Genomic DNA, 57,671 nt, shown 5'->3' on the forward strand with positions numbered 1-57,671 from the left:
GGTTTCGCTGGCGGTATTCTCGGTACCCTGCTATCCGGCAAAGTCGGCTCAAGCGGCCGATTCGAGACGATGCAGGCCATTGCCCATGTGGCCCCAGATGAGATTCGTACCCGCGAGCCGGGGTGACCTTTCATACCTCTGGATTATCCCTTACGATGCTTCTTGCTTTATTTAATGCCAAGCCGCATGCGGTAGCTGAGCATAACGGGAAGTGTCCGCCCTTGGAAGTGCTCCTCGACCAGCGCATGGAATTGTGCGATTTTATCGTTCAATTCGGTTTGTTTCAGCTTGAACACGGTCTGGATACCGCCTTGACTGACGGCAAGGCCGGTATATCGTTCAGCGGTGAACGGCTCTATATGATGGAATACGATCTCCTTGGAAAACCGGAACACTCCGCTTTCTCGGATATGCTTCAGATGCTCGTTCTTATTTCCTTTATAGGCCTTTTCCTGTGCCTCCACATGGCGGTCGATGATGGTCTCTGCCCATTCGATCAGCTCATGGTAGGATTGCTCGACCTTCCAGGTCAGGCTCGGCGGCCAATCACAATCATATACCGCGAATATCCCTTCTTCACGCAGAACGCGGGAAACCTCCTTCAACGTGCTGGCGGGGTCCATCCAGTGAAAGGATTGGGAACAGGTAATGATATCCGCGGACTGATCCGGGAGCGCCAGTTGGTTCGAATAGCCGGAGACAAACTTGATATCGGCAAGCTGCGCACCGTGGCTGCCGTCAGCCTCTTCCTGCAGCGACTGCAGTTTGGCGATCGCCTTGCCCCGCATATCGTCATTCGGCTCAACGCCGATGATCTGGTCCGCTGCGTCTTTCCATGCAAACGAGGATAGTCCCGTTCCGCATCCCAAGTCGACAACGAGAAAGGGCTTGCGCTCCAAATAGCCTGTCAGCAGGGCGACAACCTCCTGGGGAGCTTCGGGGCGATGCTGGTCATAGGTATCCTCAAAGCCGGTGAAACGGTCCACGTTGCTGGCACGGTTGCCCTCGGGAACGAAATCCTTACTCCACACTTCGGTCATATCCTTGGTCATCATTATTCATCTCCTTATCCGGGTACATAAATCGGGCCTTGCAATTGGAGGTCTTGGCTGCTGCGACTCAGGATTCATGCTCCAGTTGATGTATCCTGCCGCTCTAATTCCATCATATCATAGGAAAGGAACTTATTAACAGATAGGCTTGACCCGGGTAGTGCCGATGCGGGTACAATAGAAAGATCGAATGAGGAAGAGGGATGCGTATGAAGACACCAATATCACCGAAGGGAATCTTCTTCGATGTGGATGATACATTGTATGACCATCTGGCGCCTTTTCGCGATGCCGTTCAGAAGGTTGCCCGCCCTGATGGCATGTTTCCATATGAAGCCGCTTATCACCGGATGCGTTATTACAGCGACAAGCTGTCTGTAGAGCTCGGAGGGGCTGGCACGGCGGCATACGGGGAAGCGGTTGAGGATATGCGCAGACGCCGGTTCCAGTTAGCGCTGGCTGAATTCGGCGTAGGGCTGACCCTTGAGGAGGCGGGAACGGTACAGCAAACCTACCTGGACCGGCAGTATAACATCACGATGTTTGAAGGCGCCCGGGAGCTTCTTAAGAAATTGACGGATGCCGGGCATGTCGTTGGCTTGATCACCAATGGTCCGGCAGAACACCAGATGAACAAAATCGCGGCTATGCAGCTGGGTGACCTCATACCGGAGGAGCGGTTGTTCGTATCCGGAGCTGTGGGCTGGGACAAGCCTGATCCGCGGATATTCCACCATGTGAACCGGCTGACCGGCACGGAGCCGATGAGCTCCTATTTCATCGGCGATTCGTGGCGCAATGATGTGGTTGGCGCACTGGCTGCAGGCTGGCATGTAATTTGGTTCAATCACCGGAGCGTTGGGCCGGAATCGGAGCATCAACCGCAGCATACCGTTGCGAGTTATGGCGAGCTGGAGCGGCTGCTTGATGAGGTTATCGGATAAACCATGCTGCGGCGAGCGTAAAGAGTTACCGGAGCAGGACTAAGTTAAAAAATTATCGCGGCCAGGCCCTTTAAGTATGAGGGTTTGGCTTTTTTTTTGTTTAATATTCAACCAGTTGGTTGACTTTATGAGTTCCATCCATTATATTTAACCATATGGTTGAGCATAATAACGAAGAACAACTGGATCACATCTTCCACGCATTGGCTGATCCGACCCGAAGAGAGATGGTGCGCATGATCGCGGCGCAAGAGATGACCGTATCCGAGCTGGCCGAGCCGTTTGACATGTCGCTTGCGGCAGCCTCCAAGCATATCAAGGTGCTGGAGCGTTCTGGCCTTCTCGATCGATCCATTCAGGGGCGGACACATACCTGTCGTCTCAATCCGGGGGTCATGAGCAGGGCGCTGGAATGGCTGCAATTCTACGAGCGATTCTGGACCCGGCAATTTGATGCATTGGAACGCGAGCTGAACAAAGCGAAGAAGGAGGAGCAATAACAGGAATACGGCTGAACATACTGGATAATGATGAGAACGTAGGGAAACAGATCGAACCTAATACCAATTTCAATATGAGAAGGATGATTTACATTGGAGAATGCCTCTACAACCACGCTGGTCATGAAACGCTTGTTTGAGGTAGCGCCGGAACGAGTATTTGATGCCTGGTTAAACCCTGACATGATGCGCAAATGGTTGTTTACGCTGGAAACGACGAATAAGATCGCCCGTAATGATCCTCGGGTGGGCGGAACCTGGGAGATTGTTGACGTTCGGGAAGGCAAGGAGTACCGGGCCATTGGGGAGTACCTTGTAATAGATCGGCCTCACAAGCTGGTGCTTACCTTCAGGATGCCCCAGTTCAGTGAAACCGTTGACCAAATCACGGTCGAGTTCAAAGCCGTGGATTCGGGATGCGAGATGACATTCACGCAAGAGATCGTTGTTCCTCACGAGGAAGAATGGACCGCGGAGGATATCGAGAAGGCGCTCACGGAATATCATACCCAAACCGAACATGGATGGGGTTATATGTTTGAGGGATTGAAGCAGCTGCTTGAGACAGGAAAGATGAACTATCCATCCTAATCCGATGAACAAGGGAGAGTGTATTTATCCATGAAGAGTGCAACCCCGTTTTTAATGTTCCAAGGTCATGCCGAAGAAGCCATGAACCATTACATTTCCATTATTGAGGATTCCGAAATAACCAGCATCACCCGTTATGGCCCTAATCAGCCGGGAGCCGAGGGAAGCGTCATGCATGCCACCTTTTCGTTGAAGGGGCAAACGTTCATGTGTATCGACAGTAATGTGAAGCATGATTTCACGTTCACGCCTTCCTTCTCCATCTACCTGACTTGCGAATCGGAAGCGGAGATCGAGAAGATGTATGGGGCATTAATTGATGGCGGAGGTGCGATGATGCCGCTGGACAACTATGGTTTTAGCCAAAAATTCGGCTGGATCGCGGACAAGTTCGGCGTATCATGGCAGCTTAATCTGCCGAATGAAGTGTAACATTACGCAATCGATTCATTAGAGACGGGCCCGTGAGGGGTCCGTCTCTTTTTGCGCGGACAACGCATCGTCAGCTCGATGCTCAGCGAACAGGGGCCCGCGGATTCCAACAGCTAATCTGAACGGCAGAATTTTGTGCTGCCCGGCGATTCTTATGATCCACAGCCATCCAAGCATACTACTTCTTACTCCGTGTACTGCTTTCGGAATTGCAGCGGCGATAGGCCGAAACGTGCGGAGAAGCGGCGAGAGAAATAGGGCGGATATTGAAACCCCACATGTTCCGCGATTCGAGCCATGGACCACTGGGTGGTCAGCAGCAGCCGCTTGGCCTGGTCCAGGCGGTATTGAAGCAGGTATTCCGTAGGCGTTACGCCGTGTGATTCCTTCATGCAGCGCGTCAGGTAGTTGTAGTGGAAATGCAAGTCGGACGATAAACGTGCGTTGCTGATGGGCTCACGATAATGCATTTTGATATAGGACTCCACCTGCTCCGCGACTTTGCGTACCCGCGATTGTTCCTGGTCCGATCTCGATGGGTCCAGCAGCTCCAGCAGCTCGATAAACAGCGTTTGTTCGCGCCAAAATGCCGTGGACCTCGGTTCCGTTGCCAGCAGGTGCAGAGAATCGAACAGCTGATAGGCTTGCTCCGGATAAGGGATCGGGCCATGCTTTGGCAGCTTTATGTTGTGTGAGATCGAATCATCGCCGGCTGCGCTTGATGGTGCGGTCTGAAAATGCAACCAATAAAAGGAGGTTTCCTCCTGGCACTCCTGTACGGCGTAATGGTATGCATCCGGTAATAATACAACGCAATCCCCTGCGCCAAGCGCCCACTGCATATCCTCCTCGCCCAGGAACAAGCAGCCGCATTGAACCAGGATGAGATCGTAGACGCCAAGGTTTCTCCGGTTGGGATGCGACTCGCCCGGCATATAATGCGTTTTTCCGGATTCAAGGAAGTAGGGGAGCGGCGGTGAAGGAATGGAAAGAACGCTCCGTTCTGTCATGGTAACACCTCCAGGGAAGTGTGAAATCGTATAAGAAATTAGGTCATTTCTGTTATCGTTTTCATCCTATCATAGAACGTAGAATGGGAAGTGTCGAGGCTTTATCATTCGAATCCTAAAGGAGTGTATATCCAAGATGATAACTCTTACTTCGCGTTCAGCTGCCGTCCCCCTTAAGCAAGTGAAACTGACGGACCCTTTCTGGTCCCGTTACATAGAGCTGGTAAGGGAAGTGGTGATCCCATACCAGTATGAAGCCCTCCATGATCGAATTCCGGGCGTGGAACCGAGTTATGGCGTGTCCAATTTTCGAATTGCTGCCGGCAGGGAAGAGGGGGAATATGGCGGTATGGTGTTTCAGGACAGCGATGTCGCCAAATGGCTTGAGGCTGCGGCTTATTCGCTTGCTATTCATCCGGATCCGAAGCTGGAGGAGCAGGTGGATGAGCTGATCGATCTTGTGGCCGCTGCCCAGCAGCCGGATGGCTATCTGAATACATATTTTACGGTAAAGGAGCCGGAGAAGCGCTGGACCAATCTGACGGATTGCCATGAGCTGTACTGCGCCGGCCATATGATCGAAGCCGGAGTTGCACATTACCGGGCGACGGGCAAGCGGAAACTGCTGGACGTGGTATGCCGTTTGGCGGATTACATCGATACCGTCTTTGGACCCGAGGATGGCAAAATCCATGGGTTCGACGGTCATCAGGAGATTGAGCTGGCACTGGTCAAATTGTACGAGGTAACCCAGGAGCCGAGATATTTGCGTCTGAGTCAGTATTTTATAGATGAGCGCGGGACGGAACCCCACTTCTTCATTCAGGAGTGGGAACAGCGAGGGAAGAAGTCATTCTACCGCTCTGTACTGCATCCGCCGCATTTGGCTTATCATCAGAGCCATCTGCCGGTGAGGGAACAGAAGGAGGCAGTCGGGCATTCGGTCCGCGCGGTTTACATGTATACGGCGATGGCCGATTTAGCTGCCAGAACGAAAGACCCTGCTCTGCTTGAGGCTTGCGTTAATCTGTGGCATAACATGGTCCGTAAACAGATGTACATTACTGGGGGGATCGGCTCCACCCATCACGGCGAGGCGTTCACCACGGATTATGACTTGCCGAACGATACCGTATACTCGGAGACCTGCGCATCCATCGGGCTGATCTTTTTTGCCCAGCGCATGCTGCAGCTGTCACCCAAATCGGAGTATGCGGACGTGATGGAGCGCGCGCTGTTCAACACGGTCATTGGCAGCATGGCTCAGGACGGGCGTCATTTCTTCTATGTGAATCCGCTTGAGGTATGGCCTACGGCCTGCCGTCATAATCCGGGCAAGTTCCATGTGAAGCCGGTTCGGCCGGGCTGGTTCGCCTGCGCATGCTGCCCGCCGAACGTGGCGAGACTGCTGTCGTCGCTGGGTGAATACGTGTATACGATGAATGACGATACGCTGTATACCCATCTGTACATCGGAGGCGAAGCCGAGGTCCGTCTCGGGAACGTGCCGGTGAAGGTAACCCAGACCAGCGCGCTGCCATGGGATGGGAATGTTACGCTTACGATTCAGCCTGAGCAGGCAGCCGAGTGGACCGTCGCTCTTCGCATTCCGGACTGGTCGCGCGGCAAAGCCGTTATGCGGGTGAACGGGCAAGAGGTGGCCGTGGAGGATATTACCCAAGACGGCTATGCCTACGTCAAGAGAGTGTGGGCACCGGGGGATACCGTGGAATTGGCATTCTCCATGGAGATCCATCAAGTAAGAGCCAATCCCAACATACGGGGGAATGCCGGCAAGGCCGCGATTCAGCGCGGGCCGTTGGTATACTGCTTGGAGAGCGTCGATCATGGAGCGCCGGTATCCTCGCTGTCGCTCGCAGGCGATCCGAAGCTTCATTCCCGATTCGATGCGGATCTTCTTGGCGGAGCCGTTGTCATTGAAGGGGAGGGATGGCTTGAGGAGTCTGATGATTGGGGCGATGAACTGTATCGTTCCTCTCCGAAGAAGAGGCTTCCCGCATCATTAAAGGCTATTCCGTACTATTTATGGGGCAACCGCGGCGAGAATGAAATGGCCGTCTGGGTGCGCGAGCTGCCGCACACGGTATAAGATCGTACAGCCCGGCTCTCCCGAATAGGGAGTTGACCGGGGAGCCGGCATACAAAGGGATGCAATGGCAAAGTATGGACGATGCCGGACCACATAACATAAAGGGCTTGCCCAAGGTCGATGGACCTCGGGCAAGCCCTTTTTTTCGGAATCGGCTGCCTGCATTTATAACAGCTTCTTGATATCTTCTTCTATTTTTTCCGGAGTATCCGTTGGCGCAAAGCGCTTGACCACCTTGCCGCTGCGGTCCACAAGAAACTTGGTGAAGTTCCATTTAATCGCTTTAATGCCGAGTGCGCCGGGCGCTTCACTCGTCAGATGTCGGTAGAGCGGATGGGCACTCGTTCCGTTCACATCAATTTTGGAGAATAAGGGGAAGGTGACGCCATGATTGAGCTTGCAGGCCTCCTCGATCGCGGAGTCCTCCTCCAGCTCTTGATTCATGAACTGACTGCTGGGGAAACCGAGAACGGCCAATCCTTGATCGCGGTAGGTTTGGTGCAGCTTCTCCAGACCGTCGAATTGAGGGGCAAAGCCGCATTTGGTTGCTGTATTGACAATGAGCATGACGTCGCCTTTATAAGACTCCAGCGTTTGGGACTCGCCGCGTATCGTTTTTACTTCATATTCATAGATGGACATCACCGTAGAACCTCCTCCAATGAGATGTATATACAATCAGAGTATATTCTTTCGCTGTAGATTGCAATTTGCTAGAAACGGCAGCGGCAATTATATGCTATTTGTATGACAAAAGCTGGAGTGTAATACATGATGCGGAAATATAAAAAGTAAAATTTTGTATTTTCATCTGGACTTATTTAGGAGATGTATGATAGTAGTAGAATAAGTGCTTATCGAATGAACCAAAAGGGGTACTGCTGAAATCATGTGTGGGAGGACGGTATGAGATTAAAAACACAAATGCTCAAAACGACGGTGACCAGCCTGCTGGCTTTTATGTTCATCGTCCTCATTGTTCTGGTTCCGAGGGATTTGAATCTGTCGCTGGACAGCAATTTGTGGGTGACGAATTATTCCTTTGATCTGGGTGAGTATGTTACGTATATTCGCGATTTTTTTGCTGCCGCCATTCAGAACGGGACGCTGGGAGAAACGCGGTATATCGGTCAGTCCTCGGAAGCGGCCGCTTTTGGGGCCGTCGGCAAAAGCCTGCTGGTTATTGTATCCGCTTTAATCCTTGGATTTGTGTTCGGCATTCTGAAGGGAGTCCTCGACTATAAATTGTCCAAGACCAAATTCAGTGTGCTGGGGCACTGGACCACATGGCTGTTCCAATCCGTTCCGGATTTTTTCCTGATGCTGATTGCCCAGTGGGTGCTTATTAAGCATGTACCGGCTGTCCGTTATTTTGCGGTTGACGGCTGGGAGGCCTTCGTGCTGCCTTCGCTGCTCGTGTCGATTTACCCGATTTTCTTCATTGCCCGAATCACGTCGGCTTCTTTGCTCGCACAGGAAGGCAAGATGTACATACTGCTGGCAAAAGCCAAGGGATTGAGTGACCGAAAGATCGTATATAAACATATGCTGCGCAATGGCGTCGCGAGCATCCTGACCCATCTTCCGGGCCTGCTTGTCTTCATCTTGTCCAATCTGCTCGTGGTGGAATATTACCGCAACTATCCAGGGGCGGCGTGGAGGTTGTTTCTGGCACTGGATTTCAATACGTTTAGCGGCACCGGCGGCAATTATGAACCGGGAGTCATTATTTATATCGCATTTTCCTTCATGGTGCTGTTCATGATCGTTCAATGGATCAGTCAATCGGCACGCAAATACTTTGATCCACGATCAGAAATGAGGTGAGTCGATTTGAAGAATGTCCCTTTATGGATTGGCGGCACGCTGCTTGCCTTCTTTGTTTTTGTTATGCTGGCGGGGCCTTACATGCCCTTCATTGATAAGGATTTGAATAAGGAACCCTCCAGATGGGTGATGAAGGGCGGGAAGCAGAAGCTGACGCTTCCGCCCTATAAGCCGTCCCCGAAGAACTGGCTCGGATCGGACAAGCGGGGTGTCGATAACCTGAGTAAACTGGTGGTAACCGCCAAAGATACGATTCTGCTCGTGCTCACGATCACGTCCGTCCGATATGCGATCGGGGTGCCCCTCGGATTGATCGCCCGTAAGAAAAAAGGCTTCATCCACCGGCTCATTACCTTCTGGAACCAGTTGTGCTCCTATTTGCCGCCAGTATTCGCTTCGGCTCTGCTGCTTGCGCTTCCATTCTTTCTCTTCTCCCAGCAGCGGATGGGCTGGGCCATTCTGATTCTGGCCGGCGTTGAGGCCGGCCGGGTTGCCATTACGATTCAGCAGCAGGCCCACAAGATGGCAAGCGAGCCTTACATGGAGGCCGGAACCGCGTTAGGACTTCGCACGAGGACATTGACGAAAAATTACTATATCCCGGTCATGTTCCCCGAGGTGATTGTCAACTTCTGTTTGGATATGGGAAAGGTCATGCTCCTGCTCGGCCAGCTTGCGATCGTGAACATTTTTCTTGGTCATGAGTGGAAGGAAGTTAACTATTATGTCATGGAATTCGTGGAGACCGGGTATAACTGGGCGACCATTCTGTCCAAGCATCGAGCGGATATATGGTTAGGAAAGTTCCAATTCGTTGTGTATCCCGCATTTGCCATGATGCTGTTAATCATCACCTTCAACCTGTTAGGCGAAGGTCTGCGCCGTCGTTTTCAGGTTAAAGGCTGATCGGTGCGTAGCCGTTAACGTGAATAACCGGAAGGATCAGGGTATGCGGCAAGTAATTTCCTATCCAATAGGAGTGCCTGACGAAACCGATCCTTCCGGTTTTTTTGATGTGTAAAATGCTGCTGCTTACGTTTCTACGGGAATATCCGGGTGAGCCCAGACGGACACACTGCCGCCGTTCACCGGAAAAAGAGCGAAGCCATCCTCGCCGATTGTAATGCGATCCTTCCGGGTGCGTGTCAGATCTACCCATACCTCTTCGGCTCGATGCTCGCCGACAAACATCCGCTTATCCCCGGCTTCGCCATTGGAGATAACTACCGCGCAGCCGGAAAACTCGATTTCCGGGATGCCGCGGCGGACCCAGCCGATCGTATTCGGGTGGTCAAAATAATCGTCCTGCTGGCCATACGCCCGATTCGCTCTGGCATACAGAAGCGGGTCAATCGCTTCCTTTTTGCCGGGAATGGGTTTCTCGCCGCCGATTCCGTAATAATCGCCATAGAAGACGGAAGGATAACCGTCCTTTCGCAGCAGGATCAACGCATAAGCGCTCTGCTTGAACCAATCTTCCACCCAGGATTCCAGCGATTCCTGCGGCTGCGAGTCATGATTGTCCACAAACGTGACGGCATTCATCGGGTGTGATTGGACAAGCGTATCGTCAAAGATCGTACGGAGATCGAAGGATCGGCCGGCTTTGGAAGCCGCCTGGAGTTTATAATGAAGAGACACGTCAAACAGATCGATCTTGTAATCCACCGTATCCAGAAAGTTTCGACAGTCTTGAAGCTCGGGATTCCAGAACTCCCCTACGATGTAAAAATCATCTCCGCGCTTTTTCTTCATGGCGGTGGCAAATTCTTTAATGAAGTCATGGTTGATATGTTTGATCGCATCCAGCCGGAATCCGCTGCATTGCAGCGTATCCACCAGCCACTTGCCCCATGCGAGCATTTCCTTGCGAACATCCGGATGGCTGTAATCAATGTTGGCAAACATCAGGTAGTCGTAATTGCCGAATTCATTGTCAACGTTATCGCTCCATGATTTGTTCTCGCCGACGATCCGGAAAATGCCGGAACGTTTGCTGACTTCGTCGTAATCGGTACCGTTAAAATGAGTGAAATTCCACTGGAACGAAGAGTATTGATCTCCCCTGCCAGAGAAGGTGAATTTGGTCCAACCCTCAATCTCGAATGGCTTCGATATATCCTTGGTCCGATCCATCTCGTCGACCTGTACAACCCGAAACCGCTCGGTTTCATCTGCGCCCGCCTTATGGTTCATGACCAGATCCACATAGACGGCAATCCCGTTCTTGTGGCAGGCCGCGATGGCATCGATCAATTCCTGCTTGGTTCCATATTTCGTGCGAACCGTTCCTTTCTGATCGAACTCTCCCAGATCATAGAGATCGTATACGCCGTAGCCATTGTCCTCTGCGGACGTAGCTTTTGTCACCGGAGGAATCCATACCGCATCGATTCCCGCCTTGCTCAGCTCCGGGGCTGCGTTCTTGAGTCGGTTCCAGTGCGAGCCATCGGCTGCAACATGCCATTCGAAGAATTGCATAATCGTATGATTTCGTTGCATACTTCCATCTCCTCTATCATGATAGCTCTGCATGTTTACTGCATACTAAGCTCAAATACCCAAGAAAGCAGGGGAGCTAAACCTTCCACCCGAAATGGGCGGGATGCCTACATTTAGTTTTACCCTAAAATGGAAAGAAAAAGACGGGGGTTGTCGTATTGCGGCCATCCTAATATGGCTTGAATTCAGCATTATAGGATAGGAATGGAGTATGGGGCTATTCACCACAAAAAAACCATCCCCTGCCGGGAATCTGTCGCAGGGGATGGTTTTCCGTTTTGTACACATTGGCTGCCTTCCGCTTACTTATGCCATGGCATAAGTAAGCAGAATCAGCAGCACGGTGGTGATGGACATGGCCAGCAGCGGCCGCCAAGCGCCGCGCACATCCTTCAAGTGGACATTCAGGCCAAGTCCCACCATCGCCATGGCAAGAATGAAGGAGGCTGCCTGAGAAATCCAATCTTTGATCGGCAGGGGAATGATCGGTTGTCCGGTAAATTCCCAGCTTCCCAGTACACTCGCTGCCATGAAGCCCAGCAGAAACCAGGGAAACTCCATCCGTGTATGACTCTGCATACGCCCGGTGCGCTTCATCCAGACCATAAGCGCGATACTGAGCGGTACGAGCAAGAATACGCGTCCCAGCTTCGCGAGCAGGCTAATCGCAAGGGCGTCCTCACCTGCTGGAGCAGCTGCCAATGCTACATGGGCGATTTCATGAAGACTGACACCCGACCACACGCCGTATTGGGTGTCTGTTAAGGGAAGCAGCGGCTGGACGAGGGTATAACCGATAGCAACAATGGTTCCAAGAAAGGCAATCAGCCCCGCACCTAGCGCAGTGTCCTTCTCCTTCGCCTTGAGGATCGGGGACACGGCGGCAATGGCCGCCGCACCGCATACACCGGTTCCAATGCCAAGCAGAAGGGACAAGGACATATCGGCCTTCAGCCATTTGGCGATCAGCAGGGTGAGCGCGATGGCAAATATGACGCTGATAACATCCCTCATCATTAAACCCATGCCTTGCTGGAACACGATGCCGATATTCAACTTAAGGCCATATAGAATAATTGCTAGTCGCAGCAGCCGCTTGGCCGTGAATTGGATTCCTATGCGCAGTCTCTCCGGATAACCTCGCAGCTGTCGATATACTGCGGCGATGAGAATCGCCCAGGCGAGCTGGCCGAGGTAGCCAAGGCCCGGCATGCTTGCTAATACGTAACCGATGAGAGCGATGACAAAGGTAAACGCAATGCCGCCTGCTGCGGCGGGCAGCGTATGCTGTGTCCATCGAACCAGACGATGGGCGTGTTCTTGTGATTTGGAATAGGCTGGCTCTGTCATAAGATGTAACCTCCGATTCGTTCGGTTGGTCTGAACCCATCGTATCCCATTCCAATGGATAAGAAAAATAAATCATTATAATGATCATCATAAGTAATATGTTATGGTAATATAACTCATAACCATTCGTGGACATTGCGAACGAAGGAGGCCAAAAGCGTGGATCAACCATTGGAGGTATTCGTTACGGTGGTAGAGAAGGGGAATTTTACCCGTGCGGCGGAGGAGCTGCTGATGACACAGCCCGCGGTAAGCCAATATATCCAAGCGCTCGAGCGGTCTGTGGGCACCAAGCTGCTGGAGCGAACCAATAAATATGTCCGGCTAACCAAAGCCGGAGAGATCGTATACCATCATGCGAAGGACATTCTGGGCCTGTACACCCGCATGAACACGCTCGTGGACGATTTGATGCATCGGGCGAGCGGCAATCTGTCCATTGGCTCCAGCTATACCTTCGGGGAATATATGCTGCCGCATTTGATCGCTTATATGAGGGAACATTATCCCTTGATCCGCCCATCGATTATGATCGGGAACACCACGGAGGTGGCGGAGATGATACTGCGCCATGAGGCGGATATCGGCATCGTGGAGGGAGATTATCAGGATGATAAGCTGCATATCGAGGCCTTTGCCGAGGATGAGATGCTGGTGATGGTTCCCCGGGACGGGCGGTATGATCATCTGCAGGAGCTATCGCTCTCCGAGCTTGCGGATGAGACCTGGATTGTCAGGGAAGCCGGATCGGGCACCCGCGAGGCAACGGAGCGGATGTTCTCACGGTATCATATTCGCCCTCAGCATATCGTGGAGTTCGGTAGCACCCAGCTGATCAAGGAATCCGTGGAGGCAGGCCTTGGCGTCACGCTGCTGTCGCGATGGGCGGTGCGCAAGGAGGTGCAGCTCGGAACGCTGCATATGCTGGTACCGAATGGCAGACCGGTGGCGCGGCAGTTCTCATGGATTACACAGAAGACACCTTATCATACCAAGGCCATAGAGGTGTTTCTCGAGCTTTTGCATCATAAGCGCGGTTTCCCCAAGGGGGTCTAAAGGAAGAGTGTGATCCCGGTGCAGGAGCATCCCCGTTAAGGGGATGTTATTTTGTTCGGACATGATTACATACGCCATAATTGGTTAAAAATAGATACTAAAATCATAGATGAACAAACATGTATCGAATGATGTAAAAATCGGACGTAAGGAGGGTTAAACGATGAGAACATTTAATACAATAGCTTTGCTGTTATTGATTGTTGGAGGCATTAACTGGCTTCTGGTCGGCCTGTTTCAATACGACCTGGTAGCTGCATTGTTTGGTGGACAGAGCTCCATCGGCTCCCGCATCATCTATACGATTGTCGGTCTGTGTGCATTGTACTCGATCCGCTTCTTTGGTGATGTTACGAATGACGACCGAAACACAGCCAGATAAGTTAGATTTAATCACATAAAAATGACATAGTATTTGAGAAATATCCATACCCTCATAGATAAAAAAAGCCTTTCCGTGTTAAGGAATGGCTTTTTTTCTGTCCGAAATCCAAGATTGTCAGTGAATTGTAATCTTCATGTCAGGTGCAAGATCAACATATGCAGTATGAAATTTCCAGTGTTTATGAGGCTTTGCATGCTCTATAGTTAAAGATAAAAACGACATATTTACGGAGTTCGGAAGGAACTCCTAGAATAAAGCCAAGACATTGCAGCGCAGCAATGCGGAGTTAGCAATATGATAGAAAACATAACGTGTTATCTGTCGACATCCTCCGGTTTGCGTAAGCAATGATATGAAAAGGACTCTTTCACCATTAGGAAAGAGTCCGAACGAATAGCGACATAAAGACACCTGGAGGGGAGTGAAACTGTTACAACTTAGGCGGTCCCCACTCTGTTCTATGAGTGGAATGCCTTATACATGGCATCCAGCAGGCTGTGTGTCGCATCACAGCTGTATTCCCAGAACATAATACCAGCCAAGCCTTGATCCTGTATGTATTTGCATTTATGAGTCAGAGATTCAGCATCATCGTAAGTAATGAAGCTGCTGCCATCGAATAAATAAGGCGCTTTGGCTTCGTCGTCCCAGTACCTTTTATAAGAAGGATTATTAAAATATTCGGCTGCGAGCTGGGTATAGGTCGGACCATAACCACCGGAGGATGGAGCTACCTGGAGGTATCCGTTGTTTACGTCCGGCACATCGTTCCACTTCCTAGAGTAGAATCCGGCGCCGATCACGATTTTTTCGCGCGGCACACCAGCCTGGGTAAACAGACGAACGGATGCATCAACGCTGATTCGGAACAGATCGCCAGTTGAGGTGTACAGGTTGGTGTGATGGCCCGTCAGCGTCTGGAATCCGCCGCGCATGTCGTACGTCATCAGCTGAATGAAGTCGAGATAGGGGTGAATATCACGGATATCGGTGCCATCTATATAATATTGATCGGCTCCGGCCGCGATCGTGAGCAGATAGTGTGTCTCGCCCCTCCCGAACTGATCCAGCGTTTCCCGAAGCTCCTTCAGGAGCAGCGTGAAGTTCTCCTTGTCACTTGGCGATGCGGCCGTCCCGGCAATCGAGTAGCATGGATACTCCCAGTCCAGGTCAATGCCGTCGAATGGAAATTCTTGCAGCAGCATGATCGCCGATTCGCACACGCTTTGTCTTCCTTCGGGCGTGGCTGCAGCTTTCGAGAATCCATCGGAGCCCCAGCCGCCAACGGACAGCAGAACGGTTAACCGGGGATTGACAGCTTTCAGGCGCTGGATCTCGTGAATGGTGTTTGTATCGGTATACGTAATCTTGTTTTCTTGGATATGGGCGAATGCGATATTCAAGTGAGTGAGCCGCTTGGCATCTTCGGTCGTGATCGTGGATAAGACCTTGCGCCCTGCGTAACCGGCTAAAATCCAGGAGGATGGCTGCATGCGTAATCCCTCATTTCTTTTAGAATATGTCAGTTTTGCTTTTGCGGTTTATTTTTCCAACTTACGGTCAGATATGACATCTGTCAAGGCTCATCCCGTTAGCCTGGATGACCATTTACCGGAGGGGAAGGGGTCAAAAACCACATGTTTTCCTGCTTGAAAACGACAATGACAGAAGTGGGTGGGACGTGAAATGCCCGTCAGACCAGCACATTGAGCTGTTTTGAACAGACAATAGAAATGACATATTTACGGATCATGCGGCAGTCCATACACTTGGGATGTAAGCGTTAACAATTTCTGAAGCGGGCAAAGCCGCACGCTAAGGATGTGTGGTCAGGAAGGCTCTTTCTTTTACATTGAACAGGGGTGCTTTTCCGAAAAAAATGGCCGGATTTTCATTAGAAAAGGAGGGGGCAACCTATGCAGCAAGATGGTCAATCCGCCCTGACGCAAAGCTTATCGGTTAACACGATGCCGAATCGTAAGAAAAATACATTATGGAGGAGGATGATTCGAAACTGGGAGCTGTATTTGTTTATCGCTCCGGCATTTCTGTATTTTGTCATTTTCCATTATGGCCCGATGTACGGGATCCAAATCGCCTTCAAAAATTTCATCCCGACGTTGGGAATAACGGGAAGCCCGTGGGTCGGATTCGACCATTTCGAACGCTTCTTTAACTCTTATTACTTCTGGGACTTGCTCTGGAATACCTTGAGCATCAGCTTGTATGAGCTGGCCATCGGGTTTCCGCTGCCCATCATTCTGGCATTGGCCTTCAATGAAGTGAAGGATTCATTCTTCAAGCGTACGGTACAGACCGTCACGTATGCGCCGCATTTTATTTCAGTCGTTGTTATGTCCGGTATGATCATTACCTTCCTGTCGCCTTCGTCCGGCATGATCGTAAATTTTGTGGAAATGCTGGGCTTTCAGCCGCCGCAATTCCTGACAGATCCCGCTTGGTTTAAGACTGTGTACGTGCTGTCTGGCGTCTGGCAGAGCGCAGGCTGGGGTACCATTATCTATCTGGCTGCATTGTCGGGTGTCGATCCGCAGCTGCATGAAGCTGCCGTCGTGGACGGTGCGAGCCGATTCAAACGCATTCTGCATATTAACATTCCGGCGATTGTACCTACGATCACCATCCTGTTGATCCTGAACATGGGCAGCATTTTGGGCGTCGGATTCGAGAAAATCCTGCTGCTGCAGAACCCGCTGAATATGAGCTCTTCCGATGTCATCTCGACTTTTGTTTATCGTTCCGGTCTGGTTGACGCACAGTACAGCTTCTCTACCGCCGTCGGATTGTTCAATTCGGTCATTAATGCGATTCTGCTGATTGCGGTGAACCAAATCGCTCGTCGCACCAGCGAAAACAGCCTGTGGTAGAAGGGGGAATAACATATGTCATCCACGGTAAGGGAAAGCAAAGGGGATAAATTATTCCTGCTATGCAACTACATCTATCTGACGATTGCACTGATCATCGTACTGTACCCGTTGCTGTACATTGTCAGCGCCTCCATCAGTGATCCGAAGTACGTAAGCTCAGGTGAAATGTGGCTGATTCCGAAAGGGATAACGTTTGATGGATATGCCCGGGTGTTTGAGAATGCCAACATTTGGATTGGCTACAAGAACACGATTATTTATACAGTGATAGGTACGATTGTGAATCTGATTGTCACGCTGCCTGCAGCCTATGCGCTAAGCCGCTCAGATTTTGTGGGCAGAGGATTTTTCATGGCGGTGTTCCTGGTTACGATGTTTTTCGGCGGGGGACTGATTCCGAGTTACCTGCTCGTGAAAGATCTTGGCATGGTCAACAGCATGTGGGCACTTATTCTGCCGGGAGCTGCGTCCATATGGAATATCATTGTGTCCCGGACGTTCTTCCAATCGACCATTCCGAAGGAGCTTCAGGAAGCGGCCCATATCGACGGCTGTACGAACTTCCGGTTATTCATCAAAATCGTATTGCCGCTCTCGATGCCGATTATTGCCGTCATGGCACTTTTCTACGGCGTCGGACATTGGAACAGTTACTTCAGTGCCATGATTTATCTGAATGATGCCGCGAAGTACCCGCTGCAGCTCTTCCTGCGTCAAATCCTGGTTCTTCAGGAGATGGCGGCACAGGGCGGCGGGGCGATTGACGCCTCATCCGCAGCAGCGATGAATTCCAAAGCGGAAATTGCCGCACTGGTCAAATATGCGGTCATTATCGTTGCGACACTTCCGGTTATTGCGGTTTATCCGTTCCTTCAACGTTATTTTGTGCAGGGTGTTATGATTGGTTCCGTTAAGGGCTGATCTTAAACCATACAATCCACACCAAAAAAGGGGAGTTGTTGTCATGAAAAAGCTTCGCAAGGCATCATCTATTTTACTCTGCCTCACCCTCTCAGCAACAATGCTTGCAGCCTGTGGTTCACCTAAAGGAGATGGCGCTGCTACAGCACCGTCCGGGACGGCCAGCACGGAAGGGGTAAAGAAGGAAGGTTTCCCGATTGTGGATGAGCCGATCACGCTGACGGTCATGTCGCAGGATGCCGGTGTAGCCGATTGGAATACGATGCCCGTACTACAAGAGATGGAGAAATTGTCAGGCATCAAGCTGGAGTATCAGCTTTCTCCGATTGACAGCTTTGAAACGAAGAAAAATCTGGTGTTTGCGAGCGGCGATTTGCCAGATATGTTCTATGCGGCGGATCTGAAGCCGGCTGAACAGGTGACTTATGGCAGCCAAGGCATCCTCATTCCGCTGGAGAAGTACATTGACGAAGGTTATGCACCGAACATCAAAAAGATATTGGATGAGAACCCGGATGTCCGCAAGTCTTTTACGACTCCGGACGGACATATGTATGCCCTGCCGTTCGTCGACAAGGCTGCCGTATGGTATAGAGGCCCAATGTGGTATAACGGCAAATTCCTAAAAGCGCTCAATGTGTCCGAACCAAAGACTACTGAGGAATTATATACATTCTTGAAACGCGTCAAGGAAGAAGATCCTAACGGAAACGGAAAGAAAGACGAGATTCCGCTGACTTCCGTCAAGCTGGATGACCTGCGCATGTACTTCTTCGGCTTCTGGGGCATGTACAACGAAGGAATCTATTCCGACAAGGATGGGAAAGTACACTACCCTTACCAGGAAGAAGGTTACAAAGGCTATCTGACGTTCATGAACCGTCTGTGGAAGGAAGAACTGCTGGATCATGAAACCTTCTCGCAAACAGGCGATCAGAAAAAAGCCAAGGGAGAAAACAATCAGCTGGCTCTGTTTAACGACTACCATGCGTACTTCACGCTCGGCGGCGAGCCTAGCAGCGAGCATCCGCTCATGACGCCGGTGAAGAGTGAAATCGCCGACTCTCCGGTATACGGCATGCATCCTGGTATGTCGGCAAGAGGCACATTCGCCATTTCGAGCAGCAACCCGGCTCCGGAAGCGACCATGCGCTGGATCGATTACCTGTACAGCTATGAAGGCGCTACGCTGTTTAACCAAGGACCGGAAGGCACCCTGTGGAAATTCAAGGATGAGGCTAACCGCGTAAAAGAATGGCTCCCAGTGCCAGGCGGTGGTGATCGTGAGGAGTATCGCGGCAAAATCACGCCGAACTACGGCATTTTGACACCTGGCGTCAATGATCCGGATGTTGCGAAAGGTCTTCGCACCGAATTCGATGAGTGGATCGATCAGCAGAATCAAGAGAAACTGGTGCCGATCGGTAAATCGCCATTCCCTAACGTGTATTTGACGAATGAAGAGCAGAGCGAGGCAACTGCGCTGTTGTCCGATTTGGAAACGTACGTGAAACAGATGGAAGCCAAATTCGTAACAGGTCAAGAGCCGCTTGAGAATTGGGATAAATACGTTGCACAAGTCAAGAAAATGGGCAGCGACCGTCTCGTCGAGCTTTACCAAGGCGCATATGATCGCTGGAATGCCGAGCAATAATCAGATGCATATATGAAAAACAAAGAGCCAACGTATCCCGGTCGCTTCATGACCGGGGGTTGGCTATTGTTTTTAAGGGGCAGGCGAAGCCCGTTCCAATGATCTACAAAGATATCGTTATCAACAAATGACTATTGGAGGTACACCATGTCGGAGAACAAGCTGGTTGAGGAAGAGCAAGCGGTAGTGGAGCAGGGCGTGCACAATTTCAGCAGTGAGGACAAATGGGTCAAGCCGGAGGATCCGCTGCTTCTAGAACGCTTGGAATGGTTTAAGGACCAGAAGCTGGGCTTGATGATGCACTGGGGGCCGTATTCCCAGCTGGGCCTAGTTGAATCGTGGGCGCTGAGCGATAAAGACGCGGACTGGTCGCGTGACGGCATTGACTGGGACATCGATGCGGAGGAGCTTAAACGGCAGTATTTTGATCTGAACAAGACCTTCAACCCGCTTCGCTTTCAGCCTGATCTGTGGGCTGACCTGGCAGCCGATAACGGCTTTAAATATTTGAACTTTACCACCAAGCATCATGACGGATTCTGCATGTGGGATACGCATACGACCGATTACCGTGTTACGGGACCTGAATGTCCGTTCCATAGGCATAAACATGCCGATATCACGAAGGAGCTATTCGATGCATTCCGTGCCAAGGGGCTCGGCATCTCCGCCTATTTCTCCAAGGCCGATTGGCATACCCCATACTACTGGGCGCCGGGAATGGAAGCGGGGAGCTTCACTTCTCGCGGTCCTAGCTACGATCCGAAGAAATATCCTTGGCTGTGGGAACAGTTTGTCCAGTTTACCCATGAGCAGATCATGGAGCTGATGACCCGTTATGGCCGCATCGATGTGCTGTGGCTGGATGCAGGCTGGGTGAACGATTACCGGGACCAGAATATCCGATTGGGCGAAGTGGTAGAGAAGGCGCGTGAGATTCAGCCTTGGCTCCTCTCGGCGGACCGTACGGTGGGCGGGCCTTACGAGAATCTGATCACGCCGGAGCAGACCCTTCCTGAGCGTGCCCTTCATGTGCCTTGGGAGAGCTGCATCACGATGGGAACTTCCTTCTCCTTCCGGTACGAGGATCGTTACAAAACGGTGCGTCAGCTCATTCACCTGCTGGCCGAGATCGTGGCCAAAGGCGGAAATCTAGCGCTCAATGTGGGCCCGCAACCGGACGGAAGGCTGCCCGAGACGGCCATTTCACGAATGAAGGGCATGGGAGAGTGGCTGAAAGTCTATGGGGAGGCCATCTATGGGACCCGTGTCTGTAAGCCGTATTCCTCCGGCGCGGTCCAGTTTACCCAAAAAGGCGATACGACCTACGCCATCTATCTGTATCGAAATGAGCAAGAAGCCGTTCCTGAGGAGCTGCACATTCCGATTCAGACGGCGTTCAGCCGCATAGATCTGGTCGGGGGTCAGGAGGCGCTGGATTACCGCCGCACGGACGATGGCGTCGCGGTCCGACTTCCGGATCAGGAGCGTCAGGGGCTGGCGCCGATCGCGCATGTACTGCGGTTTCGTTAAGAGGCGGGTTATACAAAGTGCGTGTTCAAAAAGGTCGATTTTCAGCACCGAGAAGGTTGGATGAAGCTAGGGACTGAGGAGTGGAGCGTACGTTTTGGGTACGTGAGCACCGGAAGGACCGGCTGAATTCAAGATTCGATGCCGAGTTGCTTCCTGATTCGCTTCGTGTTAGATATAGAATTTATTCGTTATCAGCAGAGCTGATGAAATTCTATATCGCAAGAAAACCTACCTTTGAATCGCGGTCGCTCATCCTTGATTGGCCTCGATTGGTTTTCTTATCAAAAGCGGACTTTTTGAACAACCTCATAAACGTATTTTTCACGTACAAGGACTTAAGAAGAGGTGTGGACAGACATGCAGAAATGGTTCGAAGAAGCCAAGCTGGGCATCTTCATTCACTATGGCATCTATGCCGTGGACGGAGTCTCGGAATCTTGGTCCTTCTATAATGGGAGGATCACGTACGACGAGTACATGAAGCAACTGGACGGTTTTACGGCATCGAAATTCAATGCGGAGAAATGGGCGGATTTGATCGAGAAATCCGGCGCCCGGTATGCTGTGCTGACAACGAAGCACCATGATGGCGTTGCGCTGTGGGATACGCAGTACAGCGACCTCAACGTGGTCAAGCGGACGCCGGCTAATCGGGATATCGTGCGGGAGTATGCGGAAGCGATCAGGGAGAAGGGCATTCACCTGGGTATGTACTTCTCTCTAATCGATTGGTCGCATCCGGATTATCCAAGCGTGTTTGAAGGAGGCCGGGTACCGGAGGATCTCAGCAGCGTCAACCCGCACACCAGTCCCGTGGACGGTGTTCAGGATCAGGAGAAGTGGCAGAAATTCCTGGAGTTTAATAACAACCAGCTGCGGGAGATCCTGACGAATTACGGGAAGGTGGATCTGCTGTGGTTCGATGGCGACTGGGAACGGAGTGCCGAGCAGTGGAATCTGCCGGAATTCAAGCATTACCTGCAATCCTTTAATCCGGATATCATCATCAACTCGCGGCTTCAGGGCCACGGTGATTATAAAACGCCGGAGCAGGGCATCCCGATCACGAGACCGGAGGGACCGTGGGAATTCTGCACAACGATCAACAGTTCGTGGGGCTATGTGCCGACCGATCATAAATATAAATCATTGAACCAGATCATTCGGATGTTCTGCGACTGCATCTCGATGGGCGGCAATATGCTGCTGGATATCGGTCCGCGCGAGGACGGCACCATCGATCCAAGGCAGGAGGACATTCTGCTTGGGCTGGGCGCGTGGATCCGGACCCACGAGGAGGCCGTATTCGGAACGGGCGAAGGCATTATGACCCGCTATTATCTGGGGGGAAGCACGATTTCCGAGGACAGAAAGACATTGTACCTGTTTGTCTATGACGATCCGAAAGAGAATGTGTGCATCAAGGGGCTGTGCAACCCGATCAAGAAAATTACCGTGCTGCATTCGGGCAAGGAGCTTACCCACGAGATCCATGGGGGCGTGCCTTGGTTCAATATCCCGGGGACGACGTGGATTAAAATGACTCCTGAAGACGCGCATGAGCAGGTGACGGTTCTTAAGCTGGAGTTTGACGAAGAGTTGGAGATGTACGGCGGCTCGGGAGCCGTTGTCACGCATAACTAACCATCACGGGAAGGGACGCGCTTAATAGGTGCTAAGCCTCCCTCATGAAGCGGAGAGAATGACATGAACAGAAGTGGTGTGCCGGAGCCAAGGATAGAGTATGCTCCCAAGCATTATATATGCAAGCGTGCGGGGCAGCCGCTTGTGCTGGACGGCCGCGTGGATAAGGCGTTCTGGGATGCGGCGGAGTGGACCGATGATTTTGTTGATATCGAGGGGGATCTAAGGCCGAAGCCGGGGAAACGGACCCGGGTCAAAATGCTGTGGGACGACGAGTATTTTTATTTTGCCGCGGAGCTGATCGAGGATCAGATATGGGCGACGCTGACGGAACGCGATTCGGTTATTTTCTATGATAATGACTTTGAAATATTCATCGATCCGGACGGAGACAGCCATCAATATTATGAATTCGAGATCAATGCCTTGAACACGGTGTGGGACTTGCTGCTCGTGAAACCGTACCGGGATGGCGGACCTCCGGTCAACGGCTGGGACATCAGCGGTCTTAAGACGGCGGTGTATATCGAGGGGGAGCTGAACCGTCCGGGCGCCGATAACCGGAAATGGAGTGTGGAGGTGGCAATTCCTTGGGCTAGTCTCAAGGAGTGTGCCGAAGGTGGGCGCCGCCCGGCGCCGGGTGAGTTCTGGCGCGTCAACTTCTCGCGCGTGGAATGGCAGACTGAGGTGCAAGACGGCGAGTATCGCAAGATGCTGAATCCGGAGACAGGCAAGCCTTATCCGGAGGACAATTGGGTATGGTCGCCGATGGGCATCATCAATATGCATTACCCGGAGCTGTGGGGTTACGTCGTATTCGCCGATGGCGAGGAACGCCAGCCGTTCACGCTCCCCGAAGACGAACGAATCAAGTGGGAGCTGCGGAGACTCTATTACCGGCAGCGAAATTACTATGAAGCCCATGGTGAATTTACGAAGGATGCAAAGCAGCTCATGGGCGAGGATTCATGGAGCATCCAGCCTGTGATTGAAACGACCCGCAGCCTGTTCCAGATTAGCGCCCCTTCGTCGGACGGCACGGCTCTAATCTGCATTCGGGAAGACGGAAAGCTATGGAAGGAGTGAGCTTAAGGATGACCAGCCAAACCGCGGTATTCTCGCTGGATTCGCAGACACAAGAGCGGATCGAGCAAAAGTTCCAGGAGAAGATAGCCTTTGCGGAAGCCCGCAAAGATCAGCTGTTTCATGTTTTTGCGCAGGAGCTGACTGAAGAAGAAACTTGGGCCCTGAAATATTTGTTTGCCTACATGCCGGTGAACGATATGGCCGACTATGATGGGGAATTGTTCTTGAGTCATGTGCGTCAAGCATTGGACATCCGTAAGCGCGTGCCTTGGGGCGAGCGTGTGCCGGATCATCTGTTCCTGCATTTTGTGCTTCCTTACCGGGTCAATACGGAGAATATTGAGGACTTCCGCGGTATTCTCTACAACGAACTGGCCGAACGGACGGCGAAGTTATCGATGGCGGATGCCATATTGGAAACTAATTATTGGTGTCACGAGAAGGCGACCTACATCGGCAGCGATCTGCGGACGATTTCGCCGCTGACGATGATCCGGAACGCACGCGGACGCTGCGGCGAGGAGTCCACACTGGCGGTGGCCGCTCTTCGAAGCATCGGAATCCCCGCGCGTCAGGTCTATACGCCGCGCTGGGCACATTGCGACAGCAACCATGCCTGGGTGGAAGCATGGGCGGACGGCCAGTGGTATTACATCGGGGCATGCGAACCGGAAGCCCGCCTGAATCAAGGCTGGTTCAGTCCGCCGGCGCGCAGGGCGATGCTGATCAATACGCGAATTTTTGCCGATTATCCCGGACCGGAGGATATTACCCTCAATGAAAAGGGATTTACAGAGATTAATTTACTGGAGAACTATGCGCCGGCCCGCACCCTTTACGTCAGCGTGAAGGATAAGCAGGGAGAGCCCGTATCCGGCGCAAGCGTTCGATTTGAGCTGTATAATATGGCTGAATTTTACCCGATAGCCGAAATCAAGACCGATGAGGAAGGGAAGGCTTCCTTTAAAACCGGTTATGGCGACCTCTTGGTTCGCGCGGTCAGCGGCGGGAAATGGAGTGAAGTCCTGTTCAAGACCCAGGACGGCGAACATATCGAATTTGTGCTTGATTCATCCGAACAGCCGTCAGGGATCGTGGATTTCGATATGGTTCCTCCGCCGGAGGGAGAAGGAGATGCCGCGTCGTCGCTGCCGGAAGAGAAGATTCAGGCTCATAACCGCCGTCTGGAGGAAGGGACGAAGGTCCGGACCGAATATGAGGGGACATTCCTGAGCGAAGAAGAGGCATTCACACTGGCCCAGTCACTAGGACTGCCTCCGGAGCGGGTATGGGATGTTCTTCAAAAAGCCAGGGGCAACAGCAGGGAAATCGCCGCGTTCCTGGAGGAGCGTACCGGCGATTATGGCGAGTGGCCGCTGCGGCTGCTGGAGTCGCTGAACGAAAAGGATTTGATTGATACCTTCCGGCAGACGCTGGATGATCATCTGATGGGTGCGCTCGCTCAGCGTGGAGAGTGGGATGAGGATACCTTCGTGAAGTACATTCTGTGCCCGCGGGTTTCTTATGAAATGCTGGTTCCGTATCGACGCGTATTCGGCGATGCCTTTACGGCTGCGGAGGCAGCGGCATTCAGGAAGGATCCTTCTGCGCTTGTCGGGCGTTTGGAGAAGGGGTATGCATATGCAGACGATCTTCCTAACCTGAAGGGTAAGGGAAATCCGGCAGGCACTTACAGTCTCATGAAGGGAGACGAGCAGTCGCTGGACATCCTGTTTGTGGCGGTATGCCGCAGTCTGGGGATTCCTGCCCGACTGCACCCGAGCGAGCAGAAGCCGCAGTACTTATGTGCTGAAGGCTGGAAAGATGCAATCTTCCGTCTGAACTCGCCGCGGAATCGGGAGAGCTCAAGCTGGGGGATGCTGCAGCTCCTCAGGGACCCGAAAGGCTCGCAGGACACGCCGGCTGCATCCTATGCCGAGAACTTTACCTTCGCCCGCCTGGAAGACGGCGTGTACAAAACACTGGTGTATCCTTATGGCAGCACCGATGTTTACGATGAGCCATATGAGGTTGAACCGGGTTCGTACCGCCTAACGTCAGGCATCCGGCTGAAGGACGGAACGGTAAGAGTGCGCTTCACGTACTTTACCGTGCGTGCCGGAGACACCGCGCGCGTGGCGCTGACCTATCGTGAGACGGCGGTTGATATTCCGGTGCTGGGCACACTGTCTCCGGGCAGTACGCTTACCCGATTGGACGGAACGGGAGCCAATCTTAAGGATCTTCTGGGATCCGAGGGTGCTCTTGCTGCCTGGATCGAACCGGAGCGGGAGCCGACCAAGCATCTGCTCCGCGAGCTCAGCGAGCTGGCCGAGCCGCTGGATAAGCTGGGCTTGCCGATTGTGCTGATGATCGGGAATGCGGAGTGGACGGCTTCCTTTGATCCGGCAAGCTATCCGAAGCTGCCGGCACGCACCGTTTTTGTACGGGATTCCAGTTATGCTTCTTTGTCGGGCTTCATCCCGAATCCAGCAACCCATGAAGCCGGTTATCCTCATCTGTTCGTCCTGGACAGTCAGGATCAAATCCGTTATTCGGCTTCCGGATATAAGATCGGCACCGGGAAGGAAGCCCTGCAGATTGCGACTGCGATATTACAACCCTAGAAGGGATCGGAGTGAAGAGTAATGACGAAGTATATTGTGGCGGGTTACGCCGTCGATTCGGTTCTTCCCGACATGACGCATGAGGATCTGCTGAAGTTAACGCATCTGAACGTAGCCTTTGGTCATGTCAAGAATGATGAGATCACCACCGAGCATTTGAAGAATGGCGAAGCTGTCCGGAACATCAAACGGGATCATCCGAATCTTACGGTGCTTCTGTCGGTTGGCGGCTGGAGCGCCGGTGGGTTCTCTGAAGCCGCCTCAACCGAAGGCGGAAGGGAGCACATGGCCGCATCCGCCGTACGGGTGCTGGAGGAATACCCTTTTGACGGGATCGATCTGGACTGGGAGTATCCTTGTTACGGTGAGGCCGGCATAGGGTCGAGTCCTGATGATAAACGGAATTTCACGCTGCTGCTGAAGACGATCCGGGAGGCGCTGGATGCCAAGGGCTCACGGGATGGCCGTCATTATCTGCTCACGATAGCGGCAGGGGCTGATCAGTACTATGTAGACGGAACAGAGATGGCTGAGGTGCAGCAGTACCTCGATTTCGTCCAGCTGATGACCTATGATATGCGCGGCGGGTTCCAGGTTCTGACCGGACATCATACGAATCTGTACACGCCAACCGGTGATCTGTTCCGCATCAGCACGGATGCTTCCGTGAACCTGTTCGTTCGCGCCGGTGTTCCGAAGGAGAAGATCGTCATCGGTGCCGCATTCTATTCCCGTGTATGGAACGAGGTACCTGACCGGAACCACGGCCTTCACCAAATGGCCGGCAGCACGGGCGGTTATGGTCCGGCCTTTGCCGAGCTGGCTGCGGATTATATCAACAAGAACGGCTACATTCGTTATTGGGATGAGGAAGCCTGTGCACCGTACCTCTTTAATGGCTCCAGCCTGATTTCATATGACGATGAGGAATCGATTCAGTGCAAATGCGATTATGTGAAGGAACAAGGCTTGGCTGGGATCATGTTCTGGGAATACGGGTGTGATTCGACCCATCGCCTGCTTGGTGCTATGCATCAAGGACTTCAAGACAATTTGGCTGGGAAATAAGCTGGCGCGGTGCGCGATGGATCGGATCGCTCGATAGTGGACTTACAAACTTAAAACATACGAAAATCTCCCCTGAACGATACCGCTCAGGGGAGATTTCTATTTATATGGCGAAACCGCTACCGAATGCACTCTTCTTGGCTATCGTCCTAAATCATTTCCGATGCACTCTCGAGACTATCGTTCGAAACCGTTATCCAATGTACTCATTCAGGCCAATCGTCCAAATCGGTTACCCGATGTACTCCTCGTCTTCGTCATCCGTGGAAACGGCGGCGCTGTCGGGGCTGTGCATTTTGCGGTATTGACCGGGCGTGTATCCCGTCTCTTTCTTGAATTTGCGGATGAAGTTCGGTGTGTCCAGGTAACCGACCCGGGTGATGATATCCTTTAATGGATCGGTGGTGTGCAGCAGCAGCCGGATCACCTCGTCCATCCGTTTCTGCCAGATGTACTGGGTAAAGTTCATGCCGATTTTCTCTTTGAAGGAGCGGCTGAAATACGATGAAGAGATGGAGAATTTAGACGAGATCGTACCCAGACTGAGGTCATAATCCGTGAAATTGGCGTCGATATAAGCGACGATTTCGTCCATCAGGGTACTCTCTTCCGTCTCGCTCTTCGCCTCGACATGGGCACAGATTTCCGCGGCCAAACCTGCCAGCTTCTTCTCCAAATCCTCCAGCGAGTCGTAGGAGGTGACACGCGGCAGCTGATTGACCACATGATGGATACCAAGCTCCGAGGCCGTCTTCAGCATCGTATTCAGAATATCGAAGCAGATGCAGCGCAGCAGCGGGACGGACGGCATTTCCGTCTTCAGGTTATTTAATGCGGTGGATACCATCTGAACCGCCACGTCGTAGCTGCCTTGCTTCAAGCTCTGAACCAGCTTCAGCAGTACATCCTTAGGGATCCAGAAGGATGAATCCTGTGCGCCGGAACCGGAAAGTGCGTTAAAAAAGGTGCTGCTGCCCTGTCCGTGCAGCATGGATGCCTCCAAAGCGGTTGATGCTTCAATGAAGGATTGATTGAGCTGCTCCGGATAACTGTAGCGGTTGCCTACCCCGATCGCAGGAGAGACGCCTGTGTGCTTTGCCGCCATCGATTGCAAGGCCAGAGCGATCGGCTCCATACGGACGTTAAGGCTCGCTTCATGCCCGGTTTCCGCATCGAATCCAACGATGAGAGCCAGCTGATCGGGCTGTGGGAGCTCAACTCCAAAGGCATAGGCGGAGAAGGCCGGCAGGTCCACATCGTTCATGAGCTGCATGACGGGCCGCCGCTCTGGATTGTCGCCGATGGGAAGGCCGTGCGACTCCCACCCCATCGTTACGACAAAATAATGGGATCGGCTGAAGCGGATACCAAGCTTCTCCGTGTACTCGGAGGGGAATTCTCCCGTATGACCGTGCTTAAGCAGCATGAGCAGAATATGATTGCGGGCGTAGGGCTCTTGAAGATCCACACGCTGGCTGTAATCATGCAGCGTTTTCTTGATCCATTCCAGCTCGTTGCTGGATGTGGACGGTTCCGGTTCATTTTTCAACCGGATGAACTCCATTAAATCTGAAATCGGATGGTATTGTCTGCGAGCCAGCATTATCGCCAGAATGGTGCCCATTACCACCACGAAGGAGAATACCAAAACGACAAAAGTACGAATATGAACGATGCGGCTGAAAAACTGGTTGCTTGGCATCGCGGTGACATAGGTCCAGCCTGCATCGGATTTGACGGATACAACCGAATGCGGCTCTTGGTTCAGGGATAGGCTGTGCGTTCCGGGCTCAAGCGCGAACAGTGCGCTGACTTCCTGCTCGGTAATGGTTTCGCCTTGGTAGTTGGCGGCCAGCACTTGCCCGTAATTATCGAATATATAAGTCATCCCATGGTAGTCGCTGAGGATGGAGTCGATCAATCCGGTCAGATTGGACTCATGAATCAGGTACATGACGGTTCCATGGGCAGGCGTGTTGTTGGGTGCGATCGGCACAAGGTATGCCAGCATGGAATTTTGGATTTTGGTTCCCTGAACCACTTGCTCCGCCGGACGCATGGTTGGAATCGGGACGGAGTTTAAATCACGCACCATCTCCGTTTCGTTCCAGCTGTTGAATTTGTAGCGGTCGGTGAAGACGTTCAGATTCTCAAAGCCCTGTGACGAATAAATGCTGTTATCTCCGCGGAAGAACAGGAACAGCTCATCAATAATGGAGCTGGTGGCTTTGTATTTGACCAAGGCCCCGATAGATTCGCGGCTGTAATAAGGATGGTGAGTCCAATAACGGGTCAACTGCTCATCGTAGGCGATTCGAAAGGCAATGTCCTGCAGTTCTTTCATGCGCTCATCAATGACCGTTTTAGCCTGGGTCAATTGATTGACGTTGGTCTGTTCGATCTCGGAACGGAGTGTATTCACGGCATTGTGATAAATAATGATAGTTAATATAACAAGAGGTATCAGAAAAATGGAAATGTAGGACAGTGTGTATTTAAGCAGAAGCTTGGACTTGAAGTGATTCCATTTCATATCTGCAACCTCCCGGTATTTTAAGATTATGGAATGATAAGTTTACAGCGACGCTGAACCATTCGATAATCGATAAGAAAATCTCCTCTGGGCATAAGTCTATCATCTGTGAAGGTACGCCGATAGACGTTTGACCTTTTCCATCTTCTGATAGCGCTATCATAAATAAAGGCAAGGCTGTAGCTTTCATAAATAGCCGCCGGATGTTCCTAATGAAAATACTAGGAGAACTTGACTAATAAATCAATGGATCATTTCTAAAATTAATTGGGAACATGCCGATAATTCAAAATAGGAATGTAAATAACGTAGGGTAAAGGATCCTTATAGGCCGTTGCCGTGCTTCTATGGACGGGCTTGTCTTATCATTGCATACGTTGCTTGAAAAAACCGGAGCCGCTGCGGCTCCGGTTGATTTGGGTTAGCTGATCAGGCAGGTATTAAGGCTTGGCGACAAGCGTTGGGGCGACGCGATGCTTCGTCTGCTGCTCGTAATCGTAGGCCATGCCGAGCAAGTCAGCTTCGCTCCACATTTTGCCGACAAAAGCGATGGAGAACGGAGAACCGCTTTTATAATATCCAGCCGGCACCGTGACGAGAGGAACGCCCGCGATGTTGATCTCGGGAACGGTAGTGTCAGCGATTTTGTCCTCGCTGTGAAGCAGCGGCGTTTCCTTATACATCTGAGGGAATACAAGTGCGTCCAGCTTGTGTTGATCCATCACGTCGTTAAAAATATGGAGATATTTCGTTCGGATTTCCGTGAATTTTGAGAGATCAGGGACGGAGCCAGGATTCTTCAGGGCTTCCGGATACCTAGCGAGCGCCGATGGAGTCTCGCCCGTCTTCTTGATCAGTTCATCCACCGACTGAATAGCTGCATTCGGACCCAGGCGCTTCAGATACTGCTCCATATCGTACACAATCGATTCAATACCGATGGAGCCTGACGACTTGGCGAAATCGGCAAATTCCGTATTGGCGAACGGATCGGTAACCACGATGGCTCCCTGGCTCTCCAGTTCCTTCACGGCTCGGTCATATAGCTTTTGGGTTTCCGCCGTCAGTTCTTCGCCAAGCCACCCCGGACCATAAAGACCGATGCGTTTGTTCTTGAGGGTCAACGGATTCAGCTTGGAGGTGTAGCCTTTTTTGGGAATGTTGCCGATCGATGCAACGGTCTTGGCATCCTCGGCCGTGTAGCCTGCGATGACGTCCAACATGACGGCGGCGTCGTGAACCGTACGGGCATGCGGGCCGACAACGTCTCTGGTGCTCCCAGCGAGAGGGACAACCCCGGCATTCGGAACCAATCCGAAGGTTGGCTTGATGCCGACCAGAGCCTGCGCTGCCGCCGGATTCTGGATCGATCCGCCGGTTTCTTCGGCAATGCCGAGCACGGCAAAATTGCCTGATATGGACATCGCCGTGCCGGAGCTGCTGGCGCCCGGGACTAGCTTCCGGTCGATGGCGTTATAGGTGTCGCCGGCCCAGCTGGAGCTGGCGCGCGTACCGTCGGAGCTGAATGCCGGGATATTGGTCTTGCCCAGTATAATGGCGCCGGCCGCCTTCAAGCGGGCAACGACGGGGGCGTCCTTCTCCGGGATCAGCTCGATTCCGCCGAGCTCTTTGCTGAGCGGGGCCCAGCCGAAGGTGGACGGGAAGCCGGCGACGTCGACGGCTTCCTTGATGACAATCGGCACACCTGCAAGGGGGCCGAGTTTCTCGCCGGCCGCCCGACGCCGGTCAACCTCGCGGGCTTCCTGAAGTGCGCCCGCATTCATCATGGTGAACGCATTGTAATTGGATTCATAGATGCCGATCCGGTCGAGGTATGCCCTCACAACCTCTTCAGTCTTGAACGTTCCCTCCGCGTACCCCTTCTCAAGCTCCTTTAATGTAATTTCCTCATAGGCAAACCGTTCAGCTGCCGCAGCGGTTATGCTGTTCATGGCCAATGCAAGCAGGAGCGCCATGGACAACACGCGTTTGAACATCTTGGTTTGTTTTTTCATCATTCATCATCTCCCCCATTCGTTGTTTTTTCGCATCTCCCATGCGATCTTAGAGACTATCAAGGAACTGAACGTATAAATGTTAGTATTAATAACATTGATATGACAGTAACTGAGTGATTTAGAACATTTCACCTCCTGGTTCATAATGTTTTAGTGACAAGATAGTGTTGGATTCTTTGTTATTTAGTAAAGTTAAGGTTTTTTTTGGAAGGTGTCAATCATTTTATGAGATTTTAATGAAAAACAATGTCAGATAATATAACATAAAAAAAGAACCCGCAGCCAGAACAACCTGCTTGCTTAGGTTGTGAGTCACGGGTTCTTCAAGGTTCCGTCCTACTTCGGGGGAAACGGACGTGTATTAGGTTGCGCTGCCCTCTGCTTGAGAGAGCTGCAGCTGCTTGCGATAGATGAATCTGGAGATCGAAACGCTGATTTCGTACAGCAGGAACAGCGGGACGATCACGATCAAATCGGACATGATATCCGGCGGCGTGATCGTGACGGCCACGATGCAGAGCAGGAAGTAGGCTGATTTGCGCATCTTCGCCAGCCGATGCGGATTCACGATGCCGAGCTTCGTCAGAAAAACGACGATGGCGGGCATTTCGAACAGGAATCCGAATGGAACGGTCATATGAATCATGAACGTGAAGTATTTTTGCGCGGTGTACATCGTTTGGAATGCCCCTTCGGCCATACGCTGCATGAACTGCAGCACCATCGGGAACAGCACGAAGTATCCAAAGCAGATGCCGGCAACGAATAACACGCTGATCACAGGAATGAGCAGCACGGCCGAGCGGTGAGTCCCATCCGGCAGCGCCGGCTGCACGAACCGCCATATTTGATAAGCGGCAATGGGAAGTGTGACGGTGACGGCCACAACGCCCGCAATGATCATATACACCCACATGACTTCGGAGGGACCGAGCAGAACGAGCTGCTTGTCCATGCCTCGTACCAGCCAGTGATAGATCTTCTCGACGTAGATGAAGGCAGCCACCATCGCGACGAGAAACGCAATCAGCGTGCGGATCAGGCGCTTCCGCATTTCTTCCAGATGCTCGATCGCGCTCTGGTCGTTCGGATTAGCTGTTCTGCTTATTGACCGCTGCAGCAGGTTGCGGAGCATCGTCTTTTTTTCCATTCTCGTCGTCTCCGTTCATCAAGCCACGGGTTGCGCCCTTGAATTCGCTTAAGGTCCGCCCGAATGCGCGACCGAGCTCAGGAAGCTTGGATGGACCGAATATGATGAGTGCGATAATCAAGATAAGAATTAAACCGCCAATTCCGATATTGCCAAACGGCATGATCCTCGCTCCTTTCGATTGGTATTATTCCAGTTTGAAGCCGCTAATTGCCACGACAGCGCAGCGCGCCATGTTTTCGTCGGAGCGGTGAGGCCATGTGCTGGTTGGTTTGCTGAGGTCCTCCGTATTCTCGCCCGGGTGTTGAACGGACAGGAAGAGCGTCTGTTCGTCGGGGGTGAAGAATGGGCCGGTAAGCTCGGACTCTACCGGACCGGAGGCGAATTGAAGCGCGACTCCTTGATCCGGCCCGCTTGTTGGAATTACAAACAGTCCGTTGTTCATAAAGGATTTGTGAACACCTTTGTTCTGGCTGCTGCTGGAGATGTCCGTTACGACCCACAGATCGCCGTTCGAGTCGAACGCCAGGTTGTCCGGCGAGCTGAAGCCGGATTGGCGTCCGCCGGCCGCAAAGATTTCAAAGTCGAACTCCATGGCGGCCAGATCGTTGCCGGCTTCAAAAATGCGTGTAATATGGCCATGAATGTTGCCATGATTGTCGTTGTTCGTATGGCAGACAAACACCGTGTTATCAAACGGCGAAATTTCGATGTCCTCCGGACGGTCCGTCGGTGTTCCGCCGACAAGACGTGCAGCTTCCTGACAGTAAGTGACCACATCGCCTTGGGATTTGAATTTAGCTTTGGCCTCTTTATCTTCTGCGGCGGCCTTGTTTACAGCTTCCAAGGTGACCGGCATCCATTTGCCTGACTTCAGGTTGGCAACGTAGAGGGTTCCGTCTTCCAGAAGCGCGGAATTGGCACGGCCTTTGCTCTTGTCATACTTGTTGTTGCTGATGAATTTATAGACGCAGGCATCCTTCTTGTCGTCGCCCATATAGACAACGACCCGGCCATCTGCGGCAAGCCCCATCGCGGTATTCTCATGATTGAATCTGCCGAGGGCGGTGTGCTTCTTCAGGAAGGATTTATCGAATGGATCGACTTCGACGACCCAGCCGTAATGCGTATCCGGCAGGTTCGAAACCGCCGCGGTGTCCTCGAAATTCTCTTCGCAGGACAAGACCGTGTTCCACAGCGTGACGCCGCCGGAGCAGTTGGCAAACGTGCCGGTAGCCGTCGTGGCGCCTTTCAGGGCAGGGATGCCTTTGGCCGGGCCGGTGATATCGAATTTGCTGAAGCCGTTGATGCGGCGGGCATGGGTGGAAGTGGTGTCCATTTTCCATACACCCTTCTCGTCACGGTATACTTCGATGACCGACATGCCTTGGTAATACAGGTTTTTATGGATTTGATCTGCCGTCATCTTCCCGTCCTTCACAGGTCCGATCGAGAAGATGGTGGAGTACTCGTGATTGTTGACCAGGAGGCCGCGGACATTGGAGCCCTTAATCGGGAAAAATGCGTTGTAATCACAGCCGGAGCCGAATTTTTCGCCAGCCGGATTGATCACGTCATCGAAAGCCGCAATGACATCATATTTGAAGTTTTTAGGCAGGACGAGCTGGTCTGCTTTGGTTGGTTCGATTGGCTCGAAGTAGCCGCTGACCCGATTCGTTTTGAATCCGAACAGATGATTTGCGGTTCCGGACATGGCGGAAGCCTTCCCTTCCAGTACACCTAGGCCTGCGGAAGCGGCTGCCAATGCGGTTGCGCCCGTACCCAGATAAGACAGAAACGTTTTGCGGTCCATCGTTTTATTCAAGCTTATCCACCCCTAATGTATAAATTGCCATCAGGACAAGTTTATAGGGGAAGTGTTAAGGGAATATCATCGGTGAATGGTGGAATTGTAAAAATAAAGTAATCTAGGTATGATACACGGTTCTAATTTTAATAACTTGGCCTAACCGCGAGGTGATGGTGCCAAAATGGACAGATTCAGTTATTTGGGTCCTAGGGTGAATTGATTATTGGATTGAATTGATGGATGGATGGATTGTGTGGATCGACCCGAACGGCTGATTCGTTACGATCAACCTGCTGTGTCGGACGGATAGACTGAATCGAAGGATGCGAATGGATTGATGGACGGATTGTATCGATGAACGGATGGTATCGATAGTGCGCGGTTTATTGGTCCGCGGAATACCAGACCCTACATGAGTGTGTCAACAGTTGCAATGATATGAGGACAGAGGTTCCGCTATTACGCCAGAATTGGTGGGTTGAGGGTTAAATGAGGACACCAGATCCGCTATTACATAGAATATGGCTGTTAATCGTGGTATTTATAGTAGATAGCGGATTCTGAGTCCGGAAGTACGGGGAAAGTTGCTGTTTTTTTTGAAATAACGGATCTAGTGTCCATTAGTTTGTTTATTCGTCTCTTGGATATCCGCAAGAACAGCAAGAACTGTTGCATGCTCCCGTCAGTACCGCAAAATGAAAGAATATAAAGAACCATATAGAACTGATTATCAGCCTCTATGGTTCTTTATGATGTTTAATTAAGGTTATACCGCTGCCGCATTTGCTCAGCCATATTACGAATCTCCTCCGAGCCTGGCATCGTAAACCTGGAAGCGGCCTCTGTCAGCTCCTTGCCTGACTGCCAGCTGCGGATGACCTCTTTTACCGCGGCTATAAACGCGTGCACGGCGTTCTGGCCGGTGCCGATGCTCGTAAGCTCTTCAAGACTGGCGGTGCTGTTAGCTTCTACCAGAGGATACCGCTTGGGGTCTGCTCCCGCAGCGGCAATATCATAGAAGGAACGAACCAGCCGGGCGCGCTCGCTGCCCGACCCTTCGGCGATGATAAAAGCCTGGATAATGAACGCTTTCCGTTGCCGCCGCTGGGCAATACCGCAGAATTTAAGGCCGTCTATGCTTAAATCGAACGTTCCCGGACAGAAGGCACCGGCAATTTCGCCGGTATCTACGTTCTGTCCGGTGCCGCGGAGGGCTTCCCGGATCAACTCCACCATGATTTCAAAGTCCTGATGAAAGTCAGGCGCCGGTCCCGCAGAGGAAAAGGGGAGGATGAGGGACAGGTTCACCACGCCAGCGTCCAAGGGTACGGCAGCACCGCCCGAATGGCGGACGGCAGTGTCATAGCCGAGAGAGCGAAGCATGGTTTCCCCTTGCGGCGCATAAGGGAGGCGGCTGTCGCGCACGCCCATCACAAAAGCGCGCGGATGCCGCCACAGATGACAGATGGCTGGCCCGCCATCTCCGGTCAGCCTGCATAGGAGCTCGTCCAGCGCAAAATGGTACAGCACGTCCTGATGCGATAAATCATGGGTCCGGTCGAGCAGCAGAACGGGTTGATCTTCAGGTAGTGACAGCGGAATATTCACGCTTTCTTGCGCCTCCTCTAACATGCGGATCGTGCACAAGACCATGGAAGAATTTTGTCTTCCGAGGGGGAGCCCGACCGTTATTCTCTTTGGATAGCATACCATAAATTCATACGGAAGCGGCGAGCCTGGCCCGGCTTAACGCGGTCTGTCTTCTGAGAATGTACGTCGAATGGCGTTTTTGTTAAGATATCAGAAAGCATAAACTTCGAAGCTTGTAGCTTCCTGATATCGCAAGAAAAACTTCCTCTAAACGCGGTCTGTCATCTGGAAATGTACGTCGAATGACGTTTTTGTTAAGATATCAGAAAGCATAAGCTTCCAAGTTTGTAACTTCCTGATATCGCAAGAAAAACTTCCTCTAAACGCGGTCTGTCATCTGAGAATGTACGCCGATCGACGTTTTTGTTAAGATATCAGAAAGCATAAACTTCGAAGTTGGTAGCTTCCTGATATCGCAAGAAAAACTTCCTCTAACAGCGGTCTGTCATCTGAGAATGTACGCCGATCGACGTTTTTGTTATAATCCGAGTAAGCTTATTGTCTTTATAGTAATTCGGTTTAGTGGAGAATGATTTCACTTCATATATAAAGGAGAGTTTCAACATCATGGAGATTTATAACAGTGTGGTGGATATGATCGGTCAGACGCCCATGGTGAAACTTCAGCGCCTAGTGCCTTCAGGCGCTGCCGATGTCTATGTAAAGCTTGAGAGATTCAATCCTTCCGGCAGCGTGAAGGACCGCGCGGCGTACAACCTGATTCATACCGCCGAGGAACAAGGACTCCTCCAGCCGGGCGGTACCATTATTGAGCCGACAAGCGGGAATACCGGCATTGGCCTGGCGATGATTGCGGCCGCCAAGGGTTACCGGGCTATCCTGATTATGCCGGACAATATGTCCAAGGAACGGATCAATATATTGAAGGCGTACGGCGCGGAGGTCGTGCTGACACCGAGCAGCGAACGCATGCCGGGTTCGATTGCCAAGGCGCTGGAGCTCAAGGAGCAGATTCCCGGAGGCTTCATTCCGCAGCAGTTCGAGAATGCGGCCAACCCGGATATTCATCGGGTGACTACGGCGCCGGAAATATTGGAGCAGATGGAAGGTCGGCTTGACGCCTTCGTGGCGACGGCGGGAACGGGCGGTACCGTAACCGGAACCGGGGAAGAGCTGAGGAAGTCCTTGCCGAACCTGCACATCGCGGTAGTCGAGCCGAAGGGCTCGCCCGTGCTCTCCGGCGGACAGCCTGGACCGCACAAGCTGGTGGGCACGAGCCCGGGCTTTGTACCGAAGATTCTGAATACGGGCGTATATGATGAGATCATCCAGATCGCCGACGAGGATGCGTTGCAGACGGTGCGGGACTTGGCTCGCAGGGAAGGAATTCTGGTAGGGCCGTCCTCCGGCGCATCGGTATTCGCTGCTCTTCGCGTAGCGAAGCGGCTGGGGGAAGGGAATCGGGTAGTCTGCATTGCCCCGGATACGGGGGAGCGGTATTTGAGCATGGATATTTTCTAAGTGAGAAGGACCTCCGGTTAACCGGAGGTCCTTTCTTGATGTTCTATGGGCGACCTCCACTGTTCGAGCCGTTGTTTCAGCTGTTTGAGGTCTTTTACGACGACCACTTTGCCGGGATAATCTTCGAGCGTATTCTGAATCTGATATCTGCCTTCCCGTTGATAAGTGGCGCTCCATTCGAACATTTTTTTGAACATGTCCCAGGTGGGGGTGTAGTGCGCCTGTTCAAGTCGCAGTCGCTGCTTGATGAACCTTGTGATGATTCGGTAGGTTATTGTTGAATAGGACGGTTTCAGGAATACGATAAGATCTGCACGGCGGAAGCTGGGGCTGACCCATTTGAGGTGAGCGCCTTCGATGATCCAGCATTTCTTGTTGACGATACTTAGTAACAGCGCATCCCTGTCTGCTTCACTCCTCCGAATATCGTTCGGCTCGGCTCGCTCCCACACCACATTGTCGAGCTCGTAATAAGGAATGTGGAACAGGGTGGACAGGGTCCTGGCGAGTGTCGTTTTACCGCTTCCGACGGAGCCGATAATATGGATCCGGTTCGGAATGTTAGTATCCATAGAAGATCACCGCATTTATGAGAAATGGTAGCTAATCATTTCGGTGCCGATGTGGCGATCTCCTGTCCTGATATTAGTAAAATTACAGAGCATCCTGCGGCTGATCATGGAGCAGCTTGAAAAAAGCCATGATTTGCTCGGCAATCCATGCCGGTTGTTCTGCTGCAATGAAGTGCCCACCCTCATTTAGATCCTTCCAGTGGATCACATTCGGGAAGATCCGTTCCACATATGATCGGGGCGGACGCTCGTTCCGTTGGGCGTTTAAGGTGACACCATGCGGTACAGTTGAACTTTCTCCGGTTCCCGGCCACCTCGTATGTTTGCCTTCATAGTAATAGCGGTTCGAGGCGTTGATGCTCTGAGTCAGCCAGTAGATGGAGACGTTGGCCATGAGCTGCGCCTTGCTGAAATGCTGCAACACATCACCCTCCTCCGGAGACGTCCAGTAGTGCCATTTTTCCAGAATGAACGCAGCCAGCGCCACGGGCGAATCATGCAATCCATAGGCTGCCGTCTGCGGCCGTGTGCCCAGAATATGGGCGTAAGCGCCCTCCTTGCGCCCCCATTGCTTCTGATATTCGAGGAATTCGATCTCCTCGGCTGAAAGCATGGCGTTCGAATCTACATAGGGACTGGGGTTCCCAGGTGATGTCGTGTGATAGCCGATGAACCGGTCGGGATGGTCGAGGCACATGAGCCCAAGAATGCTGGCTCCGATATCATATCCGTGTGCACCGAATCGTTCGTAACCGAGCCCCGTCATGAGTTTCATAAGCAGTTCCCCCGCCTGGCGATCTTCAAAGCCCTGACGCAGTTCGATACCTGAGAATCCATGACCCGGGATCGATGGGATGACAATGTCGAAGGAAATTTCGGCATGGCCGCCGCATTGTTCAGGATTCGTTAGGTAAGGGATAAGCTCCAGCATTTCATAGAAGGAGCTGGGCCAACCGTGAGCAATGAGGAGCGGGACGGGGTGCTCGCCGCTGCCCTTGATATGTATGAAGTGAATGTCGACTCCATCGATTTCAGCGATATAATTCGGAAAGGCATGAATGGAACGCTGGAAGGCTTCCCAATCGAACTCATGTCTCCAGTAAGCGGCCATATCCTTCATGAAATCAAGGGGAATTCCATAATCCCATTGTCCGCCGGGGATTTCGTCAGGCCATCGGGTCATGTCCAGGCGCCGATATAAATCATCGATGGCAGCGGGCTCGATCTGATAAGAAAACGGTTGGATCTTCATTCGCATCACCTCTTGGAAAGAATGGGAGTCTGGTATACTGATAACAACAAACTTGCTGTAGATAGGTAAATGAAGCTATAGGGCATTCTAATTGTTGCGAACGACCATTAAAATTATATAAATGGTTAGCTAACCAATAAATATACTTTACTGGTTTGTTATGGATAAATCAATAGGAGGTTTGTTTGTTGTGGGACATGAATTTGATCAACTTGAAATCATCGCGGATTTTATTAACACCCATGATAAACGCATGCGGTATGAGGGAGATCCGGGTGTGGAGCTCTTTCAGACCGCGGAGGATCTTCGCATGTGGCTGTTAAAAAATGGCTTTATTCTGGAGCAGGACACCGTATCCGAAGGGGATCTGGTTTTGGCCCGCGAGCTGCGGGGCGGCTTACGGGCAGCCATTCCTCATAACATACATGATCATCAGGAAACTGGCTTCCAAGCGTTGAACCGTGTAGCCGCCCAATTCCGGTTTGCCTATCGTTTCGGTGAAACTTCAGATGCGATCGAGCCAGTGGATGCACAGGGAAAAGGGGGCATAGCCCGGCTGTTGATTCTGGCGTTCCGGCTTCGTGAGAAGAACGTGTGGAGCAGATTAAGAGTGTGTTCGGCCGAGGATTGTCAGTGGGTATTCGTTGACCGCTCGCGGCCGGGAACGGGAAAATGGTGCTCGATGAAAGCCTGCGGCAATCGGGCGAAGAATAAAACATATCGAGAGCGAGCCAAGTCCATGGGATAAACAGCCTGCCATAGGAACGGGTTTGGATCAGGATCATCGCCTTCTCATAGACCAATCAAGCGTTTTGCCTTGATTGGTCTTTTTTTCATGGAGCCGAATTTTTTTAACAGGAATACACGGCCCAGTAACGAAATGGTTGTAACCTATTATTTTTTTAAAAAATGTTGACGCCTTTGTCGATTAGGGGATTCTCTATTCGTTGGTTAAGCATAGAACGAAAATTTTAAGTTTAGTCTTGATAACCAGGAGGGAATAAGAATGAGATTTATGATGATTGTAAAGGCAACCGAGGATTCCGAGGCAGGCGTGCTACCAAGCGCAGAGCAATTGGATGCCATGATGAGGTACAACATGGAGCTGGCCAGAGCGGGCGTGCTCCTTGCTGCTGACGGACTCCATCCAAGCTCGGGCGCCATTCGGATATCTTATCCAGAGCCGGGGGGCAAGCCGAAAATTACCGATGGCCCCTTTACGGAAGCGAAGGAACTGATCGCGGGGTATACCTTGATCGAAGTAAAGACGAGGGAAGAGGCGATCGAATGGGCTAAACGCATGCCGGATCCGCACGGCTTCGGTGCGGGCCAGATCGAGCTCCGCCAGGTCTTTGAACCGACAGAGCTGACGCAGGATCCGGAGGCGCAGGCTAAACAATACGAAATGCGTGAACACATTCAAAGGCAGAATCCATAATGTCAGCTGCAGATACCCATCGTACGATCGATGCCATCTGGAGAATTGAATCCTCCAAAATCATCGCCTACCTGACTCGAATGGTTCGTGACGTCGGGATCGCCGAGGATCTTGCTCAGGATGCGCTAATCGCTGCGCTGGAACACTGGCCGATAGACGGAATACCGGATAATCCGGGTGGATGGCTCATGACCGCTGCGAAGCGCAAAGCGCTGGATCTGCTGCGCAGGAATAAGGTGCGCGATCAGAAGTATGAGCTGCTCGGACGCGAAATGGATTCCCGGATGGATTCGGATATGGAGGTACCGGAGGCGGGGGAAGTGAACGATGATCTTCTGCGGCTGATCTTCATGACCTGCCATCCGGTTCTTTCCCCTGAGGCGCGCGTAGCTCTGACGCTGCGTTTGCTCGGCGGATTAACGACAGCGGAGATTGCTCACGCTTATCTTGTGCCTGAACCGACGATCGCGCAGCGAATCGTTCGTGCCAAACGGACGCTGTCGGCGACCCGGGTGGCATTCGAGATTCCTCAGGGAGCCGAGCTTAAACCGCGGTTGTCATCGGTTCTTGAGGTCATCTACCTCATGTTTAATGAGGGGTACGCGGCGTCTTCGGGCAACCAGTGGATTCGACCGCTGCTGTGCCAGGAAGCGCTTCGGATCGGGCGGGTGCTGGCAGAGATCGCGCCGACGGAGGCCGAGGTACATGGATTGGTTGCGTTAATGGAATTTCAATCCTCTAGGTTCAAGTCCCGGGTCAATGCGGAGGGGGAGCCTGTCCTGCTCATGGACCAGAATCGGGCCTTGTGGGATTATTTATTGATTCGGCGCGGTTTTGCCGCTCTGGAACGGATCGAGCGGTTGGGCGGAATGACGGGACCTTACGCCATACAAGCTGCCATCTCCGCTTGTCATGCCGGAGCGCCCACTGCAGCAGAGACCGACTGGATTCGCATCTCCGCGTTATATGAGGCCTTGGCCCAGGTTTCTCCTTCGCCCATCGTGGAATTGAACCGGGCCGTGGCTCTCTCCATGGCTTTCGGTCCGGAGATCGGGCTTGAGATCGTGGATGTTTTACGTGGCGAGCCGGCCTTGAAGGGATACCATCTCCTTCCGAGCGTAAGGGGAGACCTGCTTTTCAAGCTGGGGCGCCTGGATGAAGCCTCCGCGGAGTTCAAGCTGGCCGCATCGCTGACGGATAACCTGAGGGAACGTGCTTTGCTGCTTGACCGTGCGGCAGAATGCCTGTCAGCGAAGTCCTAAGACAAACTGAAGAAAATTTTTAGAAAAACTTTTTAAAAAAATATGAAGATGTGTCGATTACATAAAATCTCGTTCGTCATTTAGATATAAAACAAAAAAACCGAGAGGAAGATGAACATGCAAGCACAAATGGTACCTTTTATTATTTCGGAGGATGCAAGAGGTCAGGCGAATTTTTACATGCAAGCGCTGGGTGGAGAGATCGATTTGTTGACTACCTTCAAGGACATGCCGGGCATACCGGAAGCCCATCAGGATAAGGTTATGCACATGTCGTTAACGCTGGCTGGCGGCAACAAGCTGATCCTCACCGATGCGTTTCAGGAAACCGGCAAGAGCACGAGCATGGGGATGGCCATCACGTTTGATCACGAAGAAGATGCGCGCGCCGCTTATGGCCATCTTAGCGCTGGGGGGACCGAGAAATATCCGTTTGCCCTGCAGCCTTGGGGAGCCTACTACGGTGAAGTGGTAGACCGGTACGGCATGACCTGGCAGATGGTTCATCAGGGTTGAGTTGGAAAAATACCATACTACGAATAAGAGGGAGCCAATAAGATGAATCAAGAAGTTACGGATTACATTGCAGCCATTAGTGATACCTGGAAGGTGGAGGTCGGCGAGCGGCTTCGGGAGCTTGTGCACGGCACGATCCCGGACGTTTCGGAACGGCTTCAATACAAAAAGCCCCATTTTCTGAAAAACGGAAAATATGCAGCTGTGATCAGCGTCGCGAAGAGCGCCGTGAGCTTTACGATTTTCAATGCGGATGGCCTGGATTGGCCTGAAGCGTTGTTTGAAGGACCGCCTGAACGAAAAACCATCAAAATTACGTCCGGGCAGCAGGTCGATTATGATGCGCTCGGATCCTTTCTGAAGCAGGCATCCGACGGACTGTAAATCATATGTAATAGGAAGCGCGGATAAACGGTGTTTGAACCGTTCCTGATATAATAGCCGCGATCCTGTGAGGATCGCGGTAAACGTCATTTTACTTCTTGGTGCCGTGCTGCTTGGTCGGCAGCTTGTCGCTTGGTGTTCCTTTGCCGTGATTTTCCTTGTTGCGACGGGCCTTCTCCGCATTCTCGTTCATTTTTTCCACAAAATCGTGCGTGCTTTCCATATGACGTAAGCTCCTTTTGCTCAGAATGTATGGCTTTGCCTGATCGTGCTTAATATAACCATTTCGCCCTGATCATATTTGGTGACTTTGGAATGGAGACACAGATGGTGAGATTTTCGTTTGGAGGGATGAAGGAATGTCCAGTAAGCTCGCGTTCATCTTGATGATTGGAATTATCGTTGTTCTGGGTCTGGTCGGCTGCAGCGGATTTGACGAGGATGCGGGGTCCGCAGACGAGAGCCTGTACTCCGTCAAGAAGCTGATGAAGCTGGATGCAGCGAAGGTGAAGGCCATTCATGTGATCTATGGGGATGGGACCCGGATGGTGCTGGATCAGAAGCAGGATATAGAACCGGTCATGGAGCGAGTGGACAGTCTTCAAGCCAAGCGGATCACAGATAACGAGTCACCGGGATTTCTGTTCTTTATGGACGTCGTGCAGGGTGAGCAGGAGGTTCGCGTAGCGAACGAGTTTGAGGTGGATGGACAATCGTATGTGCTGGCGGGTCCCGCGTTGAACGATCTGAACACGTATATGGTCGAGCTGGGTCGATCCCACAACCCTGAATTGCTGCCGGGATACACGATAAACGATCAGGAGCCTTGAGGTATGTCTCTTACGGTTTCACAGGGATCGTGAACGAATGAATGGAGAAGGCAATTGTCATATCACGGCAAAAAAATACCCTGCCACAGGCAATCGCCCGGGCGGGGTATTTATGGTGAAAACCCGTTCCATATTACTTCTTATGACTGATCAACAGCTCATATTTGTTCAAGGAAGCGCCCAAAATATTCTCATTCCGGCCCTGACCGTGCGATTGCCTGAACGATTCACTGGAAGTCCAGCGTTTGAACGCCTCCTCGTTTTCCCATACCGTAGAGACCTTCAGTTCCTCTGCCTCTGCGCCTTCTTTGGCTTCGTGCCATACTTCCATCCGCACGAATCCCTCAATCTCCTGGACACCCTTCGCTTCAGCGAATCGCTGCGCAATTTCTTGTCCGAAGCCCGGTGTAACCTTAATCGAGTTTGTAACAACCAGCATGCAAGATTCCTCCTTCGATAACGACCGGATAAATTCCAAAAATGTCTAACCCCTTGCCTGTATGTCCATTATACCTGAACGGAAGGGCCGATTTCATCTTGGGAGCTAGGGAGCCTCAAAAGCCACAAGCGCCACAAGCGCCACAAGCGCCACAAAAGCCACAAAAGCCACAAAAGCCTCGTAGTCAGGGCTCCCCGGCAAGCCAAAGCTGCGGCATGCTTAAGTCACCGGAGGACCTTCTGCCGGAAACTCTGCCGCAGGTACGGCGGCAGCCGGCGTCATGACTTTGGGTTTCGCCCTGCCGCTCCATGACCAATAGGTGCCGATGCGCAGCAGCCGTTCAACGGGTCCGCTGCGGAACCGTTTCAACCAGAGCAGGCTGCCCGTTGCCAGTACAGCATAGATCAGGACGGCCAGCAGCGCTCCTTGCAGCACGCCGAGCTTGCCGAACATACCCAGTCCGAATCCGTAGAATATCAGTACGCACACAACGCTTTGCGTCAGATAGTTGGTTAGCGACATCCGCCCAACCGCTTCAAACGCCCGGATGATGACCGATTGTTTAGACGAGAAGGCATATAGGGAAGCGAACAGATGTATATAACCCAGCGCGAGCAGAGGTCCGCCAAGCATCGTAAGTACGCCGCTCCAGCCGTGGGTGGATCCGAGCATAACCCCTGCGGTCTTAAGTCCAAGCCCGACCGGTATGAGCAGAGACCATCTTAGATACAGCTTGATCTCCATGGAGGGATGGAGGAAGCGCCCGCGTTTGGCGGCGACCATACCAAACAGGAACATTGGCGCGCTCATCAGCGGAGCAATCAGAATGACCAGCAGCATCAACCAATCCGGAAGGTCGATGGGCATTTCCTCAGTTGAACGAAAGTTCAGAATCTCGCTGTACGTGCCATTGCCGTATACCTCAATAGACTGCTTCACATAATTCTCCATACGCTCGGCTTCACCTGCCGTAGGCTCCATAGAGCCATATCCGAGGAGGGACATCAGCGCGAGTAAGAGGATCCCCCAGATCAGGATTGTTTTGGCCTTCCGTTTCACAAACAGCACCAGGAAGAGTCCGATCGCTCCGTAAAACAGCAGAATATCGCCTTCCCAGATGAATGTCGAATGGAGCAAACCGAGAACGATCAGCAGCACGGACCTGCGGAAAAAGCTGCGTCCGTATTTGAGCCCTTTGCCGATCAGGCTTTCCCGCATCTTGATCATGCTGTAACCGAACAGGAACGTGAAGATCGGCATGAAGCTGCCCTCTACGAATACTTTCAGCATGTCATGGCTAATCAGATCCAGCGTGGATGGCTGGAAGAAATGCAGCTCGTCTTTGCCGAACATGCCGTATTGAAAAATAAGCATATTGGCCATCAGGATACCGAGCAAGCTCAAGCCGCGAATCGCATCCACGGCCGTGGAACGTTTATTTGAATTCATGTCAATCACCTCTGACACCAAGTATAAAGCTCGAAACGAAATAACTCGGAAACGGCAACCTAACTTTTTCTTAACTCTTCCCGCATTTGTTTAACTCCTGTTAAGGTTGTTGTGCTAGCATAAATGTCGGGTGAGGATAAAATGGATCAAACACGAATTTTAATTGTAGATGACGAACCTTCCATTGTGAAAATGCTGCAGATGGTGCTGCGCAAGGAAGGCTTTAACCGCATATACACTGCTTCCAGCTGTAAGGAGGCGCTCAGTGAAATCGCGGCACACGGAGCGGATATCGTGCTGCTGGATGTCATGCTGCCGGACGGCACAGGATTTGATCTCTGTCCGCAGATCCGTTCCTACGGCAGTCCGCACATCCTGTTTCTGACGGCCAAAGCGTCGGATCTGGATGTGCTGACCGGGTTTGCGATGGGCGGGGACGATTATGTCACCAAGCCCTTTAATCCGTTGGAGATTGCCGCAAGGATCAAGGCGCGTCTGCGCCGTGGCGGCATCGGGGCGAACGTGTCGGCTGAGCAGCCGGTAATACAGCGTGCATGGGACTTCGGCCGGTTTAAGGTCGATGAATCCGCAGGCGAGCTTACGGTGCTGGGAGAGCCTGTGCCTTGTCCCGCGCAGGTCTTTCAGCTGCTGCTTTATTTTTGCAAGCATCCGGGGGTCGTATTCTCCAAGTCGCAGCTGTACGAAGCCGTGTGGGGCATCGACGGCATGGGCGAGGACAACACCGTCATGGTACATATCCGCCGCATCCGTGAACGCATCGAGGAGGATCCGAGCAACCCGCAATATTTGCTGACGGTCCGGGGGCTCGGCTACAAGCTGGTTAAGGAGAAAGCCCGATGAGACTGCGCAGAAGGCTGGCCTTTCATTTTACGTACCAATTGATTGCGTTCTCGGCGTTTATGTTTTGCTTCCTGATCGTGCTCTTATTCTTCCTGATCAAACATATCAGCGAGGATGAGATCAAACGGAACTTTCCGACAGGTGTCCTGAACAGCATCGTGACCGAGACGGTGACGGAGAATGGGGAGGTCCTGCTGCAGGAACAGTGGAAGCTCCTGCTTCAAGAGAAGGATATGTGGCTGCAAGTGGTGGATATGGACGGAAACGTGATTCTTTCCACCAATACGACTACGGATGTTCCATCGGAGTACTCGGTAAGCACCTTGCTTGAGATCAAGGAGGAGCGCCGTCTCGGCGAGTACACAATGGATTGGCAGATGGATCTGACCTATGAAGAACCGCTGCTGTATCTGATCGGACGTATCGATGAGGGTTCGGACCATCTTCGGGAATGGTATGCCCATTATCAGAACGGCGGCAGGGTGAGGCCGGAGGATGAAGCGGAGCTCGAACGGGAATTAGCCGGTCTAGGCGGTTATTTGCATGTCATTGACCGGGAGGGCCGCGTTGTCCAAGCGATTGGAACCGATTCAGACAATAAGGTAAGCTACCACCCGCTGGAGATCATTACGATGCAGGAGCAGCCGGGCACGTATTCCACGCATATCGCGGTTTATCGCGATGCGGACAGCGGCAACACCTGGGTATATCATACGCCGCAGGACGGGGCGCTGGAGAAAAGACCGATGATGAACGAGCTGATCCGTGTGGCGTTATGGACGATGGTCTGCGTGCTTGTGCTGTCACTAGGGGTCGCCATATGGCATGGATATCGGTACAGCCGGCCGCTGCTGCTGTTTACCGGGTGGTTTGAGCGGATGGGGAGCGGAGCCTACGAGGAAGTGCTGACGCCGAAGGACCGGAAGCGGGTATTCCGTAAGAACGGAAAGCTGCGCACGCGCTTCAAGCTGTACAAGGAAGTGATTCATTCGTTTTACAAGATGGCGGAGCAGCTTGCCGAGACCGAGAGGGAACGGGAGCGGCTCGATCGTAACCGGGAAGAATGGATGTCCGGGATATCGCATGATTTGCGTACTCCGTTGTCCTCCATCCAGGGTTACGGCTATATGCTTGAGAATGCACCGCAGGATTGGAGTCAGGAGGAACTGCGGGAGATGGGAACGGTGATTCGGGAAAAAGGGGACTACATGCTGGAGCTGATCAATGATTTCTCGCTCGTCTTCCGTCTGAGAAGCGAGATCCGCCCCCAGGAGTTGACCCGGCTTGACCTGAATGAGCTGGTGCGCCGCTGCGTGCTCAAATACGTCAATGATGCCACGCTGGATGCGAATTTCAACTATATCGGCGGCGAAGAGGCGCTGCTCGTCGACGGCAATGCCAAGTGGCTGCAGCGGTTGATGGATAACCTGATCACGAATGCCGTGAAGCATAATCCGGATGGGGTAAACGTTGAGGTCCGGGTGGAGAGACGTCCGGGCGGTGCGGCGATCGTGGTTGCGGATCAAGGCGTGGGGATGGACGAAGAGACCCGCTGCAATCTGTTCGAGCGTTACTACCGGGGAACGAATACCGAAGAGAGCATGGACGGCTCGGGACTCGGGATGAGCATCGCCAAGGCGATTGTCGAAGCGCATCGGGGCCGGGTAAATGTGTGGTCTGAAGTGGGCCGAGGAACCACCATCACCGTGCTATTGCCTGAGGCTTCCATACAAGAAGGTGAGGGGGCTGCTGAGCGCGGCAAGGAGTAACCTTGCAGATTGGATCGGCATTTCCCGAATCGCCTCAAAAATCCTTCAACATTCCTATCCTGCTGCAGGCCCGGTTGCGCTATAATGGCTAAGCAACGACTACACTTCAGGTCCGGAGGATATTATGGGTTCTACTTCGTTTCGGCAATTGACTGGCAATGCGCGGGGCTGTCTCGTTTACGAGCCGCTGTTTCTTATTCCTTACAGCATGTTCACGACGTACACCTCGATCTACATGTACCAACTTGGGGTAACCGAGACGGGAATCGGCTGGATTACCTCCATCGGTTTGCTTGTGCAGGTGCTTTCTTCGTTTCTCAGCGGGTATTTAACGGACCGTTTAGGCAGAAAAAAAGCGCTGCTGTACTTCGACGTACTAAGCTGGACCGTGGCTACGCTGCTCTGGGCGGTTTCGCAGAACTTCTGGTTTTTTGTGATCGCGGCGGTCATCAACGGCTTTCAGAAGGTGCCGCATACCGCCTTTTACTGTCTGCTGGTGGAGGACACCGCGCCGAAGGAACGGACCTATGTCTTTACGCTGCTGCAGCTGATTAGCGTTGTCGGCGGCTTGTTTGCACCGATCGGCGGGCTGCTGGTGTATCATTTCACGCTTGTGCCCGGGGTGCGCATCATGTTCGTGTTGGCCTGTATCCTGATGACGATCCAGTTCATCGGGCGCCACTATGCGACAAGGGAGACGGATATCGGTTATCGCAAGATGAAAGAAACGAAGGCAATGAGCCTGCGGGAGGGGATGTCCGACTATGCTTCGGTGATGAAGAGCATGCTCGGAAACCCGCTGCTGCTGATGATCTTCGGCGTGTATATATTATTTAATTTTCAGATGACGGTGAAGACGACCTATGTCTCCATTTTCATGGTGGAATATTTGCATTTGGGGAGCGGCCTGATCTCCGTCTTTCCGGCATTCTCCTCCGTAATTATGCTCATATTCATGCGGTGGATCATGCCCCGAATCGGAGAGCAGCATGTGCACCGGACGATGGTATGGGGGTTCGTTATATCGGTATTGTCCAATGTCATACTGGTGTTTGCGCCGCAAGGGGATCTGCTGGTGCTGAGCTTGAGCACCGTCATTGCCGCAATCGGCACCATGATGACGTACCCATACTTGGAGACTGCGGTGGCCAACGCCATAGACGATGAGAACCGCGCCAAAATATTCGCGCTGCTCCAGGTGCTCATCCTTATTGTCATTTCGCCATCCGGCATCATTGGCGGCTGGGCGTATGGCATTGATCCGAGAATTCCCTTCCTGCTAGTTGCCGGGGCATTTGTGATCAGCATCCCGCTGATGCTGCTGTACGGCAAAAAGGTAAAGGCGGCGCCTGTCGAAGCCGGAGCTTAACATAGGCATGAGATTGAGCTCATGGTTTAAAAAAAGGTTGAGCGTGCGTTTTTAAGCGGCGGGAAGCGAAGAAAATATGAATGGAGAGGCACTCCGGGCAAGGGGGAGCCTCTTTATTGCGTTGGTTATTGCAATTTGGTTAGTGTTCACTTATGATATGAGCATGAAAAAGAAACCGCATTTCGATAGCAAGAAGAAGGATATTTTGCAGGCTGCCATGAAGCTCTTCGCCGAGAAGGGCGTGGACGGCGTATCGGTGAAGGAGATCGGCGCGGCGGCGGGTGTAACAGATGCGGCGATCTATAAGCATTTTACGAATAAGGATGCCGTGGCAGCGGAGGCGTTCGAGGAATACTGCAGCAGCTATACGCGTCTGGTGGATGATTATGCGTCCCGCCCCGGCTTGTTTACAGAGCGGCTGTCGGCGCTCGTCACCCGGGTGCTGGCTTCGTATGACGAGGATAAATACGGCTTGCTGCTCTTGTCCCAACATCACGAGCTATTTACGGAGGTGCTAAAGAGCAGAGGACGCCAGCCCCTGGACGCCTTGCATGATCTGCTTGAGCAAGCGGTCTTGCAGCGGGACATCCCGCCGCAGAACACGCGATTAACTGCTGTATTGATCATCGGTGCATTCAGCCAGCTGGCGATCGCAACGATGCAAGGGGAGCTGGAGGAACCTTTGTCGCCGCTGGCACCTGAAGTGACGGCGCATTTATTGGCATTAACAGGTTTGGGAAAAGGTCCGGCGTGACCTTTTCTTTTTACCATCAGGTTAGTGATTGTTAACCAAATTATAAGGGGGAAGAAACATATGAAAAAGGTTTTAATTATTCAAGGCAATCCTATTGAGAACAGCTATGGCAGCCAGCTGGCCGAGGTCTATGCGAGGGGGGCGGCCGAATCCGGGGCGGAGGTGCGGGAGCTGGTGCTTGCGGAGCTGGAGTTTGACCTGAATCTCTCCGGTGGCTATAAGGGTAAACAACCGCTGGAGCCGGATTTGCAAAAAGCGCAGGAACTGATCTCTTGGGCGGATCACCTGGTGTTTGTGTACCCGAATTGGTGGGGAGGCATGCCGGCGCTGCTCAAAGGGTTCATCGACCGGGTGTTTCTGCCGGGCTTTGCCTTTAAGTACCGCAAGAACTCGCCCTTGCCCGAGCAGCTGCTCAAAGGGAAAACGGCCCGTCTCATCGTCACGATGGATTCGCCGTACGTCTACTACCGTTTCTATCTCGGCCAGCCGGGGCATCAAATGATGAAACATTCCATTCTGAAGTTTTGCGGCGTAGGCAGCGTGCGTGCCACGAACATTACGCAGCTTCGCAAAATGCCTGAAGTGGCAAGAAAGCAATGGCTTGAGCGTGTACTCAGAATGGGACGGAAATTAGCCTAAAGCTGGCAGGGTGTGTGATGTACAGTTCCTTCCAATGGCTTGACTTCTCGGGCAGGAGGATTATAATTCATACAACAAATGAAACGACCAAAGAATTGAATGGGTCATGTTTCAAAATCAAATCTTGATGTATATGCCGGGGAATAGGGCCCAGGCGTTTCTACCAGGTTACCGTAAATGACTTGACTACATGAAGGTTGAGAATCCGCTCCCCAAGCCCGGCTTTGCATAAACATCGAAGCCGGGCTGCAAGATCGCCTGAAATGGGATCTAAGCACGTTTTAACGGATGGGGTGATGTGCAGACTATTAGCAATGCATGGCTGCCGCGTGTGACTTCTCTTCCTCAATGGATATAGTTGCAGGCAACCCGGGCAGATACGCTGTCCGGGTTGTTTGGCGTGTTATACAGCGGATCGATTTTGTATTCTTACCGTTCATTTAAAAAAGGGGAGCGTGCAATCATCATGAGTTCAATCCAGAGACAGAAACGATACGAGGTCAGCCGGCAGTTGGGGAAGGTTGCCTTAGGACAGGAGCCCGCCGACCTGGTCATCAAGAGCGGCACGCTGGTAAATGTGTTTACAGGCGAGCTTCAGGAGCGAGTGGACGTGGCCATGGCCTCCGGACGCATTGCTTATATCGGCAACGCGGATCACACGATCGGGGAGGGGACTCGGGTTATTGAAGCGAATGGCCGATATATCTCGCCGGGCCTGCTTGACGGTCATATGCATGTGGAGAGCACAATGCTCACCGTGACCGAGTTTGCCAAGGCGGCTATCGTTAGCGGAACGACCGGGGTTTATATGGATCCCCATGAGATTGCCAACGTATTCGGCATGGAGGGCGTGCGCTGGATGCATGAGGAAGGGCAGCAGCTGCCGATGAAGGTGTTCACCACCGTTCCTTCGTGTGTGCCGTCAACCTTCGATCTGGAGGATGCCGGGGCGCAGCTGGGCGTAGCCGACATTGAGGAAGGGCTGACATGGCCCGGTGTTGCCGGGCTTGGCGAAGTGATGAATTTCCCGGGCGTCGTGTATGGCGATCCGACCATGAGCGGGGAGATCGAAGCGACGCTGCGTGCAGGCAAGACGGTGACCGGGCATTTTCCGGCAGAGGATGACCGGATGCTGCAGGCATATATGGCAACAGGCGTAAGCTCCGACCATGAGACGGTAACCCGGGAGCAGGCTTTGGAGAAGGTTCGCCTCGGCATGCATCTGATGATCCGCGAGGGTTCGGCATGGCAGGATGTGAAGGAAGTGGTTAAGGTCATAACGGAAGATAAGGTGCGTACAGACAATATTTCTCTGGTTACGGATGATGTGTATCCGCAGACGCTGCTGAGACTCGGACATATGAACCATGTGGTCCGCCGCGCCATGGAAGAGGGCGTGGACCCGGTTACGGCGATCCAGCTGGGAACGATCAACGTCGCTCGTTATTTCGGGATGGACATGGAGCTTGGCAGCATTTCACCTGGCAAAACGGCGGATATTTTGCTGATTGATGATCTGTTGAGCATGGTGCCTTCGGTCGTGATCACGGATGGCGAAGTGGTTGCAGAGAACGGCCGACTCGTGAAGGCGTTCCCGGTATATCAATACCCGGAAAAAGCCTTTAACTCGGTTCGGCTGCAGCGTTCGCTTACTGCGGATGACTTTCTGCTGCGCAGCAAATTCGATGCAACTCGCACGGAAGTGAACGTGGTGCGCGTCATCGAGAACAGCGCCCGTACCGCTAAAATGACAGCGGTGCTCTCCGTGGAGCAAGGCCTGATCCAGCCAGACCTGGATCAGGACGTGGTTCAGCTGGCATGCATTGAACGCCACGGCACGACGGGACAAATCTCGCTCGGTTTTGCGAGCGGCTTCGGACTGAAGTCCGGCGCAGTTGCGTCCACGGTGGCGCACGACAGCCACAATCTACTGGTGATGGGCACGAATGCCGAAGATATGGCACTCGCGGCGAATGAGTTGGCGGCGTGCGGTGGCGGCATGATCGTAGTACGGGATGGCAAGGTGCTGGCGAAGGTGGCGATGCCGATTGCGGGTTTGCTGGCGGATCGTCCGGTTGAGATCGTAGCGGAGGAAGTTGCTGCCTTGGAGGAGGCTTGGAAGGACCTCGGATGCCACATTCATGCTCCGTTCATGACTTTCTCGCTCATTGCGCTGCCGGTGATTCCGGAAATTCGCATTACCAACCGCGGGATCGCGGACGTAACCGAATTCAAGCTCATCGAAACCGAGATTGGCGCGGTTCAATAAGGGCGCAGATATACCGAAGCAGGTTGGCCTGATGGCGAACCTGCTTTTTTGTAGTGTAAATACAGGGTTTTAAAATGCGAGCAGAGACAGCGAACCGTTCCATATTCCTCGATGAGCACAAAATCGCAGTTCACTTAGTGATTTTCGTCACAAATTTATAACTTTTTGCCCCGGTTTCTATCCTGATATTGTGATGTTTATCACAATCCTTTAGGGCATGGTCTGCGACAATACAAAAAGAATCAAATTTGAAGTGATCACGTGAGCTAAAGGAAGGGGTATCTGATATGGATCCGGTTATGCTGGCGCGAATTCAATTCGCATCGACAACCATTTTTCACTTTATTTTCGTACCGTTGTCCATCGGATTGGCGTTTCTGATTGCCATCATGGAGACGATGTATGTTGTTAAAGGTCAGGAAGTCTACAAGAAAATGGCCAAGTTCTGGGGAAAGCTGTTCCTGATTAACTTTGCGGTCGGGGTTGTGACAGGGATTCTGCAGGAATTCCAGTTCGGCATGAACTGGTCGGATTACTCAAGGTTTGTCGGCGACGTATTTGGCGCACCGCTTGCCATTGAAGCGTTGCTGGCGTTTTTCCTCGAGTCGACTTTTATCGGACTGTGGATATTCGGTTGGGACCGTTTATCGAAGAAGGTCCATCTGCTCAGTATCTGGCTGGTATCGTTTGGGACCCTGATGTCCGCATTCTGGATTCTGGCAGCGAATTCGTTCATGCAGCGACCCGTCGGATTCGAGATGAATAATGGGCGGGCGGAGATGAATGATTTCTTTGCACTGATTACAAACGGTCAGCTGTTGGTGGAGTTCCCGCACACGATCTTCGGGGCACTGGCAACCGGGGCGTTCCTCGTTGCAGGTGTGAGTGCCTACAAGCTGATGAAGAAGCAGGATTTGGATTTCTTTAAGAAATCATTTCACATCGCCATCGTGATTGGCCTCATTACCTCTATTCTGGTTGCGGTATTCGGTCACCAGCAGGCGCAGTATCTGGTGGATACGCAGCCGATGAAGATGGCCGCTGCGGAGAGCCTGTGGGAAACGAGCGATGATCCTGCGCCTTGGACGGTCATTGCGGCCATCGATCCGGATAAGCAGGAGAACACGATGGAGTTTAAAATCCCGTATTTGCTCAGCTTTTTGTCCTACAGCAAGTTTTCCGGTGAAGTCATCGGGATGAAGGAGCTGCAGGCGCAGTACGAACAGCAATATGGTCCCGGAGATTATATCCCTCCCGTGCGCACAACATTCTGGAGCTTCCGGATTATGGTGGCCGCCGGCAGCGTCATGATTCTGCTGGGACTGTACGGAGCGTGGCTGATGCTGCGCAAAAAGGTCGAGAAGGCCGGCAAGTGGTTCCTCAGACTGATGCTGCTGGGCATTTCGCTGCCGTTCATCGCCAATACGTCGGGATGGATCATGACGGAGATCGGACGCCAGCCTTGGACGGTATTCGGACTGATTACCACGGAGAACAGTGTTTCACCGAACGTCAGCGCAGGCTCTATCCTGTTCTCGCTGATCATGTTTACTGCCATTTATGCGGTGCTGGCAGCCGTTATGGCGTATCTATTTATCAAAGTCATTAAGAAAGGACCGTATGCGGCGGAGGAAGAGGACCACCACGCAAGCGATCCGTTTAATAAGGAGGGCTACAATGCTGTCTCTTAACGAACTGTGGTTTGTGCTCGTTGCCGTCTTGTTTATCGGCTTCTTCTTCTTGGAGGGCTTCGACTTCGGGGTCGGGATGTCCACGCAGCTGCTGGCCAAAAATGATACCCAGCGCCGGGTGCTGATCAACTCGATCGGCCCGTTCTGGGACGCCAACGAGGTCTGGCTGCTGACGGCGGGCGGCGCCATGTTCGCCGCCTTCCCGAACTGGTATGCGACGCTGTTCAGCGGCTTCTACATTCCGCTTGTCTTTCTTCTGCTGGCCTTGATCGGACGCGGGGTGGCCTTTGAATTCCGCGGCAAGGTGGGCGATGTTCGCTGGAAACGGGTGTGGGACGGTGCGATCTTCACCGGCAGCGTGCTTCCGCCATTCCTGCTCGGCGTTGTCTTTGCCTGCCTGATTCAGGGGCTCCCCATTAACGAGAAGATGCAGCTGCATGCCGGATTGTTTGATGTTGTGAATGGCTATACTGTGGTTGGCGGACTGACGATGGTGATGCTCTGCCTGCTGCATGGCTTGATGTTTACAACACTGCGCACGATGGGGGATCTTCAGGAACGGGCGCGCCGTATGGCCCGGAGACTCCTGCTTCCCGTAGCGGCCCTGTTCGTGGCATTCGGGGTGATGACGTATTTCATGACCGATATCTTCGAGAAGCGTGGCGTGGTGTTAACCGTGCTGCTGGTGCTGGCTTTGCTCGCGTTCCTGCTGGGCGGATATTTCATGAACATCAAGCGGGACGGCTGGGCTTTCGGGATGACCGGGGCGGTTATCGCCCTGCTGGTAACGTCCGTGTTCGTGGGCTTGTTCCCGCGCGTGATGGTCAGTTCCATCAACGCTGCATTTGACTTGACCATTTATAATGCGGCCTCCGGACCGTATTCCCTCAAGATCATGACGATTGTGGCCGTATCGCTGCTGCCGTTTGTTTTGGGCTATCAAATTTGGAGTTACTTCGTTTTCCACAAACGGGTACATGAGAAGGAGCATTTGGAGTACTGATGGGAAAAGATCTGCTGGGATACAAAGGCGCCAAGACGGTATTCTTCCTTGTCGCCGTATGTACCCTGGCACAGAGCATGGCCATCCTTCTGCAAGCCAAATGGCTGGCGGGAGCCGTATCCGCCCTGTTTGCGGGATCAACGCTGCAGGAGCAGGGGGAGACCATTGCCTTGTTCCTGCTTGCATTTCTGGCACGCCACGGCATCTCGGCTGTGCAGCAAGGAATCGCACAGCGCTTTGCCGAGGAGACGGGCACGAGACTGAGGAAGCAGCTGCTGGATGAGCTGTTTCGGAATGGACCGTCCTTTGTCCGGTCGGAAGGAACGGGCAATGTGGTTACGCTTGTGCTGGAGGGCATCGGCAAGTTCCGCAAATACGCGGAGCTGACCATACCGCGGATGATGGGGGCGGGCATTACCCCGGCTCTGGTATGGCTGTACGTGTTCATGACGGACCGGATATCGGGCATTATTCTGCTGGTGACCATGCCGATCCTGATCGTATTCCTCATCCTCGTGGGGCTTGCCGCGAGAAAGCAGACCGAGCGGCAGCTGGATTCCTACCGAATGCTGTCCAATCATTTTGTAGATTCGCTTAGAGGTCTCACTACCCTGAAGTTTCTGGGACAGAGCCGCAAGCACAGTGAGAGCATACAGCAGGTCAGCGAGGGATATCGTGCAGCTACCATGCGGACCCTGCGCGTGGCGTTTCTGTCGTCCTTCGCACTGGATTTCTTTACGATGCTGTCCGTGGCATCTGTTGCAGTAAACCTGGGCTTGCGCCTCATTAACGGCAGCCTGGAGCTGCTGCCCGCGCTGCTCATCCTGATCCTGGCACCGGAGTATTTCCTGCCGGTGCGCATGGTCGGGGCGGACTTTCATGCCACGCTGGACGGCAAGCAGGCAGGGGAAGCGATGCAATCCATGATTCGGGAGGCCCGAAAGGGGCATTTGGGTGGAATCCCGGGTTCTGTTGCTGCGGAGGGTTCGGTCAATGGAGCGGGTCCATTCGGGCCAACTGGAGCGCTTGAAACCCTGGCGGCAGGAACGATGGAACGGACCTCAACGGGCTTAACATTTAAAATTCAAAATAATTTCTCTAATTCCAGCCGCAGACCGCAGCCGCCATTCCAATGGGATCACCACAGCGTGCTGGAGCTGTCCGGAATCGGCCTCAGGCACGAAGAGTTGGGGCCGGCTTCCTTGGAGGATGTCAGCTTCCGGATACCGGGTCAACGCAAGATCGGCATCGTCGGGGAGAGCGGGGCCGGCAAATCCACGCTCATCGAGCTATTGGGTGGATTCATGGCGCCTACATCCGGCGTGATGGAGCTAAACGGCGTGAAGCT

At 52.6% G+C, this 57,671-nt stretch carries 51 protein-coding genes and 1 riboswitch (2 of these 52 cut by a window edge); of the genes, 34 read left to right on the forward strand and 17 right to left on the reverse strand.

Annotated features, from left to right (window positions below):
* Positions 1–126, forward strand: partial view of a solute symporter family protein gene (locus AK95_RS04330; RefSeq protein ID WP_071218740.1) — the 3' end only. The gene continues 1,413 nt to the left of window position 1, outside the view; only the last 126 of its 1,539 coding nucleotides appear in the window; the start codon falls outside the window, past its left edge; it ends in the stop codon at positions 124–126.
* Between the two features lie 41 nt (positions 127–167).
* On the opposite strand, the gene AK95_RS04335 is transcribed toward AK95_RS04330, so the two are convergent.
* Positions 168–1,052 carry a class I SAM-dependent methyltransferase gene (locus tag AK95_RS04335; RefSeq protein ID WP_071218884.1) on the reverse strand — a complete coding sequence of 295 codons (885 nt, stop codon included), beginning with the start codon at positions 1,050–1,052 and terminating at the stop codon, positions 168–170.
* A gap of 203 nt (positions 1,053–1,255) precedes the next feature.
* Here AK95_RS04335 and AK95_RS04340 point away from each other — a divergent pair, with 203 nt between their 5' ends.
* The 4 genes from AK95_RS04340 (at position 1,256) to AK95_RS04355 (ending at position 3,519) form a co-directional block, all read left to right on the forward strand.
* Positions 1,256–1,996: an HAD family hydrolase gene (locus AK95_RS04340; RefSeq protein ID WP_071218741.1), complete on the forward strand. Its 741-nt coding sequence runs from the start codon at positions 1,256–1,258 to the stop codon at positions 1,994–1,996.
* Between the two features lie 155 nt (positions 1,997–2,151).
* Positions 2,152–2,496 carry an ArsR/SmtB family transcription factor gene (locus AK95_RS04345; RefSeq protein ID WP_071218742.1) on the forward strand — a complete coding sequence of 115 codons (345 nt, stop codon included), beginning with the start codon at positions 2,152–2,154 and terminating at the stop codon, positions 2,494–2,496.
* Positions 2,497–2,589: 93 nt separating this feature from the next.
* A complete protein-coding gene (locus tag AK95_RS04350) occupies positions 2,590–3,087 on the forward strand; it encodes an SRPBCC family protein (RefSeq protein WP_071218743.1) in 498 nt (165 codons plus the stop codon).
* Positions 3,088–3,117: 30 nt separating this feature from the next.
* Complete coding sequence (locus tag AK95_RS04355; protein WP_071218744.1) at positions 3,118–3,519, forward strand: VOC family protein; 402 nt, start codon at positions 3,118–3,120, stop codon at positions 3,517–3,519.
* A gap of 185 nt (positions 3,520–3,704) precedes the next feature.
* Here AK95_RS04355 and AK95_RS04360 read toward each other — a convergent pair whose 3' ends face one another.
* Positions 3,705–4,529 (reverse strand): helix-turn-helix transcriptional regulator, encoded by an 825-nt coding sequence (locus tag AK95_RS04360; protein WP_071218745.1) that lies wholly within the window; start codon positions 4,527–4,529, stop codon positions 3,705–3,707.
* Positions 4,530–4,665: 136 nt separating this feature from the next.
* Between AK95_RS04360 and AK95_RS04365 the strand changes: the two genes are divergently transcribed.
* Complete coding sequence (locus AK95_RS04365) at positions 4,666–6,639, forward strand: glycoside hydrolase family 127 protein (RefSeq protein ID WP_071218746.1); 1,974 nt, start codon at positions 4,666–4,668, stop codon at positions 6,637–6,639.
* 165 nt (positions 6,640–6,804) lie between these two features.
* Here the strand turns inward: AK95_RS04365 and AK95_RS04370 are convergent, their stop codons facing one another.
* Positions 6,805–7,281 (reverse strand): glutathione peroxidase, encoded by a 477-nt coding sequence (locus tag AK95_RS04370; RefSeq protein ID WP_071218747.1) that lies wholly within the window; start codon positions 7,279–7,281, stop codon positions 6,805–6,807.
* A gap of 264 nt (positions 7,282–7,545) precedes the next feature.
* On the opposite strand from AK95_RS04370, the gene AK95_RS04375 reads away from it, so the two are divergent.
* Both AK95_RS04375 and AK95_RS04380 read left to right on the forward strand, forming a co-directional pair.
* Positions 7,546–8,466: an ABC transporter permease subunit gene (locus AK95_RS04375; protein ID WP_071218748.1), complete on the forward strand. Its 921-nt coding sequence runs from the start codon at positions 7,546–7,548 to the stop codon at positions 8,464–8,466.
* A 6-nt stretch (positions 8,467–8,472) separates the two neighbouring features.
* Complete coding sequence (locus AK95_RS04380; protein WP_071218749.1) at positions 8,473–9,372, forward strand: ABC transporter permease subunit; 900 nt, start codon at positions 8,473–8,475, stop codon at positions 9,370–9,372.
* A 126-nt stretch (positions 9,373–9,498) separates the two neighbouring features.
* On the opposite strand, the gene AK95_RS04385 is transcribed toward AK95_RS04380, so the two are convergent.
* Entirely contained in the window at positions 9,499–10,968 is a 1,470-nt protein-coding gene (locus AK95_RS04385) for an alpha-amylase (RefSeq protein WP_071218750.1), read from the reverse strand.
* 306 nt (positions 10,969–11,274) lie between these two features.
* On the reverse strand, positions 11,275–12,318 hold the full coding sequence (locus AK95_RS04390) for a YeiH family protein (RefSeq protein WP_071218751.1): 1,044 nt from the start codon (positions 12,316–12,318) through the stop codon (positions 11,275–11,277).
* A 159-nt stretch (positions 12,319–12,477) separates the two neighbouring features.
* On the opposite strand from AK95_RS04390, the gene AK95_RS04395 reads away from it, so the two are divergent.
* Together AK95_RS04395 and AK95_RS04400 are read left to right on the forward strand one after the other, a co-directional pair.
* Positions 12,478–13,374: a LysR family transcriptional regulator gene (locus AK95_RS04395; protein WP_071218752.1), complete on the forward strand. Its 897-nt coding sequence runs from the start codon at positions 12,478–12,480 to the stop codon at positions 13,372–13,374.
* 163 nt (positions 13,375–13,537) lie between these two features.
* Positions 13,538–13,756 carry a DUF378 domain-containing protein gene (locus AK95_RS04400; RefSeq protein WP_071218753.1) on the forward strand — a complete coding sequence of 73 codons (219 nt, stop codon included), beginning with the start codon at positions 13,538–13,540 and terminating at the stop codon, positions 13,754–13,756.
* A 461-nt stretch (positions 13,757–14,217) separates the two neighbouring features.
* Here the strand turns inward: AK95_RS04400 and AK95_RS04405 are convergent, their stop codons facing one another.
* Positions 14,218–15,252 carry a glycoside hydrolase family 18 protein gene (locus AK95_RS04405; RefSeq protein WP_071218754.1) on the reverse strand — a complete coding sequence of 345 codons (1,035 nt, stop codon included), beginning with the start codon at positions 15,250–15,252 and terminating at the stop codon, positions 14,218–14,220.
* A gap of 423 nt (positions 15,253–15,675) precedes the next feature.
* On the opposite strand from AK95_RS04405, the gene AK95_RS04410 reads away from it, so the two are divergent.
* From AK95_RS04410 to AK95_RS04445, 8 genes are all read left to right on the forward strand, one after another.
* Positions 15,676–16,647 (forward strand): ABC transporter permease, encoded by a 972-nt coding sequence (locus tag AK95_RS04410; RefSeq protein WP_071218755.1) that lies wholly within the window; start codon positions 15,676–15,678, stop codon positions 16,645–16,647.
* Positions 16,648–16,662: 15 nt separating this feature from the next.
* On the forward strand, positions 16,663–17,571 hold the full coding sequence (locus AK95_RS04415) for a carbohydrate ABC transporter permease (protein ID WP_071218756.1): 909 nt from the start codon (positions 16,663–16,665) through the stop codon (positions 17,569–17,571).
* 43 nt (positions 17,572–17,614) lie between these two features.
* On the forward strand, positions 17,615–19,225 hold the full coding sequence (locus AK95_RS04420) for an extracellular solute-binding protein (protein WP_071218757.1): 1,611 nt from the start codon (positions 17,615–17,617) through the stop codon (positions 19,223–19,225).
* A gap of 147 nt (positions 19,226–19,372) precedes the next feature.
* Positions 19,373–20,758: an alpha-L-fucosidase gene (locus tag AK95_RS04425; protein WP_071218758.1), complete on the forward strand. Its 1,386-nt coding sequence runs from the start codon at positions 19,373–19,375 to the stop codon at positions 20,756–20,758.
* 357 nt (positions 20,759–21,115) lie between these two features.
* A complete protein-coding gene (locus AK95_RS04430) occupies positions 21,116–22,402 on the forward strand; it encodes an alpha-L-fucosidase (protein WP_071218759.1) in 1,287 nt (428 codons plus the stop codon).
* A 63-nt stretch (positions 22,403–22,465) separates the two neighbouring features.
* Entirely contained in the window at positions 22,466–23,488 is a 1,023-nt protein-coding gene (locus AK95_RS04435; protein ID WP_071218760.1) for a carbohydrate-binding family 9-like protein, read from the forward strand.
* An 8-nt stretch (positions 23,489–23,496) separates the two neighbouring features.
* Positions 23,497–26,115 carry a transglutaminase domain-containing protein gene (locus AK95_RS04440; RefSeq protein ID WP_071218761.1) on the forward strand — a complete coding sequence of 873 codons (2,619 nt, stop codon included), beginning with the start codon at positions 23,497–23,499 and terminating at the stop codon, positions 26,113–26,115.
* Positions 26,116–26,136: 21 nt separating this feature from the next.
* On the forward strand, positions 26,137–27,183 hold the full coding sequence (locus tag AK95_RS04445) for a glycoside hydrolase family 18 protein (RefSeq protein ID WP_071218762.1): 1,047 nt from the start codon (positions 26,137–26,139) through the stop codon (positions 27,181–27,183).
* A gap of 232 nt (positions 27,184–27,415) precedes the next feature.
* On the opposite strand, the gene AK95_RS04450 is transcribed toward AK95_RS04445, so the two are convergent.
* From AK95_RS04450 to AK95_RS04475, 6 genes are all read right to left on the reverse strand, one after another.
* Positions 27,416–29,716: a helix-turn-helix domain-containing protein gene (locus tag AK95_RS04450; RefSeq protein WP_071218763.1), complete on the reverse strand. Its 2,301-nt coding sequence runs from the start codon at positions 29,714–29,716 to the stop codon at positions 27,416–27,418.
* Between the two features lie 440 nt (positions 29,717–30,156).
* Entirely contained in the window at positions 30,157–31,734 is a 1,578-nt protein-coding gene (locus tag AK95_RS04455; RefSeq protein ID WP_071218764.1) for an amidase, read from the reverse strand.
* Between the two features lie 361 nt (positions 31,735–32,095).
* The gene (tatC, locus tag AK95_RS04460) at positions 32,096–32,869 is read right to left on the reverse strand and encodes a twin-arginine translocase subunit TatC (protein ID WP_074961809.1); all 774 of its coding nucleotides are present in this window, start codon (positions 32,867–32,869) and stop codon (positions 32,096–32,098) included.
* Entirely contained in the window at positions 32,826–33,047 is a 222-nt protein-coding gene (gene tatA / locus AK95_RS04465; RefSeq protein WP_071218765.1) for a twin-arginine translocase TatA/TatE family subunit, read from the reverse strand. The genes tatC and tatA overlap by 44 nt, the downstream gene beginning before the upstream one ends.
* Positions 33,048–33,071: 24 nt before the next feature.
* Positions 33,072–34,697 carry a PhoX family protein gene (locus tag AK95_RS04470; protein WP_071218886.1) on the reverse strand — a complete coding sequence of 542 codons (1,626 nt, stop codon included), beginning with the start codon at positions 34,695–34,697 and terminating at the stop codon, positions 33,072–33,074.
* A gap of 753 nt (positions 34,698–35,450) precedes the next feature.
* On the reverse strand, positions 35,451–36,302 hold the full coding sequence (locus AK95_RS04475) for a lipoate--protein ligase family protein (RefSeq protein ID WP_162487526.1): 852 nt from the start codon (positions 36,300–36,302) through the stop codon (positions 35,451–35,453).
* Positions 36,303–36,911: 609 nt separating this feature from the next.
* On the opposite strand from AK95_RS04475, the gene cysK reads away from it, so the two are divergent.
* Positions 36,912–37,826 (forward strand): cysteine synthase A, encoded by a 915-nt coding sequence (gene cysK / locus AK95_RS04480; RefSeq protein WP_071218766.1) that lies wholly within the window; start codon positions 36,912–36,914, stop codon positions 37,824–37,826.
* A 17-nt stretch (positions 37,827–37,843) separates the two neighbouring features.
* Here the strand turns inward: cysK and AK95_RS04485 are convergent, their stop codons facing one another.
* Together AK95_RS04485 and AK95_RS04490 are read right to left on the reverse strand one after the other, a co-directional pair.
* Complete coding sequence (locus AK95_RS04485; protein ID WP_071218767.1) at positions 37,844–38,398, reverse strand: P-loop NTPase family protein; 555 nt, start codon at positions 38,396–38,398, stop codon at positions 37,844–37,846.
* Between the two features lie 82 nt (positions 38,399–38,480).
* The gene (locus tag AK95_RS04490) at positions 38,481–39,650 is read right to left on the reverse strand and encodes an epoxide hydrolase family protein (RefSeq protein WP_071218768.1); all 1,170 of its coding nucleotides are present in this window, start codon (positions 39,648–39,650) and stop codon (positions 38,481–38,483) included.
* Between the two features lie 190 nt (positions 39,651–39,840).
* Here AK95_RS04490 and AK95_RS04495 point away from each other — a divergent pair, with 190 nt between their 5' ends.
* The 5 genes from AK95_RS04495 to AK95_RS04515 all read left to right on the forward strand — a co-directional run bounded on the left by AK95_RS04495 (position 39,841) and on the right by AK95_RS04515 (position 43,250).
* Complete coding sequence (locus AK95_RS04495) at positions 39,841–40,398, forward strand: CGNR zinc finger domain-containing protein (RefSeq protein ID WP_071218769.1); 558 nt, start codon at positions 39,841–39,843, stop codon at positions 40,396–40,398.
* 258 nt (positions 40,399–40,656) lie between these two features.
* The gene (locus tag AK95_RS04500) at positions 40,657–41,088 is read left to right on the forward strand and encodes a YciI family protein (protein ID WP_009590355.1); all 432 of its coding nucleotides are present in this window, start codon (positions 40,657–40,659) and stop codon (positions 41,086–41,088) included.
* A complete protein-coding gene (locus AK95_RS04505; protein WP_071218770.1) occupies positions 41,088–42,350 on the forward strand; it encodes an RNA polymerase sigma factor in 1,263 nt (420 codons plus the stop codon). Before AK95_RS04500 ends, AK95_RS04505 begins: the two co-directional genes overlap by 1 nt.
* A gap of 117 nt (positions 42,351–42,467) precedes the next feature.
* Positions 42,468–42,866 (forward strand): VOC family protein, encoded by a 399-nt coding sequence (locus AK95_RS04510; RefSeq protein WP_071218771.1) that lies wholly within the window; start codon positions 42,468–42,470, stop codon positions 42,864–42,866.
* Positions 42,867–42,908: 42 nt separating this feature from the next.
* A complete protein-coding gene (locus AK95_RS04515) occupies positions 42,909–43,250 on the forward strand; it encodes a DUF1801 domain-containing protein (RefSeq protein ID WP_071218772.1) in 342 nt (113 codons plus the stop codon).
* Positions 43,251–43,341: 91 nt separating this feature from the next.
* Here AK95_RS04515 and AK95_RS33330 read toward each other — a convergent pair whose 3' ends face one another.
* Positions 43,342–43,473, reverse strand: coding sequence for a DUF4023 domain-containing protein (locus tag AK95_RS33330; RefSeq protein WP_009590359.1), 132 nt, complete (start codon positions 43,471–43,473; stop codon positions 43,342–43,344).
* A gap of 136 nt (positions 43,474–43,609) precedes the next feature.
* On the opposite strand from AK95_RS33330, the gene AK95_RS04520 reads away from it, so the two are divergent.
* Positions 43,610–44,080, forward strand: coding sequence for a hypothetical protein (locus tag AK95_RS04520; protein WP_071218773.1), 471 nt, complete (start codon positions 43,610–43,612; stop codon positions 44,078–44,080).
* Positions 44,081–44,213: 133 nt separating this feature from the next.
* Here the strand turns inward: AK95_RS04520 and AK95_RS04525 are convergent, their stop codons facing one another.
* On the reverse strand, positions 44,214–44,519 hold the full coding sequence (locus tag AK95_RS04525) for an antibiotic biosynthesis monooxygenase (protein WP_071218774.1): 306 nt from the start codon (positions 44,517–44,519) through the stop codon (positions 44,214–44,216).
* Positions 44,520–44,738: 219 nt separating this feature from the next.
* On the reverse strand, positions 44,739–45,968 hold the full coding sequence (locus AK95_RS04530) for a DUF418 domain-containing protein (RefSeq protein ID WP_071218775.1): 1,230 nt from the start codon (positions 45,966–45,968) through the stop codon (positions 44,739–44,741).
* Between the two features lie 141 nt (positions 45,969–46,109).
* Between AK95_RS04530 and AK95_RS04535 the strand changes: the two genes are divergently transcribed.
* The 9 genes from AK95_RS04535 to AK95_RS04575 all read left to right on the forward strand — a co-directional run.
* Complete coding sequence (locus tag AK95_RS04535; protein WP_071218776.1) at positions 46,110–46,829, forward strand: response regulator transcription factor; 720 nt, start codon at positions 46,110–46,112, stop codon at positions 46,827–46,829.
* Entirely contained in the window at positions 46,826–48,598 is a 1,773-nt protein-coding gene (locus AK95_RS04540; protein WP_071218777.1) for a sensor histidine kinase, read from the forward strand. The genes AK95_RS04535 and AK95_RS04540 overlap by 4 nt, the downstream gene beginning before the upstream one ends.
* Positions 48,599–48,722: 124 nt before the next feature.
* Entirely contained in the window at positions 48,723–49,967 is a 1,245-nt protein-coding gene (locus AK95_RS04545) for an MFS transporter (RefSeq protein ID WP_071218778.1), read from the forward strand.
* A gap of 163 nt (positions 49,968–50,130) precedes the next feature.
* Positions 50,131–50,721 carry a TetR/AcrR family transcriptional regulator gene (locus AK95_RS04550; protein ID WP_201259351.1) on the forward strand — a complete coding sequence of 197 codons (591 nt, stop codon included), beginning with the start codon at positions 50,131–50,133 and terminating at the stop codon, positions 50,719–50,721.
* Positions 50,722–50,781: 60 nt separating this feature from the next.
* The gene (locus AK95_RS04555) at positions 50,782–51,360 is read left to right on the forward strand and encodes an NAD(P)H-dependent oxidoreductase (RefSeq protein ID WP_071218779.1); all 579 of its coding nucleotides are present in this window, start codon (positions 50,782–50,784) and stop codon (positions 51,358–51,360) included.
* A gap of 107 nt (positions 51,361–51,467) precedes the next feature.
* A riboswitch (purine riboswitch) is annotated at positions 51,468–51,569 on the forward strand.
* Between the two features lie 257 nt (positions 51,570–51,826).
* Positions 51,827–53,629 (forward strand): adenine deaminase, encoded by a 1,803-nt coding sequence (ade, locus tag AK95_RS04560; RefSeq protein WP_071218892.1) that lies wholly within the window; start codon positions 51,827–51,829, stop codon positions 53,627–53,629.
* A gap of 287 nt (positions 53,630–53,916) precedes the next feature.
* Positions 53,917–55,320: a cytochrome ubiquinol oxidase subunit I gene (locus AK95_RS04565; protein ID WP_071218780.1), complete on the forward strand. Its 1,404-nt coding sequence runs from the start codon at positions 53,917–53,919 to the stop codon at positions 55,318–55,320.
* Positions 55,307–56,323 carry a cytochrome d ubiquinol oxidase subunit II gene (cydB, locus tag AK95_RS04570; RefSeq protein ID WP_071218781.1) on the forward strand — a complete coding sequence of 339 codons (1,017 nt, stop codon included), beginning with the start codon at positions 55,307–55,309 and terminating at the stop codon, positions 56,321–56,323. Before AK95_RS04565 ends, cydB begins: the two co-directional genes overlap by 14 nt.
* A protein-coding gene (locus tag AK95_RS04575) for an ABC transporter ATP-binding protein/permease (RefSeq protein ID WP_071218782.1) crosses the window boundary here: on the forward strand, positions 56,323–57,671 show its 5' portion. It continues 532 nt past the right edge of the window; 1,349 of the gene's 1,881 nt are visible here — the first part of the coding sequence; it begins with the start codon at positions 56,323–56,325; its stop codon lies off the right edge, out of view. The genes cydB and AK95_RS04575 overlap by 1 nt, the downstream gene beginning before the upstream one ends.

The organism is Paenibacillus sp. LC231, assembly GCF_001860525.1.
In the GTDB taxonomy this organism is placed as follows: domain Bacteria; phylum Bacillota; class Bacilli; order Paenibacillales; family Paenibacillaceae; genus Paenibacillus_AQ.

Bases quoted from the DNA above. Each gene is read 5' to 3' on its own strand.
- AK95_RS04510 (WP_071218771.1), top strand. From the start codon at position 42,468: ATGCAAGCACAAATGGTACCTTTTATTATTTCGGAGGATGCAAGAGGT.
- AK95_RS04410 (WP_071218755.1), top strand. From the start codon at position 15,676: ATGCAGCAAGATGGTCAATCCGCCCTGACGCAAAGCTTATCGGTTAAC.
- AK95_RS04520 (WP_071218773.1), top strand. From the start codon at position 43,610: ATGTCCAGTAAGCTCGCGTTCATCTTGATGATTGGAATTATCGTTGTT.
- AK95_RS04435 (WP_071218760.1), top strand. From the start codon at position 22,466: ATGAACAGAAGTGGTGTGCCGGAGCCAAGGATAGAGTATGCTCCCAAG.
- AK95_RS04530 (WP_071218775.1), bottom strand. From the start codon at position 45,968: ATGAATTCAAATAAACGTTCCACGGCCGTGGATGCGATTCGCGGCTTG.
- AK95_RS04515 (WP_071218772.1), top strand. From the start codon at position 42,909: ATGAATCAAGAAGTTACGGATTACATTGCAGCCATTAGTGATACCTGG.
- cysK (WP_071218766.1), top strand. From the start codon at position 36,912: ATGGAGATTTATAACAGTGTGGTGGATATGATCGGTCAGACGCCCATG.
- AK95_RS04550 (WP_201259351.1), top strand. From the start codon at position 50,131: ATGAAAAAGAAACCGCATTTCGATAGCAAGAAGAAGGATATTTTGCAG.
- AK95_RS04375 (WP_071218748.1), top strand. From the start codon at position 7,546: ATGAGATTAAAAACACAAATGCTCAAAACGACGGTGACCAGCCTGCTG.
- AK95_RS04390 (WP_071218751.1), bottom strand. From the start codon at position 12,318: ATGACAGAGCCAGCCTATTCCAAATCACAAGAACACGCCCATCGTCTG.
- AK95_RS04365 (WP_071218746.1), top strand. From the start codon at position 4,666: ATGATAACTCTTACTTCGCGTTCAGCTGCCGTCCCCCTTAAGCAAGTG.
- AK95_RS04430 (WP_071218759.1), top strand. From the start codon at position 21,116: ATGCAGAAATGGTTCGAAGAAGCCAAGCTGGGCATCTTCATTCACTAT.
- AK95_RS04525 (WP_071218774.1), bottom strand. From the start codon at position 44,519: ATGCTGGTTGTTACAAACTCGATTAAGGTTACACCGGGCTTCGGACAA.
- AK95_RS04565 (WP_071218780.1), top strand. From the start codon at position 53,917: ATGGATCCGGTTATGCTGGCGCGAATTCAATTCGCATCGACAACCATT.
- AK95_RS04455 (WP_071218764.1), bottom strand. From the start codon at position 31,734: ATGATGAAAAAACAAACCAAGATGTTCAAACGCGTGTTGTCCATGGCG.
- AK95_RS04490 (WP_071218768.1), bottom strand. From the start codon at position 39,650: ATGAAGATCCAACCGTTTTCTTATCAGATCGAGCCCGCTGCCATCGAT.
- AK95_RS33330 (WP_009590359.1), bottom strand. From the start codon at position 43,473: ATGGAAAGCACGCACGATTTTGTGGAAAAAATGAACGAGAATGCGGAG.
- AK95_RS04485 (WP_071218767.1), bottom strand. From the start codon at position 38,398: ATGGATACTAACATTCCGAACCGGATCCATATTATCGGCTCCGTCGGA.
- AK95_RS04405 (WP_071218754.1), bottom strand. From the start codon at position 15,252: ATGCAGCCATCCTCCTGGATTTTAGCCGGTTACGCAGGGCGCAAGGTC.
- ade (WP_071218892.1), top strand. From the start codon at position 51,827: ATGAGTTCAATCCAGAGACAGAAACGATACGAGGTCAGCCGGCAGTTG.
- AK95_RS04440 (WP_071218761.1), top strand. From the start codon at position 23,497: ATGACCAGCCAAACCGCGGTATTCTCGCTGGATTCGCAGACACAAGAG.
- cydB (WP_071218781.1), top strand. From the start codon at position 55,307: ATGCTGTCTCTTAACGAACTGTGGTTTGTGCTCGTTGCCGTCTTGTTT.
- AK95_RS04360 (WP_071218745.1), bottom strand. From the start codon at position 4,529: ATGACAGAACGGAGCGTTCTTTCCATTCCTTCACCGCCGCTCCCCTAC.
- AK95_RS04370 (WP_071218747.1), bottom strand. From the start codon at position 7,281: ATGTCCATCTATGAATATGAAGTAAAAACGATACGCGGCGAGTCCCAA.
- AK95_RS04500 (WP_009590355.1), top strand. From the start codon at position 40,657: ATGAGATTTATGATGATTGTAAAGGCAACCGAGGATTCCGAGGCAGGC.
- AK95_RS04555 (WP_071218779.1), top strand. From the start codon at position 50,782: ATGAAAAAGGTTTTAATTATTCAAGGCAATCCTATTGAGAACAGCTAT.
- AK95_RS04355 (WP_071218744.1), top strand. From the start codon at position 3,118: ATGAAGAGTGCAACCCCGTTTTTAATGTTCCAAGGTCATGCCGAAGAA.
- AK95_RS04505 (WP_071218770.1), top strand. From the start codon at position 41,088: ATGTCAGCTGCAGATACCCATCGTACGATCGATGCCATCTGGAGAATT.
- AK95_RS04400 (WP_071218753.1), top strand. From the start codon at position 13,538: ATGAGAACATTTAATACAATAGCTTTGCTGTTATTGATTGTTGGAGGC.
- AK95_RS04345 (WP_071218742.1), top strand. From the start codon at position 2,152: ATGGTTGAGCATAATAACGAAGAACAACTGGATCACATCTTCCACGCA.
- AK95_RS04335 (WP_071218884.1), bottom strand. From the start codon at position 1,052: ATGACCAAGGATATGACCGAAGTGTGGAGTAAGGATTTCGTTCCCGAG.
- AK95_RS04415 (WP_071218756.1), top strand. From the start codon at position 16,663: ATGTCATCCACGGTAAGGGAAAGCAAAGGGGATAAATTATTCCTGCTA.
- AK95_RS04425 (WP_071218758.1), top strand. From the start codon at position 19,373: ATGTCGGAGAACAAGCTGGTTGAGGAAGAGCAAGCGGTAGTGGAGCAG.
- AK95_RS04420 (WP_071218757.1), top strand. From the start codon at position 17,615: ATGAAAAAGCTTCGCAAGGCATCATCTATTTTACTCTGCCTCACCCTC.
- AK95_RS04470 (WP_071218886.1), bottom strand. From the start codon at position 34,697: ATGGACCGCAAAACGTTTCTGTCTTATCTGGGTACGGGCGCAACCGCA.
- tatA (WP_071218765.1), bottom strand. From the start codon at position 33,047: ATGCCGTTTGGCAATATCGGAATTGGCGGTTTAATTCTTATCTTGATT.
- tatC (WP_074961809.1), bottom strand. From the start codon at position 32,869: ATGCTCCGCAACCTGCTGCAGCGGTCAATAAGCAGAACAGCTAATCCG.
- AK95_RS04535 (WP_071218776.1), top strand. From the start codon at position 46,110: ATGGATCAAACACGAATTTTAATTGTAGATGACGAACCTTCCATTGTG.
- AK95_RS04445 (WP_071218762.1), top strand. From the start codon at position 26,137: ATGACGAAGTATATTGTGGCGGGTTACGCCGTCGATTCGGTTCTTCCC.
- AK95_RS04340 (WP_071218741.1), top strand. From the start codon at position 1,256: ATGCGTATGAAGACACCAATATCACCGAAGGGAATCTTCTTCGATGTG.
- AK95_RS04540 (WP_071218777.1), top strand. From the start codon at position 46,826: ATGAGACTGCGCAGAAGGCTGGCCTTTCATTTTACGTACCAATTGATT.
- AK95_RS04385 (WP_071218750.1), bottom strand. From the start codon at position 10,968: ATGCAACGAAATCATACGATTATGCAATTCTTCGAATGGCATGTTGCA.
- AK95_RS04450 (WP_071218763.1), bottom strand. From the start codon at position 29,716: ATGAAATGGAATCACTTCAAGTCCAAGCTTCTGCTTAAATACACACTG.
- AK95_RS04545 (WP_071218778.1), top strand. From the start codon at position 48,723: ATGGGTTCTACTTCGTTTCGGCAATTGACTGGCAATGCGCGGGGCTGT.